Annotated in this window: 40 protein-coding genes (1 of these 40 running past the window's edge); 21 read left to right on the top strand and 19 right to left on the bottom strand. The window is 36.9% G+C overall.

What is annotated here, in order from left to right; genetic code table 11:
• The coding region (locus ACMAWV_RS07605) for a hypothetical protein (protein WP_412523476.1) at positions 1-3707 on the bottom strand (3707 nt) is incomplete at its 3' end.
• Between the two features lie 368 nt (positions 3708-4075).
• Between ACMAWV_RS07605 and ACMAWV_RS07600 the strand changes: the two genes are divergently transcribed.
• Positions 4076-8962 (top strand): hypothetical protein, encoded by a 4887-nt coding sequence (locus ACMAWV_RS07600; protein ID WP_412469641.1) that lies wholly within the window; start codon positions 4076-4078, stop codon positions 8960-8962.
• Here ACMAWV_RS07600 and ACMAWV_RS07595 read toward each other — a convergent pair.
• The 3 genes from ACMAWV_RS07595 to ACMAWV_RS07585 are packed head-to-tail and all read right to left on the bottom strand — an operon-like array spanning position 8949 to position 11742.
• Positions 8949-9965, bottom strand: coding sequence for a hypothetical protein (locus tag ACMAWV_RS07595; protein WP_412469642.1), 1017 nt, complete (start codon positions 9963-9965; stop codon positions 8949-8951). The genes ACMAWV_RS07600 and ACMAWV_RS07595 overlap by 14 nt on opposite strands.
• Positions 9962-11047 (bottom strand): hypothetical protein, encoded by a 1086-nt coding sequence (locus tag ACMAWV_RS07590; RefSeq protein ID WP_103217453.1) that lies wholly within the window; start codon positions 11045-11047, stop codon positions 9962-9964. Before ACMAWV_RS07590 ends, ACMAWV_RS07595 begins: the two co-directional genes overlap by 4 nt.
• A gap of 23 nt (positions 11048-11070) precedes the next feature.
• On the bottom strand, positions 11071-11742 hold the full coding sequence (locus tag ACMAWV_RS07585; RefSeq protein WP_103217454.1) for a hypothetical protein: 672 nt from the start codon (positions 11740-11742) through the stop codon (positions 11071-11073).
• Positions 11743-12076: 334 nt separating this feature from the next.
• On the opposite strand from ACMAWV_RS07585, the gene ACMAWV_RS07580 reads away from it, so the two are divergent.
• Entirely contained in the window at positions 12077-13855 is a 1779-nt protein-coding gene (locus ACMAWV_RS07580; protein ID WP_392991674.1) for a S41 family peptidase, read from the top strand.
• A gap of 15 nt (positions 13856-13870) precedes the next feature.
• Here the strand turns inward: ACMAWV_RS07580 and ACMAWV_RS07575 are convergent, their stop codons facing one another.
• Positions 13871-14698, bottom strand: coding sequence for an SAM-dependent methyltransferase (locus ACMAWV_RS07575; RefSeq protein ID WP_103217456.1), 828 nt, complete (start codon positions 14696-14698; stop codon positions 13871-13873).
• A 157-nt stretch (positions 14699-14855) separates the two neighbouring features.
• On the bottom strand, positions 14856-16964 hold the full coding sequence (locus tag ACMAWV_RS07570) for a hypothetical protein (protein WP_103217457.1): 2109 nt from the start codon (positions 16962-16964) through the stop codon (positions 14856-14858).
• A gap of 323 nt (positions 16965-17287) precedes the next feature.
• Between ACMAWV_RS07570 and ACMAWV_RS07565 the strand changes: the two genes are divergently transcribed.
• Positions 17288-18031 carry a glutathione peroxidase gene (locus ACMAWV_RS07565; RefSeq protein WP_412469643.1) on the top strand — a complete coding sequence of 248 codons (744 nt, stop codon included), beginning with the start codon at positions 17288-17290 and terminating at the stop codon, positions 18029-18031.
• A 36-nt stretch (positions 18032-18067) separates the two neighbouring features.
• On the opposite strand, the gene ACMAWV_RS07560 is transcribed toward ACMAWV_RS07565, so the two are convergent.
• Positions 18068-20242 (bottom strand): glutamine synthetase III, encoded by a 2175-nt coding sequence (locus ACMAWV_RS07560; protein ID WP_103217459.1) that lies wholly within the window; start codon positions 20240-20242, stop codon positions 18068-18070.
• A gap of 79 nt (positions 20243-20321) precedes the next feature.
• Entirely contained in the window at positions 20322-20480 is a 159-nt protein-coding gene (locus tag ACMAWV_RS07555) for a hypothetical protein (protein WP_158246831.1), read from the bottom strand.
• A gap of 51 nt (positions 20481-20531) precedes the next feature.
• Between ACMAWV_RS07555 and ACMAWV_RS07550 the strand changes: the two genes are divergently transcribed.
• A complete protein-coding gene (locus tag ACMAWV_RS07550; protein WP_412469644.1) occupies positions 20532-21104 on the top strand; it encodes a 4'-phosphopantetheinyl transferase family protein in 573 nt (190 codons plus the stop codon).
• Here ACMAWV_RS07550 and ACMAWV_RS07545 read toward each other — a convergent pair.
• Positions 21101-22843, bottom strand: coding sequence for a M61 family metallopeptidase (locus ACMAWV_RS07545; protein WP_103217461.1), 1743 nt, complete (start codon positions 22841-22843; stop codon positions 21101-21103). The two genes, ACMAWV_RS07550 and ACMAWV_RS07545, sit on opposite strands and share 4 nt — an antisense overlap.
• A 117-nt stretch (positions 22844-22960) precedes the next feature.
• On the opposite strand from ACMAWV_RS07545, the gene ACMAWV_RS07540 reads away from it, so the two are divergent.
• Together ACMAWV_RS07540 and ACMAWV_RS07535 are read left to right on the top strand one after the other, a co-directional pair.
• Entirely contained in the window at positions 22961-23398 is a 438-nt protein-coding gene (locus ACMAWV_RS07540) for a HesB/IscA family protein (RefSeq protein WP_103217462.1), read from the top strand.
• Positions 23399-23401: 3 nt separating this feature from the next.
• Positions 23402-24202, top strand: coding sequence for a LysR family transcriptional regulator (locus tag ACMAWV_RS07535; protein WP_103217463.1), 801 nt, complete (start codon positions 23402-23404; stop codon positions 24200-24202).
• A 29-nt stretch (positions 24203-24231) separates the two neighbouring features.
• Here ACMAWV_RS07535 and ACMAWV_RS07530 read toward each other — a convergent pair whose 3' ends face one another.
• Positions 24232-24729, bottom strand: a complete 498-nt coding sequence (locus tag ACMAWV_RS07530; protein ID WP_103217464.1) for a hypothetical protein — start codon at positions 24727-24729, stop codon at positions 24232-24234.
• A 128-nt stretch (positions 24730-24857) separates the two neighbouring features.
• Positions 24858-26585, bottom strand: a complete 1728-nt coding sequence (locus ACMAWV_RS07525) for a DUF6178 family protein (RefSeq protein ID WP_412469645.1) — start codon at positions 26583-26585, stop codon at positions 24858-24860.
• A 230-nt stretch (positions 26586-26815) separates the two neighbouring features.
• Here ACMAWV_RS07525 and ACMAWV_RS07520 point away from each other — a divergent pair, with 230 nt between their 5' ends.
• Genes ACMAWV_RS07520 through ACMAWV_RS07480 form a run of 9 tightly spaced genes read left to right on the top strand, consistent with a single transcriptional unit; the run spans position 26816 to position 35412 of the window.
• The gene (locus ACMAWV_RS07520) at positions 26816-27520 is read left to right on the top strand and encodes a Crp/Fnr family transcriptional regulator (protein WP_103217466.1); all 705 of its coding nucleotides are present in this window, start codon (positions 26816-26818) and stop codon (positions 27518-27520) included.
• A gap of 52 nt (positions 27521-27572) precedes the next feature.
• On the top strand, positions 27573-30017 hold the full coding sequence (locus tag ACMAWV_RS07515; protein WP_412462697.1) for a heavy metal translocating P-type ATPase: 2445 nt from the start codon (positions 27573-27575) through the stop codon (positions 30015-30017).
• Positions 30017-30193: a cbb3-type cytochrome oxidase assembly protein CcoS gene (ccoS, locus tag ACMAWV_RS07510; protein ID WP_103217468.1), complete on the top strand. Its 177-nt coding sequence runs from the start codon at positions 30017-30019 to the stop codon at positions 30191-30193. Before ACMAWV_RS07515 ends, ccoS begins: the two co-directional genes overlap by 1 nt.
• 8 nt (positions 30194-30201) lie before the next feature.
• Entirely contained in the window at positions 30202-32355 is a 2154-nt protein-coding gene (gene ccoN / locus ACMAWV_RS07505) for a cytochrome-c oxidase, cbb3-type subunit I (protein ID WP_103217575.1), read from the top strand.
• 2 nt (positions 32356-32357) lie between these two features.
• On the top strand, positions 32358-32558 hold the full coding sequence (locus ACMAWV_RS07500) for a cbb3-type cytochrome c oxidase subunit 3 (protein WP_021267131.1): 201 nt from the start codon (positions 32358-32360) through the stop codon (positions 32556-32558).
• Positions 32551-33162: a cbb3-type cytochrome c oxidase N-terminal domain-containing protein gene (locus tag ACMAWV_RS07495; RefSeq protein ID WP_158246832.1), complete on the top strand. Its 612-nt coding sequence runs from the start codon at positions 32551-32553 to the stop codon at positions 33160-33162. Before ACMAWV_RS07500 ends, ACMAWV_RS07495 begins: the two co-directional genes overlap by 8 nt.
• A 24-nt stretch (positions 33163-33186) precedes the next feature.
• Positions 33187-34590 (top strand): cytochrome c oxidase accessory protein CcoG, encoded by a 1404-nt coding sequence (gene ccoG, locus ACMAWV_RS07490; RefSeq protein ID WP_392991655.1) that lies wholly within the window; start codon positions 33187-33189, stop codon positions 34588-34590.
• Positions 34574-35287, top strand: coding sequence for a sulfite exporter TauE/SafE family protein (locus ACMAWV_RS07485; protein ID WP_146037819.1), 714 nt, complete (start codon positions 34574-34576; stop codon positions 35285-35287). Before ccoG ends, ACMAWV_RS07485 begins: the two co-directional genes overlap by 17 nt.
• Positions 35278-35412 carry a hypothetical protein gene (locus ACMAWV_RS07480; RefSeq protein WP_021266605.1) on the top strand — a complete coding sequence of 45 codons (135 nt, stop codon included), beginning with the start codon at positions 35278-35280 and terminating at the stop codon, positions 35410-35412. Before ACMAWV_RS07485 ends, ACMAWV_RS07480 begins: the two co-directional genes overlap by 10 nt.
• Before the next feature lie 237 nt (positions 35413-35649).
• Here the strand turns inward: ACMAWV_RS07480 and ACMAWV_RS07475 are convergent, their stop codons facing one another.
• A complete protein-coding gene (locus ACMAWV_RS07475; RefSeq protein WP_103217473.1) occupies positions 35650-36117 on the bottom strand; it encodes a hypothetical protein in 468 nt (155 codons plus the stop codon).
• A gap of 157 nt (positions 36118-36274) precedes the next feature.
• Here ACMAWV_RS07475 and ACMAWV_RS07470 point away from each other — a divergent pair, with 157 nt between their 5' ends.
• Together ACMAWV_RS07470 and ACMAWV_RS07465 are read left to right on the top strand one after the other, a co-directional pair.
• A complete protein-coding gene (locus ACMAWV_RS07470; protein WP_412469646.1) occupies positions 36275-37600 on the top strand; it encodes a cation:proton antiporter in 1326 nt (441 codons plus the stop codon).
• Positions 37601-37637: 37 nt separating this feature from the next.
• Positions 37638-38354, top strand: a complete 717-nt coding sequence (locus ACMAWV_RS07465; RefSeq protein WP_412462701.1) for a diacylglycerol/polyprenol kinase family protein — start codon at positions 37638-37640, stop codon at positions 38352-38354.
• Between the two features lie 43 nt (positions 38355-38397).
• Here ACMAWV_RS07465 and ACMAWV_RS07460 read toward each other — a convergent pair whose 3' ends face one another.
• Entirely contained in the window at positions 38398-38685 is a 288-nt protein-coding gene (locus ACMAWV_RS07460; RefSeq protein WP_146037820.1) for a hypothetical protein, read from the bottom strand.
• A 36-nt stretch (positions 38686-38721) separates the two neighbouring features.
• Between ACMAWV_RS07460 and ACMAWV_RS07455 the strand changes: the two genes are divergently transcribed.
• A complete protein-coding gene (locus ACMAWV_RS07455) occupies positions 38722-39390 on the top strand; it encodes an acyl-CoA thioester hydrolase/BAAT C-terminal domain-containing protein (RefSeq protein ID WP_412469647.1) in 669 nt (222 codons plus the stop codon).
• Here the strand turns inward: ACMAWV_RS07455 and ACMAWV_RS07450 are convergent.
• A complete protein-coding gene (locus ACMAWV_RS07450; RefSeq protein WP_412469648.1) occupies positions 39376-40419 on the bottom strand; it encodes a metal-dependent hydrolase in 1044 nt (347 codons plus the stop codon). The genes ACMAWV_RS07455 and ACMAWV_RS07450 overlap by 15 nt on opposite strands.
• Positions 40420-40467: 48 nt before the next feature.
• On the opposite strand from ACMAWV_RS07450, the gene ACMAWV_RS07445 reads away from it, so the two are divergent.
• The 3 genes from ACMAWV_RS07445 to ACMAWV_RS07435 all read left to right on the top strand — a co-directional run bounded on the left by ACMAWV_RS07445 (position 40468) and on the right by ACMAWV_RS07435 (position 41944).
• The gene (locus ACMAWV_RS07445; RefSeq protein WP_392991645.1) at positions 40468-41205 is read left to right on the top strand and encodes an NAD-dependent deacylase; all 738 of its coding nucleotides are present in this window, start codon (positions 40468-40470) and stop codon (positions 41203-41205) included.
• An 88-nt stretch (positions 41206-41293) separates the two neighbouring features.
• Entirely contained in the window at positions 41294-41650 is a 357-nt protein-coding gene (locus tag ACMAWV_RS07440; protein WP_412462704.1) for a hypothetical protein, read from the top strand.
• 18 nt (positions 41651-41668) lie between these two features.
• Positions 41669-41944 carry a hypothetical protein gene (locus ACMAWV_RS07435; RefSeq protein WP_021266765.1) on the top strand — a complete coding sequence of 92 codons (276 nt, stop codon included), beginning with the start codon at positions 41669-41671 and terminating at the stop codon, positions 41942-41944.
• A 59-nt stretch (positions 41945-42003) separates the two neighbouring features.
• Here ACMAWV_RS07435 and ACMAWV_RS07430 read toward each other — a convergent pair whose 3' ends face one another.
• The 5 genes in view from ACMAWV_RS07430 to ACMAWV_RS07410 are tightly spaced (at most 28 nt apart) and all read right to left on the bottom strand, a layout consistent with a single transcriptional unit that may run on beyond the window.
• Positions 42004-43275 carry an acetyl-CoA C-acetyltransferase gene (locus tag ACMAWV_RS07430; RefSeq protein WP_412469649.1) on the bottom strand — a complete coding sequence of 424 codons (1272 nt, stop codon included), beginning with the start codon at positions 43273-43275 and terminating at the stop codon, positions 42004-42006.
• A 28-nt stretch (positions 43276-43303) separates the two neighbouring features.
• A complete protein-coding gene (locus tag ACMAWV_RS07425; protein WP_103217483.1) occupies positions 43304-44662 on the bottom strand; it encodes a hypothetical protein in 1359 nt (452 codons plus the stop codon).
• Positions 44662-45486, bottom strand: coding sequence for an ABC transporter permease subunit (locus ACMAWV_RS07420; protein WP_103217484.1), 825 nt, complete (start codon positions 45484-45486; stop codon positions 44662-44664). Before ACMAWV_RS07420 ends, ACMAWV_RS07425 begins: the two co-directional genes overlap by 1 nt.
• Entirely contained in the window at positions 45479-46216 is a 738-nt protein-coding gene (locus ACMAWV_RS07415) for an ABC transporter ATP-binding protein (RefSeq protein ID WP_158246834.1), read from the bottom strand. The genes ACMAWV_RS07420 and ACMAWV_RS07415 overlap by 8 nt, the downstream gene beginning before the upstream one ends.
• Before the next feature lie 10 nt (positions 46217-46226).
• A protein-coding gene (locus ACMAWV_RS07410; RefSeq protein ID WP_103217486.1) for an acyl-CoA thioesterase crosses the window boundary here: on the bottom strand, positions 46227-46549 show its 3' portion. It continues 88 nt past the right edge of the window; the window shows 323 of its 411 coding nt (coding positions 89-411); its start codon lies off the right edge, out of view — the gene reads right to left on this strand; it ends in the stop codon at positions 46227-46229.

Here is a 46549-nt window from a genome sequence, read left to right as displayed (position 1 = left end):
CCAGCAAGCTCACCCTTAGCTTTTCCAAGAGCGTCTTTAAGTCCACCGATCTCTTTACCCATACCGGCCATCTTACCTTTAGCTTGACCTAGGGCCTCTTTTAAACCACCGTTTTCTTTACCAAGACCAGCAAGCTCACCCTTAGCTTTTCCAAGAGCGTCTTTAAGTCCACCGATCTCTTTACCCATACCGGCCATCTTACCTTTGGCCTGTCCAAGTGCTTCTTTAAGACCACCGATTTCCTTACCCATACCAGCAAGCTTACCTTGAGCTTGTCCAAGGGCCTTCTTAAGTCCACCGATTTCTTCACCCATGCCTTTCATCTTACCTTTTGCCTGACCTAGAGCTTTCTTAAGCCCTCCATTTTCCTCAGACATACCAGCAAGCTTACCTTCAGCTTGGCCAAGTGCTTTCTTAAGGCCACCAATTTGTTCGCCCATTCCTTTCATCTTACCTTTGGCCTCACCAAGAGCTTTCTTAAGCCCTCCGTTTTCTTCTGCCATACCAGCAAGTTTACCTTGAGCTTGTCCTAGTGCTTTCTTAAGTCCACCATTCTCTTCAGACATTCCCTTAAGTTGCCCCTCGGCCTGCCCTAGAGCATCTTTAAGTCCACCATTTTGTGCCATAAGTGATTTATTATCACCTTCAAGTTTACCAACCATCGCCTTAAGACGATCAACTTCACCAGCAAGACCCTTATTCTTAGCGTCCCCTTGTGCAAGTTTTGATTGAAGGTTTTTGATATCACCTTTTAATCCTTGATTGTTCTGCTGAGAACGAGCAAGGTTTGATTTAAGTCCATTAACATCATCGTTAAGACCTGCGATTTTTCCATCACGAGCGGCAACATCAGCATTAAGTTTTTTGATTTGAGAATCTTTTTGTGCTGTAAGTGAATCCATCGCTTGCGCATGCTTACCTTTTAGATCTTTAATTTGATTGTCATATGCAAGCTTCTGATCTGACTTACTTTTTTCAAATTGTTTTGTAAGATCAGTAAGTTCACGTTTGTGATCAGCGTTAAGCTTTGCAATCTGTGACTGCGCATCTTTTTTAACACCTGCTAATTGCTTTTCTTTTGACTCCAGCTCCGATTGGAACTTCTTGTTTAAATCAGCAATTTTAGACTCATATCCAGCTTTTTGTTTGGCTTCAGATTTCTTATGCATTTTCTCTAGATCAGTAATTTTCTTAGCATGATCTGAGTTAAGCTTTGCAATTGTCTCTTGTGACTTCTTGATTGTTCCAGCAAGTTGAGCTTCTTTAGTATCAAGTTCTGACTGATGCTTTTTATTAAGATTTGCAATCTGAGACTCATAACCCATTTTTGTGTCTTGTTGTTGCTTCTGGTGAGACTTTGTTAAGTCATCAACCTTCTTAGCATGATCCGAGTTAAGCTTCGCAATTGTCTCTTGTGATTTCTTGATTGTACCAGCAAGTTGAGCTTCTTTAGTATCAAGCTCTGATTGGTACTTCTTATTAAGATTTGCGATTTGAGTCTCATAACCCATTTTCGTATCTTGTTCTTTCTTCTCATAAGCTTTCGTTATATCTGTAACTTTCTTTGCGTGATCTGCATTAAGCTTTGCAATTGTCTCTTGCGACTGTTTCTTTTGTCCTGCTAATTGTTGATCTTTAGAAGTAAGCTCTGATTGGTATTTCTTATTTAGGTTAGCGATCTGGGTTTCGTAACCCATTTTTGTATCTTGTTGCTTCTTTTCATACGACTTAGTAATCGTATCTACTTTTTTAGCGTGATCAGAATTAAGCTTAGCAATCGTATCTTTTGATTGTTTAATCTGACCATCTAACTGTTGTTGTTTAGATGTAAGCTCTGATTGATGTTTCTTATTAAGATTTGCAATTTGAGTTTCATAACCCATTTGCGTATCTTGTTGCTTCTTTTCATAAGATTTAGTTAAGTCATTAACAGTCTTTGCATGATCAGAATTTAGCTTTGCAATCGTCTCTTGCGACTCTTTCTTTTGACCTGCTAATTGTTTTTCCTTAACATCAAGTTCACCTTGATATTTCTTATTAAGATTAGCAATCTGAGTTTCATAACCCATTTTAGTGTTTTGCTGCTGCTTTTCATAAGTCTTTGTAAGGTCAGCAACTTTTTTCTGGTGATCCGAGTTTAGACGAGCAATCGTCTCTTGAGAGTCTTTTTTCTGACCCGCAAGTTGCTTATCCTTTGTATCAAGTTCTGATTGAAACTTTCTATTCATATCAGCAACTTGTTTCTCATAACCTGCTTTTTGTTGCTGTTTTTGTTGCTCATAAGACTTTGTTAAGTCCGCAACCTTATTCTGGTGATCAGCATTAAGAGTTTTAATTTCATGCTCTTTTGTTGAGATGATATTTGCATACTTCTTATTTAGGTTATCAACCTTAAGCGTGTGATCTTGATTAAGCTTTTGAACTTCTTGTTGCTGTTGCTTTTTCTGTTCAACAATTTCTTTCTCTAGCTTTTCTTGGGCAATAATACGCCCTTCAATCTCACGATTGGCCTTAGCAATTGCTTCTTCATTTTTGCGCTTAACTTGTTGAAGCTCTTGAATTTTCTTTGTATCTTCTGTTACTTTTTGAAGAGTATTTGCTAGTTTTGATCTTACTTTTACAATCTCATTATTAACAAGTTTGTTTTCAGCTTGTTGCTCCTGAACTTTCTTTTGTTCAACTTCTAGCTTTGTTTCAAGCTTTGACTTAACTTGAGTAATCTTCTTAATATCTTCAGTTTGCTTAGTAATCTCTTGTTCAAGCTCTTTAAGTTTCTTTTCTTGTTGAGTTTTAACTTGCTCTACACTTGAAAGAGTTTCTTCGATTTTCTTCTTCTGCTCTTCAACTTGTTTCTTTTTCTTATCTAACTCACCAACTTTTGAGTAAAGAATATTATTCTTATCTTTTGCTTTTGCAAGCATCGAGTCGCGTTCTTTAATTTGTTCTTCAAGATCAACTAATGATTTTTCTTTGAACTCTAAAACAGTTTTAATTCTCTTTTGCTCTTCTTCTTGCTCTTTAATCTTCTCTTTTGTTTGCTCAAGATTCTTAGAAAGCTTTTCATTCTCTTGAGACTTCTGCTTCATCTCTTTAACGATTTGCTGAATTTTCTTCTCAAGCTCTTTTTCTTCCTTCTTTTGACGCTCCATCATTTTTGATAGCTTATCAAGTTGGGCCTCTTTAGAACGTAGATCATCTTGATTCTTACGAATTTCTTCAAGACGCTTCTTCATTTCTTTTGCTTTTTCGTTGATTTCTTTCTTTAATTCAGTATTTTCACGAGAGATCTTTTTTGACTTATACTTTTCTTTATCAAGTTGTTGTCCAACTTTTTCAACAATTGACTCTTTCTTTGTTTGGTTCTCAACCATTTCTTCCATGATCTTTTTATTCTTTTCAAGTTTCTCAACAAACTTAGAAAGCTCGACCATTTTTTGATTGATCACGTTCTTATAATCAGTAACCTCAGTGATTGATTGCTCAATCTCATTCTTGGCCTTCATTTCTTTGATTTTTTGCTCTTTGGAAACCATTCCTTCAAGTTGTTCTTCGTGTTTCTTCTTTTCCTGCGCTTGCTGCAAAGATTTAACACCAACTTTAATCATGGCGAAAACGAACATAACTAGGAATACAACCGCAACGGTTGTAAACATATCTGAGTATGAACTCCAGATTGACCCGTCGTCTTTTCTTTCTTCTCTTTTCATAATCCTACCCTCGAACAGCTATTAGAATAGCGATTTCTAAAGTTTATTAAAGAGAATGGCCTCTAAGCCGTTTAAATTTCTGTCTATCTTAAATATTTACACGAACTTAGCTTAGTCTATGAGCATTTTTGGGGCCAAAAACCAACTTGCAAGATGAACACCAAAAGTGACAAGTATTGTGGCCAACATAAATAATTTTGGCCATTGCCAAGTATCTGAGTCAAATGCTCAGATGGATTTTAGAGATTTTCAGCTCTAACCTCCTAATAACTCATTTTATTATGATTTTACTGCGGCATATTTTAACCTTACTTTATATTAATCTTAAGTAGTTACGTGATTGAGACGATAACTATTTGGGATAGTAAATGAAGAAATACACGGAACAGTTTAAATTCATTCTGATGTTTACGCTAATGCTTATGATGGCAAGTTCATGCGTACCTCAGGCAGCTAATAATCGCTCTACATCTAGCAGTGAAAACGATGGTGTGGAAACAGAGATCAACGATCCAACGTTCGCTGATTCAAGGGCCTATATTCAATATGCAGGTAATGTCTATGATGGCGTATTTGAATTGGATAATTACTTTGATGATAAGCTGACATTAAGGGGCCGTGGAATTCATAATTATGTGAAAGTAAATCTTAATAAGACTTACTGTGCTGTCGTTAACTTCCCAGGTATTGAGAGTGGTACACCACTAGTGGCAGTTGGTTTTCCACAATACACAATTAACGTTTCAGAGAATTCAAAAGAATACTTCTTAAGATTTACTTATCGCTCAATTGATAAGTCTATTACTCAGAGCTATTGTGACAATATTGATGTTCAGTCATTTATTGTAGGTAAGGCCCTAAATTCAACGAAAGTAAAATACGATATTGATGAAATTTGTCCAACTTGTTCAAATATAACAACAACGTCAAGTTCACTTCTATTAACAACAAGTTCAGGGGATGACCTTACAACGGCACTTGGAAATAATATTTCTTTCAAACTATTCTTCACTTATATAGGAACACCTGACACAGGAAATTTGTGTTCACAAGATTCACAATGTAGTGGAAATGGTAGTGACTACTGTTGTCTTAATGGACAATGTGTTCAGGATTTATCGGAAAAAACACAGAATATTCCAAGTACTGTTTTAAATGAGATTGATCTTAACCCATCTGCTATCTATAACTATCCAAATTACTATAATATCTGTACGACAGGTTCTGTACCTGGAACTGACCCAGATGAGGATTATACGCCAGATGAAGAAGCGGCCATTCGCTTTAATCGCCTAAAGCAACTATTTCAATGTACCACTCCATTTGATGGTGAGCGAGGTATCTGTACAACAATTTATGAAGGTGCTCGTACTGATCTAGACGAAAACTACGAGACAAATATTGATGATACAAATTTTGCTTCTACCTATAAAGGAACAAAGCCTTTTGCAAACTCTGTTCATGAAGTACGTTATCAAAATGGAATCATCTATAAAGAAGGTGCTGCTATTGTTCCAGGAACAGTGACAATATCAGGAGAGAATGACAACTTAACAGATACAACAAAACTTAAAATTACAACTCCATATAGTGAGACGAATAAGTACAAGAACTTAGAGATTGATGCCTATACTGATGTTTCATGTAAACGAATCAATAACTTCCAAGCACAATGTTATAAAGTATATAAGCAGGGACAAAATGAAGGGATGGCAACAGACCACTACCCTGGTACACAACGATTCCAAATTCCTTATTATGCAAATTTAGGAAATAAGCTAGTTGTTCAAGTTGATGAAGTCACAAGAACACAGAATTCTTCATGGACACTTTCAATTGGATCAATCAATGAAGTTGTCTTTGGAGACAATTATATTGTTCAGGACTCACAGACTGTTAAGATTACATTTTATGTAGACCTTAGCACTTATCCTACCATTCTAACTTCAAAAGAAGCTGCTCAACAAGAGATTGCGACATACTGTAAATGTTCACTTTCTCAATGTGCACTAGAAGAAGTAAGAGATACAAATGACGTGGTTGTAAACTACCAATGTTACCTAGTTTCAAATCAACCACAAGCTCCTTTACAACAATCATTCTATCTCTCTGCAAAGACGGCCCCGCAAAGGTATTTTGACAGCAATGGTGTTTCTAAAAAAGACCTAACGCTTACTGATGTTATTCTTGAACCAAACCTTGCTCAAGAAGGAACAGCATTTGCCTATGCTAACGGTGATAAGTCAAAGCCAAACAATCTAACGGATTACGTTGGTTTTAGTGAGATTTATGGAAGCTTTGATCTGACAAGTACAGCTGCCAAAGCAGCAAAAGAAATCCAAGTAAATGAAGGTATAACTTATGATATCTTCGTTTCAGGTGGAAACTACTCTAGTTGTTCATCATGTGGAAATGATTACTACGCTTCAAGTTTAAAGTATCTTTCAAATGAATTTATAAATGGCCCAGCAGGATATCAACCGGACCTAACAACATCATCGCGTACGAAAACAACAAAATATCGCTCTGATGACTTTTTATTTGGACGTGCCTGTTTTGTACCAGCAACAATGCTTGCTTGGACTCATCAGCCATATGAAGATCAGCAAGATCAAAGATTAAATCGCATGAAGGCACAGCACTTTATGGTTGCTAATGGCTATGACCGCGACTGGTATGGATTCAACTACGGATCTGTTATTGGATCATTTGATGGAGTCAAGTGGTTCGCAGTTGGTTCAAAAAGAAGAATTAAGGCCACAAGTAATAAACTATTCTTAGCAATTAATGCTAAGTTTGCAGATCAAACTGTTGAAAACAGCTACTCTGTAACAGTACAGGATTCAGTTATTAATGGTAGTTCAAATATTCCAACTACTGACTATGCAACAGATGGTGCAACTTGCCAGCAGGTTCATGCCTGTAACACAGATAATGAATGTGTCTCAGCTCTAGGTTGGGATTACGCTTGTGAAAATATATCAACTCTATCGTCACCTTTTCCAAATTTTGACGTTAACGGAAATGAAATCCCACAAGAAAGTGATATTGATCGTCTACTATCTTTAAGTGGAACTTTTTCTGGTGGAGTTAAAAGATGTGTATACAGAGGACGTGGAGCAGCTTGTCTACCAGAATATAATAATGTGAACAACTCGTCTCAATCTTACACGACAGTCGGTTCGAAGAGACTTCACGGTTGTTCATTCAACAATCATTGTCAGCCACTAGAAGGTGCCAATAATGAAAAGTTCAACAATCGTCTTTCTCGTAAGGCAACTTCCCTAGCATTTCAAAATGGTCAAGTTGATTCAGATGAAGATCTTGTTTCAACAGTAGGTCTTGAAGCACCAGCACTTGGCCGTCCATTTAACTATATTGGTAATGAAGCACCTAATTCTAATGCAAAGAAGAATCTACTTCTTAATAATGTTCAGGGACTATGCCTTCCTGGACGTGATGCAAATCTAGAAGATGTTGTCGTTTCAATGGATCGCGAATCAGTTCTAGTACCAGACTTTATTGGGAATATGGGGAACACTGTTACAGATCTACAAAATAATGTGAATCTTAATACTTACCTAAGCTGTCCAACTTTCGATACGACAGGAGACTATGTTGCCTTTGACCGCATTAATAATGTGAGTACAAGAACATCTGACTTACAACTTCTTTCTCGTTCTCAAAACCTAAGTACTTACTTCTTAGAGATTTTTAATGGACTGACAAATAATAATTTACTGAAAGATCTTGAAGATGAAGATGCACCATATGTTGACTCACAGGCACTACCTGTTAATGCATGTCTAAGAGCACCAGGTTCAACTTGTTTTACAGATTTAGATTGTTCAGCTTCTAAATTTGTAACAGATAATACAAAAGGTGTATCAATCGATGATCTAATCACGGCCACAAGTCAGTATGAACTTTCTTTCTGGCAAACAGAACAAGTATGTTCACAACCAGCACGTGTTGGTGATGATGACTATGACATAAGAAATAATCGTTGCTGTACTCAAATGGGAAATACATTTAAAGTCCCTACTCTTGATATCTTTGGAAGACCAATTTCAAATGATTCAACAATCACAAATAGTGATGGTGTTGATCTTACAAGAGTACCTGGAGCAGAAATTGGAGCAAAAACTTCAACACGCTTCTCAGGAAATGTTCTAACAGAATATGAGAGAGAAACAGACGGGCTAAACACAATGACGATGGCCACAAAGGATGCAGGAATTCCAGAAGCTAGTGCCTACTCACAATTTAAAGCACTTTCAACATATGGAAAGAAAATGTGCTGTAGCGAAAACTGGGTTCGTAGTTTCAATAAAGAAGTTAATGGTGGTGGCCATGAGTGGGGACCAAATAAAATGCAAGCACACGGACAGGACTCACTTGAAGATTTCAAATGTTACAACTACGCTGATCAGTCAAAGCAAAACTGTAGTGCAACTCAAGCGCAAAATACATCAAGTTGTTCTTTAGTAGATATTCCAGACGCAATCGGTGAAGATATCACAAAGTGGCTTGGATATTTTGAACTAACAGGTATTCCAAATATTGTTATTAAAGATCATATCTCAGGTGTAGTTGATATGAGTGATAACAAATGTAGTAAACCTATTTACCGCGATGATACAGCAGCTCCTGAATATGGTGTTGACGGTTATATGATTGCAGATACTCTTGACTACGAGCCACTATCAAAAGCTAACGAATTTAAGCCAGTATTTGAAAGTGATGAGTTTGCTTGTTGTATGCCAGCGGGAACACAGATGCAGGCCGGTGATGATGCTAATCTATGTTGTACAGGTTATATCAATCCGCAAAATAACAAGTGTCAGCTTAAAAATTATTCGAACGTATCAGCATATACAAATCGTTTTGTATCAAGTGAGCTTCAAAATCTACCAGACTCAGATTTTGAACCACTAACAGGACATATGAAAGATCGTGAAAAGTTAGCAATCGTTGCATGTCAGCAGAGCATGTGTGCTGATGGTTATGTTGGTTTTGGTCTTGCTCATGGGCAGTATGGACTTCCAGAAGAGACACTGGCAGATGCAGATGCCGCTGGTGTTGGTAACGTTAAGCGATTCATGCAAAACACTGACAATGATAATGAATTAGGTCGAGTGGATTATTTCCTAGAAGGTCTAAAGTGGAATGCACACGTGTATTGTCTACCGGCCAACGTGGCAGCTGAGCTACAAGGCTCAACACCAGCTGTTCAAGTTCTTAACTGTAATTAAATTTAATATCAGCAATAATCTTAGCGAGGAGTGCCTTGGCCGCTCCTCTATTATCTTTTGCTATATAAGGATGAATTTTTAAGCTGAGACTTAATTGGCCATTAAACTCCATTGCAACAATTCCTACTGGAAAATTTTTAGATCCAGGAGTCGTTGCAAACCACACTTCATCTTGACAAAGAGATTTATAACTTTCATCACTAACATCCCAGGCGCCAATATTAGAGAATGTTCCTAGCCAGAAATTTTTAGTCGCTGAGTTTCGTGAAAGTTTTGCCATGTAATTACGGCCAAATAAAACACCAATATGATGAACCCACCATAGGCCAATGTGATTTAAAGTTTTTACTTTTTGCGAAAAGCCATTTCTAATTTCGTTATAATCAGAGTTCGCATTTAAGCGTAGTTGAACAAAAGAAGTATGATTCTCGTAAGGACTCTTCTTATTTACAATCCCTCTAATATTAATTGGCAGAAGCCATGAGTATCTTAACTCTTGTGCATCATCTTTTATGAGAGAAAAAACGTGGTGATTAATTAATTCTAGAAGAACAACATTTTGCGAAAGTTTCTTCTCCTTTAAGAAATCATTAAAGGCCTTAGTTTCCTCATGGTTAAGAACGCCTACCTCAAATTCATAATTATCTTTAGGTCTATTATCATTTTTCTCCTTCCAATCAGGAGCACTTGCAGGTGAAATATCCTTTGCTTTTAAAGCAAGCATCAGATGTTTCCAAAAAGATATTTTCTTATGATAATTAGAATAGACTGGAGTTCTCTTTGCTCCAAGCTGAGTTAAATAATAAGGAATTGAGGCACTTCCATCCATCAAAGAATGAGAGTATTCAAAGTACTCAGGTGAAAGAAGGTTACCGTCATGCCACTTAGCACGGCCAATCACACATTGATCGTTCTCTCCCCTTTCTTTTAATAATTCATACCAAACACCTACCCAGTCACGGCCAAAGTAACGTTTAGAAATAATATTAAAAGGCCATATCACAGAAGACTTCCTTCAAAACGAAAAGATCTCTTAGGCCATAGGCCCTGATTCTCATCACTGTGAATTTCAAACATATGTCCTGTGCTTTCCACAACAACGCCGTCAATTAGTGGCGAGAAGTGAATCTCATCCTGTCCCGTATATAAGTTACAGATATGATAATGACTCAACAGATGTGAATCTTTTAAATATTTAATCATAGCAGATATGATATCTTTTTTTGTATCGTTACTCATAGCAGACTTAAAACAGAGGTATTGAACCTCTAAGGTTTTTAAAATACCATTATCAACTTTGGGCCTTCCCATCATTTCAACAATATTAGTTAAAAACTTCTTTGCAAACTTTAAGTTATATAGCTTGTAAGATCGTCCAAGATCGCGATTGGCAATCATAAAGATTGAGACTAAATCACTGCCATCAAATACACCGTAATAGGCATTACCTTCTTGATCATCGAGCTCCTCCATAAGGTCTAACTCATGGGCCTCTTGTGTATAGAAAGTTGAAAAATCAGAAAAAGGGATTTCTCTTACATCAAAAAACGTTGGATTAAAGACTGCAGGAATCACAACAGAATAGACGTGATAATTATTGATATAGCGGTAGTTATAACCTCGCCCTCCCTTTGTTAAGGAAGCTATGGCCTTTTCATTATCCGATAAGATCGCGGTGTAGGCCATTTCACATCGAAGATCTTCGGCCAATTTAGGAAGAGCAGCAATGACATCAGCAAAACATTTACGCCACTGTACCTTTGCTCTTCTTCCTCCTTGAGGAGAAACTCGTAAATCACAAAAATATGCAACAGGTCGATAGTCACCATCGATAAATCGTAAGTGTCTTACAATTGTACCAACACCACAAATACTTAAGTCTTCATTTAGAAATAAGAAGGTCCAGAAATGGTTTCCTTTTCTTTCGTAAAACTTGAAGAAGTCACTGCCACGATCAAATGACAATGCTTCATCACCAGTTTCCATATGAATATCTTTATAAAAGTTTAAGATCCCTTCGTTATCTTCTTTAGTCGCCAGCCTAATATGTGAGTAAGGGGCAACGACCTCTTCCAAGGTCAACATACAAACGCTCCTTGCTAGCCAGACTAGCTATAAGATTTAACTTTTTTAATTGAGCGAGCTTTTAGTAGTCTCTTTAAAAGGAACATTACGATGCGACCAAATGATAAATGGACATTCATCATTGTTCCATACTCAATAACTTCATCATCAGGCTCACTCATACCAGGTAGCATTTTAGTATAGCCTTTATAAAGTCTAAACGGGCGTATTGTATTATAGATCTCACCAAGTTTTGGCTTGGCACTTGAGTATGCATAAATATAAAAGTTACGTCCCATGCGTGATGCTTCAATATACATCATAAGCCAGAAGTAAACTCCTAGCAGTCGACAACGTTGATAGCGTGACATCCAAAGTGCTGTGGCTTCGAATAAATCATTTTCAAAATCTGGAACATCTTTTTTTAATTTTGCTAGGGCATCATCAGGTAAACTTTTTACGACACGAGAATCACTACCTAGTGCGAAAGTAAAACCACCACACATTAGCCCGTGTTTATTAAACAGAGCAAATGTCTTATTTCTAGCAAGAAAATCTAAAGGAAATTTAACACCAATTCTTTGGTAAGCGAGTTGTTGAAACTCTTGTAATTCATCAAGTTCGTTAATGCATCTTAGTTCCGAGCGATAAATACGCTTAACTCGGCGCCCCGTTCCAACAATAACACCTGGCAAAACAGCTAATTGTCTAATCATTACTCTCTCCTGTTAGAGTTGATGGGGACATCTTAGGAATAAGCTTAAGCATCAGTAAAATCTCAAAAGATTATTAAAATTTCCCCAATTTCATCCTGCGCACTAATAATACCTATAAAATTGCGCGCTTAGAAAGGGCCAAGAGAAATCTTATTCAATTTCTAACAACATTTTTGGCCATTTCCGTCAAAAAAATATTATTTGCAATAATTATTAGTGTCATAGTGCTACCTTTCGAATTTGTACAAGTGTGAATAATTTCAATAATTAATGCCAAGTACCATGACTTGCGCAGGCCTCATTGCTATTTTTCTCCATTCACAAAAGGAGCCCAATGAAGACAATAATGTCCCTACTACTATTAAGTTTCATGGCCGTTTCAAGCTATGGAATGCAAATTAATAAATCTGCTTTTTCTGGCAAGAATTTCTGGTACATCGATCAAATCGATCGAGTTGAGATTATTACAGATCTATACAAGCAAACAAAAGCTGAATACGCCCTGTGGGAAGTGAAGAAGAAGCGCATCGGTGTTGACGGAGATAAGATATTTAAAGAAGCAATTGAAGCTGAGCAAACAATTGCTGACGTTGATGATGCTGTTTCACAAGCAAGAAGTAATATGGAGTTCTACGATCGTGCAAGAAAGTTAATTGCTAACTTTCAAGATACACACTTTGGACTAAGTACTCATATTGCAGCTCCATGGATTGTATCAGGTTTTAATACAAAGTTAGTTGAAGCTAGCGGAAAAGTAATCATTGCCTCAAAATACGGTAAGGTTATTGAAAAATCAGTTATTGAAACACAAAACTACTACATTAATAAGATCGAATTAGGTGATGAGCTAATCAGTGTTGACGGTGTAAAAGTAAGTGATGCAATTGATGCACTTATGCCTTACATTGACGCATCAAGTCCTGCCTTTGCAAGATCAAGAGCTGCTGCAATGTTAATTGAGCGCTACTTTCTATTTCCAACAAGGCCATATTTTGACATTGAATTTAGAAGTGCAAAAACACAAGAGACTCACAAGGTTCGCCTACCTCTATACTACTCTGGTGATACTAGTATCGTAAGAAAGAAAGATATTTCATTCTACCTTGATCAAAAAGGTTTCTTAAAGTTAAAAGAGCTTCGTTTTAAATGGGATAATCAACAGAGAACTTTTGTAAAAGACACAAGTCTAAAAGTAGATACTTTACCAGAAGGCCTTCCAAAAGGTGCTATTGAATTAGAAAACTGGACATCAGCAAATGGTGGTGGAAGCCCTATCGTTCACTCTGCTCTAATTCTTAAAGATGCAAAAGCATATGCTTATATGCAGGTAAACTCTTTTTCAGTATCAACAGTATACTTTAAAGGTGAGCAGCTTTCTTTTATCGAAGCACTTAGAAAAAATATTAAATTCTTTAAAGCACAAAACTTAGACCTTATTTTAGATATTAGAAATAATGGTGGTGGTAATGGTGGCTACCCTGCTCAACTTCTTTCTATGCTAACAGAAGCAGATAAAACCTACCCAAATGCTACTTGGGCCTCAGCAGTTACTCGTTATATGAGACAACTAATTGAGTACTACGGTGTTGAAGAAATCTTTAAAGACATTGATGGAAGTGATTGGACAATGCAATCTGATGCTTTCTTTGAAGCTGCAAGTGAAGGAAGAATGCTTTCTCGTGCAACTCAGAATATTGATATTACAGCTGACCCACAAGTAGGTGGATATGATGGAAAGATCGTTGCTCTAGTTTCACCAAATTGTATTTCAGCGTGTGATATTACAAGTATTCTACTGCAAGGCTCAAAAAGAGCGAAATTAATAGGAACTCATGCAAACGGTACTGGTGCAGGATACCGCTCAAATGACGTGTATAACACGCAATTTAAGGACCGCTATAACGTGTTTTCAACACAGATCCCAAATATGCTATTTGGATACGGTGTTGAAGGTCACCAATTTGGTAATCTCTTAGGAATTGACTCTGCTTATGAGTTAAATTCTGAAAACGTTCCAGTTCAGGCCGATATTAATTATGTTGAGACAAAGAAAGACTTAACTAATTACATGTCAGGTTGGATTGAAAAAGCAATTGAAGTTTTAAACCAATAAAAAACATAGGCCACGCTATTTGCGTGGCCTTATAAACATTCCGATTTCTCTTCGATGCGAAGGAAGATGACAGACAGAGACTTCATACTTCTTATCAGCAGTAAATACCTTTATCCAATCATCAACCTTTTTAAGATCATTAATTACAGGTGTCTTAATAGTTAAGAAAGCACCTTTAATATTCTTATAAAAGTCCATTATACGACGCGACTGATTCGTATTTAAATCTCCATTCAAGTTTAAATCTGAAATGAGCCAGTCACAGTGCTTTGGTAGCTGTGCCCTAGTCACATCAAAGACACTCTTTTTAATATGTGAGAATTGATCTCCAAATTTTTCTGAAATAATTGGATCCATAAGCGCCGGATCAACTGAGACAAGCTTGGCCCCTTTTTCGAGGACATAGTATGAGATTCCACCTGGAGCACTTCCTATTTCCACAATCTGATCTTGCGCACTAATCTCTTCTTTATAAAGCCTAAATGCTTGGCACGCCTTATGATAGGCCCTAGCAGGAACCTCATCAGAAATTTCACTCTCCGTTAAAGAGAAGGTATCGACAGGAGTGATAATAGTATCAAAGTGCCAAAATTGATTTTCCCCCACTCGGATATACTCACCATCAAGAGGGATCTCATTATATTTATCGATAAAAGTCGCCTGTCTACGTGCAAAGGCAACAGGCTTTTTAATAAGCTGTGTTTCGTAATTATCTGGCCCCTTCATGCTAACAAACTCTTTGTTAGAAAAGCTTAGGTGAAGCTTGGGGTGCTTTAGCTTAATTTCTTCTAAAAGAAGATCTTTAAGTTTTGGATGATAGAAGAATAAGTAAAATGTGTTCATAAAAGCTATAGTAGCATGAATAGATAGCTTGGGATAGAACAACTGGCTTCTTAATAGAATTCTAATAAATAGGCATCTTCTCGATTTTTAAAAATGTGGCATAAAATGCCAAGAAATTGGGACGCCCAAAACAAGGGCGTCCACAACGTTATACATCTTATAAAGATGCTGGTGATCTTAGATTTTCTTTAATTTGAAACTGCGTAAAAATATTCTCTTTATTAACACCTTCAGAGTAGAAGTTTTGATAAGGAATATTCCCATTTAAATTTGCACTTACACTACCTTTATTAGGATGTGATCCAAATAGACGTGTCAAAAGATGATCATTTTTAATCTGATTATTTACATTATATGCAATATCTTTAAAACGCCACAGCGGTAGTTCATGCTTATATTTTGCAAATAACTGTTTAGAACCAATTTCCATACATGCTGCGATCATTGACCTTCTCTTAGATGGCCTAAAAATATATTTCCAACGATACTTCTTCTCACACTTCTTTTTAATCTCAGAAGTGTAATTGCCAGTCGACCACTCCTTTAAAAAGTCTGCATACGAGTCATATAATTTATGACGACAGCTACTAAATAGTGAGCGAAGCTTCACGAAAATATTTTTCGATTTTCCTCCACACGCTTCTTTGAAGACATTGTAGATTTCATCTGAATTACGATTTAAAAAATTAGCTATATTTGAATTATCCATCGTAATAGTTGATGTAAATTCCGCCGGAGCTCGGACTTGATAATTATCAAACATCGAGACAAAGTTTCCATAGCTATTTGTACGGGCCCTAACAAGATCCTTCATTTTATCTTCTGTCTTTGACACTGCCCAACTATAGTCCTTATTAACCTTACTTTGCTGATCAAAAGTCATCGTAAATACGTTACTGCTGAAGATATCAAAGTCTCGTCTAGCATGAATCAGTTCTTCTTCTGACTGATAATTTATATTCACTTTCTTCGATTCAACACGGTCATTAGAAACTAATTGATCGTAACCAATAAGCTTACCTAAGACGGCCCCAAGTAATTTAGAGAAAATATTTTGAGTATAAGATAGTCTTTCATAACGATGAGAGAAGAATTTATAAACTCTCCCATCCTTAACAACCTCAGTTGACTCAGTTTGAGAGTTCTTTACTCCACCAATGATGAAAGCAAGATACTTCGATTCTTTTAATTCCTTCTTACGGTTTTCATAAGAAGTAATATTACTCGCAAGTGTTGAGTAATTAAATTTACCAAAACGCACAACGCCTTTAAGCTCATTTAATTTCTCACTATTGTTTAAATCATCAACATATAAAGACATATATGCTTTATATGACTTCTCAAAGCTATAATTAAAGTCATAACGAAATAAAGTAAGTCTAATTAGATTTAAGAAATCGGCCATTAAAGTAATATTGGCACCTGCAGAGATTAACTTTGAATCCTCAGCGCTTAATCGAATCATCTCATTGGCCTTAGCATTATCAGCTGGCCCTAGACGTTGAATCTCAACAGTTGATTTTCTTTCGTACTTTGCAAGAGCACCAGCAGCGACACCAATTCCTTGATAAGAAGCAGTGGCGGCTGCACCAGCAGCAAATGTAAGTGCATCTTCCTTTTTGATAAAATCATAATCACCAAGTTTAGAAAAATTCTCCGGCCTTAAATACTTATACATAAAGAAAAGTCGATCAAATTTTGTTTGGAGTGCATCTTCAACATTGTCAGCAAAGTGATTAAATCTCATTGTTCTCTTTAGGGAAAGATTACTATAAGACTTTAAGACAGATGGAGATATATTAATGATCCCCTTTTGTTGTAGTGCACTTAAGAAGTTTCTAGCTGAAATTTCAATAACCATCTCATCATTAACGAGGTAGCGATCTTCATCAAATAAGGAAGGTGCCGCACTTCGGTTAAAGAGAACTTTAAAACCATGAAAATCTCCAGCATGTCGCCAACCGACAAGATTAACTCCACCAAAGAAGCCATTGGCATCATGACTTAGACGATCACCTATTGCCTGATAATTGGCCTGGTAATTATCATAGATTTGTCGGTAAATTGGCGAGATATCGGCCAAGTCCGTACTTGAAAATTCTGTTTCTAATTTATGATTATCAACCGAAAAATTAGAAAAAGTAACAGGTTCAACGACATCATCTTGCGCAAGAGCAATCGACGTCTTTGTATTAAATAAAAATGTGAAAATTAAGAGAATAAGTGTTTTCTTCACTCTGTCCTCTGTATTACTTTTTAAGTTCACCACGTCCCCCTTTAGTGATTACCCAATACCCAAGGCTCACTAGCGGAAAAGAAACGGGAACGAACGTGCAATACAGATTCTTTTAGCCTAAAAGGGATTCTACGTTCATTATTCGACACGATGCAAGAAATTCTTATTATTTATTGTCATTCATCAAGTTTTGAATAGTTACCCAGAATTTTTAATAGATTTTACTTATCTTAAGTTAATTTTAATTTAATAGAATTATTAGGAGATAGTGCCGATAATAAAGACAAGACAAAAGTGATGACCTATTGTTATGGTCAACTTAAGTGAACTAAACAAAAACAAGGAGAATTATAATGGCATTTGAAAGTATTGATGGAAAGCAGGTTCCAAAGACTTCTTTTAAAATTTTTAAAGATGGTGGCCTAGTTGACCTATCATATGATGAAGTATTTAAAGGTAAGCGAGTTGTGGTTTTTTCACTACCTGGTGCATATACACCAACGTGTTCATCAACTCACCTTCCTCGTTACAATGAGCTTGCTGGTGCAATAAAAAAAGAAGGTGTTGATGCTATCTACGTCCTATCTGTAAATGATGCATTTGTTATGGATGCTTGGATACAAGATCAACATGCAGATGAAATTGGTGTCTTACCAGATGGAAATGGTGAGTTCTCTAAAGGAATCGGACTATTAGTAGATAAGTCTGATATTGGATTTGGGGCAAGAACGTGGCGCTACTCGATGGTGGTAAATGATGGTGTTGTTGAAAAATCATTTATTGAACCTGATAAACCAGGTGACCCATTTGAAGTGTCAGATGCTGATACAATGCTTAAGTACTTAAACCCAGAGGCCAAAGCACCAGAGGCAATTGCTATTATCACACGTCCAGGTTGCCCACACTGCCACCGCGCTAAAGAGCTTCTAACAGAAAAAGGGCATAAGTATAACGAGATCATACTTGGGCAACATACTTCTAACCAGTCACTATTTGCTATCACTGGGCAAACGAAGGTTCCACAAATCTTTATCAATGGAGAAAGAATTGGTGGACGAGATAAATTAGATGAATTAAATGAGCAAGGAAAGCTTTAAATAAAAAAGGCCGCCTATTGGCGGCCTTCTACATTATTAAATCAAAAATAACATTTCAAAATAAGTTGGCACTGGCCATAAATCATCCGGAATAATACTTTCAAGACGTCCACAGTGATCAGCAATCATCTCACTAATAGGCATTAACTCATAAGCTAATGAATGGGCCACTTTTTCTTCATCATGTACATCACTTAAACCTGCCAAGGCATTCTTAAGATTTCTATTTTGCTCAAAAACAGCTTCTAAAGAGAATTGTAGATCTTTTAGAATTTCTGTTTCTACTGACGCTTCTACTTTAATGGCCTTTGAAGCAGCAATTGATGCGGTTAACTTGGCCTTGTAATTAAGTGCCGCAGGGATAACTAATTGGTTAACCATATTTGAAAGAGTACCAAATTCGATATTACGTTTCGTGATATATGTTTCCAGAAGTACATTGTAGCGAGTATCGAGTTCTGATTCACGATAAATACCATGCTTCGTTAGAAATGCTGTCTCTTGTCTATCGACAAGAACATTTAAGCTATCAGCTGTTGTTTTTAAATTAGGAAGTCCTCTTTTTTGGGCTTCTTCAAGCCACGCTTGAGAGTAGCCATCACCGTTAAAAATAACATCCCAAGACTCATTGATAAATGTGTGACAAATATCAAGGAGTGCTTGATCGATAGAAACACCATCACGAATCTTTGCTTCTAGAAGATTATTTGCTTCTTCTAAAACTGCAGTTACGGCACCGTTTAGAATTGTCAGAGGAAAACCAATTGATTGGTCTGAACCACAGGCACGGAATTCAAATTTATTTCCAGTAAATGCAAATGGTGAAGTACGGTTTCTATCAGTGTTATCCTTTGGAAGCTTAGCAAGTGCACCTGCACCTAGATCAAGAATCGTTTGTGACTCAGGAGAGAATTCCTCACCTTCTTTAATTGCTTTAAAGATTCTTTCAATTGTTGAACCAGTAAAGACAGAAATAATTGAAGGAGGGGCCTCATTAGCACCTAGGCGGTGATCATTACTGTGAGAAGCAATTGCGGCCCTTAAAAGTTTAGCATGGCGATGTACTGCTGCAATAACAACAGAAGTAAAAGCCAAGAAACGATAGTTTTGATGTGGTTCACTTCCTGGGTCAAGAAGATTAATTCCCGTATCACTTGCTAGTGACCAGTTAAGGTGCTTTCCTGAACCATTGATACCGGCAAACGGCTTTTCATGTAAAAGCGCAACAAAGCCATGACGAATGGCCACATTTTCAATCATGGCCATTACCATGTGATTATTATCAGCTGAAACGTTAGCATCTCTAAAGATTTGAGCAAGCTCAAATTGTCCTGGTGCAACTTCATTATGACGAGTTTTTGCAGGAATTCCTAGTTTATGAAGTTCATAATCTAGCTCTTCCATAAAAGCGAGCACACGCTCATTGATGGCCCCAAAATAGTGATCATCTAATTGTTGATTCTTTGTTGAAGGAGCTCCAAAAAGAGTACGTCCTGTCATCACAAGATCTTCTCTTAAATTATAGTAATTCTTATCAATTAAAAAATATTCTTGTTCTGCACCACAAGTTGCAATGACTCGTTTAACATTCGTTTCACCTGATAGGTGAAAGAATCTCTTTGCGGTTTCACCCAGGGCCGAAACTGAACGAAGAAGTGGTGTCTTCATATCAAGGGCCTCGCCGTGATAAGAAACAAAGGCAGTTGGGATACAAAGAGTTTTTGATTCACCTGTACCAATTAAAAACATTGGAGATGTTAAGTCCCAAGCAGTATAGCCACGAGCTTCGAAAGTAGAGCGAGATCCACCATTTGGAAAAGAAGATGCATCTGGCTCACCTTGAGTTAGCTGAGACGCTGATAACTTTTCAATAGGTCTTCCAGTTGAGTAGTCAAAATCTAAGAAAGCGTCGTGCTTTTCAGCAGTTGATCCAGTTAAAGGTTGAAACCAGTGACAAAAGTGAGTTGCACCTTTATCAAGGGCCCACTTTGTAACGGCCTTTGCAACGATCTCGGCCTGGGCCTTAGAGATATGAGAGTTTGAATGTATCGCCTCGTTAATTTCTTCTTTAATTGAATCAGGGATTTCCTCTGCCGTTTGAATATCAAACGTATTTTCACCATAGTAGTCTGTTACTTTTTGGTGCTTACCTGATTTGTCTCTGGGACGTAGAAAATTTAAACCTTGAATTAGATTACTTGGGACACTCATTTACTTCCTCTCCGTGGCAGTATAGATGGATAACTCCCTATATTATAAGGACTAAAGAGGATTTGTGTCCAATGAAAATTTATTTCTTGATTGTGATTGCTTGAGAGTAAACTTGCGTTTTAAACACCTGATTATGATCAATTTCGGCCGCCTTGATTTTGGACATACAAAGTACACATCCTGCCATTAAAACAAAGATCATTTTTACGATTGCTTCATATGCATCCGGTGGTAACATTGCTAACTCCAAAAGTTTAGGCTAATTTAATTGACTTAATATTAGAGCATAATGGCAAAAGAAATGCTGATGAGCAACAAAAAATTCATGCGAAGTACATTTTTATACCTTGGCCAAGAGGAGCTACCAGAAGGCTTCATGGCCGACAAGCGCAATGACTTTAGACTGAGTCGTTATTGTTTATCTTCATTAACTGGCCTTAAAGATATATCTATTATCAATCACTTACATTTAGATAATCATGACAATATGCTAGTCTCAATTAGTCATACGAAAGAGCTTGCGGCTTGTGCGCTATGCATAAATAAAGATGTTAAGTCAGTCGGTATTGATATTGAGTGGTCTGATCGAAAAATGCGTGAAGGAACTTTTAAGTATTTTGTCTCACATGAAAGAGAACTAAATATACACTCTCCTCTTGAGATCTGGTGTATTAAGGAAGCGGCCTTCAAGGCCTACTCACCTTTTCATGATGATGAAAATGAGAAGATATTGGTCTTAACTGACTTTGAGATTTTAGAAAAGGGAGTTCTTAAAGGGCCCAAGGACAATAAGCTTGTCTATGAAATCATCGAAGAGAAATATCAGGGCAGGCCCTTTAAGCTTGCCCTGAGTGAATATTAAAATAAAAAGCTTTCTAATTTCTTTTCATCTTCGATATTTATTTCTTTAATCTCTCTAAGACCGTTTCCAAGAGTAACTCTTAAAGTCATCAACTTCCCTGTGCGAGCAATTAAGAAATCAACTTGATCATTTTCTTTATACATCTCGGCCATTGTATCGTAGGCTTTCTTATCAAGTCTTAATGAGTTAAGAGCAATAAGTTCATCACCTGCATTTAGTCCTGCTTTATACCCACAACTTTCTTGGCGAATTGACTTGATGATAAGCTTTCCACCTTCTTCGGCCACTGTTGCACCAATATCTAGCTTAGGAGTTGTCCACTCAACACTAGCACCCATGCGCTTTAAGTAATCTTCAAAATCAATTTCTTCAACACCTTCAACAAGAAGTCTAAATTCATCGCTAATATTTTTAGAAACAAGTCCTTCTAGGATTTCGAAGAAGCCTTCTTTTGTAATTCCCACAGCAGGTCTTTCTTTATAATCCGCCCATAGAGCACGAACAAGATCGTTGATTCCCTTTCCTTCATTCTTCATCAGTGTATTAAGAATAAAGAAAACGAGCCCACCTTTTAGGTAATAGCTAACAGATGAGTTTTTAAAGTTTTCACCAGCACGGTAAAGTTTAATCCAGGCATTGAATGATGAATCTTCAAGAGAGTGATAACCACGCCCAGGAGTGCCAAGGTAATTGTTAATATTCTTCTTCATACACTCTAAGTATTCTTTTAGAGAATAGAAGCCACTGCGATAAGTGATAAGCTGATCAACAAAGCTAGTCATCCCTTCCGTTAACCAGTGCATACGAGTGTAGTTTTCATTTTTATAATCAAATGGCCCAAGCTCAACTGGACGAATTCTTTTTACGTTCCAAAGGTGAAAGTATTCGTGAGCAACAAGTTCCATATACTCTTTATAGCCTTTCTCTTTTGCTAAATGGAATGGACAAAATTGTAGTACCGTCGAGTCTAAGTGCTCAAGTCCACCAAAGCCACTTGGACTTAAGTGAGTGATAAAATAATAGTGATCGTAAGGAAGCTCGTCCCCTACTATCTTTGCAGTCTCTTCAACAATCGTCTTAATATCATCATTAAGCTTATCCATCACTTCTTGTGAAGATTGAGCATGAGCAAAATCTCCATAGAAAGCAATATGGTGTTCTTTATTTTGGTGCATGAAACCATAAGTCTCATGGCATCCAATCTCAATTGGAGTATCAAGAAGCTCATCAAAGTCTTGCGCTTCATAGATAAAATGATCTCTTTTTTCAGAAATATCTTTTAAGGCCGTTGTTACTTTTGACCAAAGTGGATTAATTTTAATTTCTACATGTGACTTACCACTTTGCCCCTCAATGCCAAGAAAAACACTTGGCCCATGTAAGAAGGCATGCGTGTTATCAACATGAGAAGTACGCACAGTTAATTCATGACAATAGATACTATAGGCAATTCTTATTTTTCCATCTTCACCAAATGAAGTCGATTTAAAACTTGGGTGAGTAAGATCAACTCTCCACTCATTCTTTGAAACTTGTTCATGGAAAAGACGTTGTCCTTTCGAATCTTCAACCTTGATTTCTTTAATATGACGAGAGTACTCTCTCATTAAATAAGAGCCTGGCGACCAAGAAGGCATAAAGAAGCGAACTTCATTTGAATTTGTATCCAGCACTGCATCTAAAGAAATATTAACTAAGTGAGTGTGGGGATTTGGAATATCGATTATATATTTAAGCATTTATCGCTCCTTTCATAAGCTTTCGTATTCTACCAATTTATTTCAAGAAAAACCTCTTGAAAAGGATTCGTTTAATTGCTAAAAGCCCTCTAACAACACAATTTAATGGAAAATCTAATGGAAAATCAATCTGACAACGCACAGCAGTCTGAGCATTATAATATTGACCGCTCACAAGTTGTACTACCACAACTTACTTTTACTCAAGTAGCACAAGATCAACTCAATCTTATGCTTGAAAATGATTTCACACTACAAGGAAAGTACTTAAGAATCCTTATTAGTGGTAAAGGTTGTGAGGGATTTAAGTATTCAATTGGGTTCCATAACTTAAATGATGATGATTTTTTAATTCCTGTCCCTTGTATGGATATCGAAGTTATTATTGATCCATTTACGGCATTTTATCTTGGTGAAACTTTAATTGATTACCAATTTAATTATATTAATGACGAAGAAGGTTTTGTTGTAACTAATAAGCAACAAGAAGAATTCCAAGGCAAATTCTGGCGTAAAGATAAGACAAAGATTCCTCCTAAGGCAGAGGCCCTGTAAGCAATGGACTATCGTTACCTAAAGGCGTTTACTCTTACGGCAAAATACTTAAGCTTTTCAAAAGCTGCCGCAGAGTTGAAGATTGCTCAATCAGCAGTTTCAAGACAAGTAAAACTCCTTGAAGAATCGATGAATGAAGAGCTTATTATTCGTTCAAGTAAGAAAGTTATTTTAACAAAGAAGGCCAAGCAACTTCTAAAGTCTATCGACCAATTTGAAGATAGCCTTGGTAATATCTTTGAAACCACTCAAGAGCGTCCTGTACATATCGGGATTCTAGATGGACTACTAGTTAACTGGTTTAACCCTATCCTTGCAAAGTATGCAAAGAATTATAAAAGAGATATTTTCATTCACGTTGCCGATAGCCCAGCACTTAGACGTGGGATTGAGGATGGTATATACGATATTATCTTCTCAACAGATAATTTCCAATCAGACCTAACGTCATCTTTAAAATTATTTGAAGAAAAATTTGTGATCATCTCAAATGAAGTAATCAATAAGAGGAAGCTTCACGAGTATACGTGGATTGTTTTTAGTGAGCTTGACCACCTTCATAAATTATCAACAAAGGCGCCACCAAAGAAGATCGTTGTGGACTCTCTAGAGAGTATCAAGGCACTTGTAAAGCATGGTGTGGGGATTGCTGTTGTACCAGATCATACATTATCGAAGCACGATAATTTTACGACAGAGCAAGTAAGTGGACTAAAGAATATGAATATCTATATGACTACTTTAAGCTACAAGAATCAACCGGCATTTCTAAAAGAATTTATTAAGATTTTAAATACGAAATAAAAAAGGCGAACATTTAGTTCGCCTTTTTTTTATTTTCTTTTGATGTCTTTGATTCCAACAACACCAATTAGGAATACTTTGTTTGAGATGAAATGAAGAGTTTTAGTTCTTCTATTTTCAAAATTAAAGAGCCAATCTTCACCAACTCTTTCTACAGATGCAGAATACTTTTTACGACTATCATTTACTCCACTATAAAGAGTATCGATTTCGATATCACCACCATCAGAAGGGTTTAAGTTACTAACTGTGATCTTAACAACATCGCGATCGCTTCTTCTTACAAGAACAACACCTTTCATCACTTGTTCGAGAGAATATGTTTCATTTCCAATGATTTTTCCCTTATCAGAGAATTCTTTTTTATAGACTGATGTCACCTCTCCCATTTCTTCATCAACGTTAACACCTAGATGATAGAAGCTCTGATCCTCGTCATTTGTGATATGAACAAGCTTAACCTGAGCGGCCATTAGTGATGTTGTTGTGACAACTGTTAAAAGAAGTAATTTCATCAATGATTTCATATTCATCTCCCTCTCAAATTGATACGGCATATTGCCATTAATCACTTGTTAATGGGAGAGAAAATTTTACAACTATGTAAGAAAGACAATTCTTCAAACATTAGCCATAACTAATAACACGTATTAGACTAACTTAAGGTGTTAAAAATAATAGGCCCACCAACGTGCTTAAACTCATCATCACGAAGATTTTCAAATTCGTAACCCGTTAAATGGTCGTGTAATATTTTCAGGATATACTCATTAATATTCTCAATTTGATCAAGTCCAAAGGTTTGAGCAAAGCCTGCAACCTTTTGGGTAATGTAATCATTTTGAAAAATACCTGAGCTAAGGTTAGATTTCTTAGAAAATTCTCTAAACTCTTCAATTGAAACACCCATTTTGCGAGAGTCATCTTTGTCAAACTTATCAAGACTGTAGTTAATAAGAGTTGAGAGGATGATGGCCTCAAAATCAATTGAGTTAATATCGTAGTTTAAATAGAAGTTATCAGAAAGCATGCCATCGTCTTTAAGAGATAAATAAGTCTCTTTAAGTGTTTTAATAAAAGGCATCAACTCAATTAGAAGCTTACACTTGCTTTGTAACTTTCTCCAGACTTCAACATTGTTAACAACAACAATCTTATTGTCATTGTCACGATACTTCACAAGATCACTAAAGAAATCATCTAGAAATAAATCAAAAGAAGCACCTAAAAAATTCTCTTCAGTATCTTCAAAGAGATGATTTCTTAGCGCCTTTTTCACATCCTTTTGCAGAATGCGAATGAGCGAATTTCCAATCTTATAAATATCAGTAAAATCAAAGTACTCAAAAATACTTTCATCAGCAAAGTTTCGGATATCTTTAATATAAGACATTCCAAGAAGGATTAATTCTCGGTTCTGATTCCCAATACGAGTCATAGCAACAGGGCCATCTTTTAAAACCCCATAGTACTCCATACTTGCATTAAGCATGCGAATAAAGTTGAAATGTAGGTAGCTAAAGCGCTTCTCATCTTGAACCTTATTCAGCTCCTCGTGAATACTTGCAGCATTCTTTTCAAAGGCAATAATCGAATTTTGGTGAAGTGTTTGAAGTTTACCTTTTGTCGAAATATTACCAGTTAGAGGCTGTTTTTTGTTAATGAATAAATCAATATGGCCAACAGAAGGAAATGGATTAACCACTTGTAGGGCCTCGAAATAATCAACGAAGCCAAAGTCTCTTAGCCTTTCTTTCTTATCTTGATACTGATTCTCATTGTAGATCATATAGTCTTCAGAAATCATTTTAAAAAGATGCTGGTAAGCAGCTTCCACTCCAACTTCAGTATAAAGGTCTTTGATAAGTTGGCGTACTTCATCGACAACTTCATTATCTTCATCAAATTCGAATAAAAGAAGATTATCTTCAGTTAGAAAGTAGTTGTCGTGATCATCTGGATAGAGAGGATCTTCAACATCGAAAGTCCAAACATTGAAGCGTCCCTTAAGAAATAAAATGAACTGATCTGATTTTACAAATTCATAACGAATTTCTTCATCAGGACACTTAGCAACTGTACTTACCCATGATGTGAATTCATTGATATCAAGTTCATCTTTTGTCCAAAGGTCAATATCATAGAAAGTTTCTCTTTGCTCTTTAGACAGAAGCTTAAGAGCGTGAGATTTGACTTCAACAGGCAGGGCCTTAATTGAGACATAAAGTGGCTGAACAGGTAGCTTTTCAAGGCTTTCTCCTTTAGAGATGTAGCTATTAACTAACTCCATCGAAGTATAGGCCTTAGACTCTTTAAGAATTAAAGAAATAACGTCAGTAGTCGCTAAATTATTACTCTTATTGTCTTTCTTATTGTCGCTCATTTTTTGTCCACCAATATTGTCAAATAAGCCTTTAATTTAAGCTATTTAACTTAAGTTGTTAACCTAAATCTAAAGTTTGTACTGCGATACAGTAAATTACTAAAAATATTAAGAAGAAAAACACCTTCTAACACGAAAACATGATATTCGTCATATTATTTCCCCTATAACTTATTTAATTTAGATATATGAAGTGATAAGATTGGTTTAACCAAGAAAAGGTATAAATTATGGAAAAGAGACAGTGTGTAGATTGCCCATCAAGAGAGTTAGGGATTTTCTGTGGGTTATCAAATGAAGAAGCCGCTAAAGTATCACTTACTGCATCTTCATTAAGGTTTAAACGTGGTGAAAAGCTGTTTTCGCAAGGAAACCGCCCAGCAGGTATCTACTGTGTACAATCAGGAAATATCAAGCTGACAAAAACAGGCTCCGATGGAAAAGAGACAATTGTGAGAATTGCTCAACATGGAGATGTTATTGGCCACAGATCACTATTTACTGCTCAAGACTTCAATGGAACAGCAACGGCCATTGATAATGTTTCCGTATGTTTTATTGATAAACCAAGTTTATTAAAACTAATCAATGATAAACCAGCAATTGCGCTAGAACTAATTAATAAGTTAAGCCGCGACATGGGAATTGCAGAAGAGCGCTCAAGTGCTTTCCATCAAAAAAATGTTCGCGAGAGAATAGCTCAACTTCTACTCGATCTTGCTAAGACTCATGGTAACGTGCTTATCAATGGTGAAATTCAAATCGAGCTAAAGCTTACAAGAGAAGAGATGGCCACAATGATTGGAACGGCCAATGAAACTCTAATTCGTATTATTTCTGAATACAGAAAAGACGGTCTTATTGATCAAAATGGTAAGTTAATCATTATCAAGGATGCCGCTGAATTAGAGAAGAGAGCTGAAGGCGTTTATTAAAGTTTTACTATTTTAAGTTTATAAAAAAAAGATAACTAACAAGAATGTAGAGATGGATATCCAAAGTATCACAAGCAAGAGACAGGCTTGCGAGGCACAAGTGTGCCTTCACTGCTCTGAAGAAATTGCCCCTGGTGAGCTCATCACTAATGAAAGAGATGGCAAATTAGAAAAGTTTTGTTGCTATGGGTGCATGAGTGTCCACTCTCTTCTTCTTAGTAATAACCTTGAAGATTTCTATCGCTATCAAAATGAGCAAGGCTCTCAGGCCAATAGCCTAAAAGAGCGCCCTACGACATCTGCCAATAAATTTGAATACATGGATAGCGAAGCTTTTATTCGCGAATACATTACAATTGAAGGAGATAAGCTTAAAGTTCACTTTCTACTTGAAGGTGTCCACTGCTTTGCTTGTATCTGGTTAATTGAAAGAATCTCAAAACTTGAAAACTCAGTTATTGAGGCCCAGGTTAATATTGGAAATAATTTAGGTAGTTTCACAATTGATACAAAAAGACCGTATTCAATTGCAAAGCTTGCTGCAACTCTTGCGCAACTTGGCTACACTCCTCACCCGTTTAATATTGAAAAAGATCAAGAAAAGAAATTAAGTGATCGTCGCGATATTCTTCAAATTGGAGTTGCAGCTTCGGCCATGAGTAATATCATGATCTACGCTGTTTCAAATTATGCCGGGGCAACTGGAGATTACGTAAAATTATTCGATGGAATAAGCTTTGCATTTTGTCTTCCAGTGATTCTTTATAGTGCTAGGCCAATCTTAGTTAATAGTGTCAGTGCTATTAGACTTAGAAGTACTAATGTCGATATTCCACTAGCAATGGCAATTGTCTTTGGCTTCATACTGTCGGCAATTAATTTCTTTAGAGAATCTGGACCTGTATACTTTGATTCAATCACAACACTTATATTTCTGATTTTACTGTCACGCTACTTTGTAAAGATGTTGACTCAAAAATCAATGTCGACAAAAGGCATCTCCTCTCTATTTCTAAACACTGGAGTTAAGAAGATTGTTGGCGATACAATTAAACATGTCTTCTCTAATGAAGTTGAGGTTGGTGATCAAATTCTTTTTGAAGAAGACGAAAGAATTATCTACGACGGAAAGCTTGCAAGTGAAAAAGCACTAATTCTAAACTCAATTAATACAGGAGAGAGCCGCCCACTTGTTGTTAATAAGGGAGACTTCATAGCAGCAGGTGCTGTAAGTTTGAGCAATGACCTCAAACTTGAAATTAGTGCAATTGGAACGCAAACAAAACTAGGTAAGAACCTATCAGCAATTGAGAATAATACAATCGTAAAAAACCCTGCCAATGTATGGGCACAAAAAATTTCACGCTACTTCACAATTGGAATTATCGTTCTAAGTATCGTGGCACTTATTCAAGGTCTTTATACTGGAGACGTTTCAAAATCATTTGAAGTCATCCTAGCAATTTTAATAGTTGGATGTCCCTGTGCCTTTGCTATGGCCACACCAATTGTTGTTGCGACTAGAATTAATAAGCTTAAGTCGTATGGTATCTATGTTAAAAACGAGCTAAGCCTAGAAGAGTTAAATAATGCAAAGAATATTATCTTTGATAAGACTGGTACTCTTACAAAAGGAAAGTTTGCAGTAAGTAGTTTTACAAATCAATCTGATCTAAGTGATGAAGAAATCCTTGCTTTAACATTTACTCTTGAAAGAGCGGCCCAACACCCTATTGCTTTTGCACTAAAGAAATATTCAAAACAAAAACTATCAAATACTGATCTCTCTAAGTACGAAGATATAGTTGCTGAGGTGATTACAGGAAAAGGTGTTAAGGCACAAATCGAAGACACAACTTACTTTATTGGCAAGGGCATACTTGATGCAGAGATTGCCCTTTTTGCTGATGAAGTGATTATTGCCACTTTTAAAATTGAAGACAGCATCAGACCTGAATCAAAAGAGCTTGTGAACTTCTTGCAACAAAGAAATATTGATATTCACCTATCAACTGGTGATGCTTCAGAGATGGCAAAAAAGATAGCGAGAGAAGCTGGCATCAATGAGGCAAGTCTTTATATTGAACAAAGCCCGGAACAGAAGCTAGAGCTTGCTAACAGACTCGAAAATGTTGTCTTTGTGGGTGATGGTGACAACGATGCTCTTGCCATGATTAAGTCTAATGTATCAATTGCAATTGGTGCACAAGCAGACATTGCCCTTAGAAGCTGTGACATTTATATGCCACAAGAAGACTTAAACCTCATAAAGGTCTTATTTAAAGTTGCACGTAATGTGAAAGGTACTTTACGCCGTAATATTATGTTTGCAGTTACTTATAATATCGCAGGAATAACATTGGCGCTAATGCATATCATTACTCCACTGCATGCGGCGATTTTAATGCCAATCAGTTCATTAACAGTTCTTCTTTCAAGTACACTTCCGTTAATTGGATTTGATAAGAGAATGTTAAAAAATAAAGGAAAAAGCTGATGGAAGTCATTATCGTTCTACTACCGATTGCAATATTCTTAGCAGTAGGATTTCTGTTGTTTTTTATTTGGGCGACTAAAACGGGTCAATATGATGACTTAGATACGCCTTCTATTAGAGTTTTATTTGAAGAAGAGAAAAATAATATTGTTCACAACCAAAAAAAGGAAGAATGATTATGAGCATGAGTACAAATGCCAATCTAGAAGAGTTCTCGTATAACGACAAGATATCGAAAGCTTTTCTTATGGCGACAGTTTTCTGGGGGGCGATTGCACTATTTATGGGTGTCTTTATTGCTTTCCAATTGGCCTATTGGAAACTTAACCTAGGTATAGAATGGACAACTTTTGGCCGTCTAAGACCACTTCACACAAATGCTGCGATTTTTGCATTTGTTGGAAACGGGATGTTTCTGGGAGTTTACTATTCAACTCAAAGATTATGTAAGGCAAGAATCTTTTCAGATTTCTTATCTTGGGTACACTTTTGGGGATGGCAGCTGATTATTGTTTCAGCAGCTTTAACTCTACCTCTAGGGATTACAACAGGGAAAGAGTATGCCGAGCTAGAATGGCCAATTGATATTGCCATTGCAGTTATTTGGGTAGTCTTTGCTGTTAACTTCATTGGTACGCTAGTTAAAAGACGTGAACGTCATATGTATGTGGCCCTTTGGTTCTACATAGCAACAATTGTAACAATTGCTGTTCTTCACATCTTCAACTCTCTTTCTGTTCCAGTAAGTTTTTTAAAGTCTTATCCAATTTATGCTGGTGTACAAGATGCGATTGTTCAATGGTGGTATGGGCACAACGCTGTTGCCTTCTTCCTAACAACTCCGTTCTTAGGGATCATTTACTACTTCTTACCAAAAACTGCTAATCGTCCAATCTATTCATATAGACTTTCGATTATTCACTACTGGTCTCTAGTATTTATTTATATTTGGGCAGGTCCTCACCACCTTCTTTACTCATCTGTTCCAGATTGGGTTCAAACACTTGGTATGACTTTCTCAATTATCCTATGGATGCCTTCATGGGGTGGGATGATCAACTTCCTTCTAACACTAAGAGGTGTTTGGGATAGAGTTAGAACTGAGCCAATCTTAAAGTATTTTGCTACGGCCGTTACTTTCTACGGTATGGCAACTTTTGAAGGTCCACTACTTTCAATTAAATCGGTTAACTACATCGGTCACTTCACTGACTGGGTTGTTGGTCACGTGCACGCTGGTACAATTGGTTGGAACTACATGCTAATTGTTGGTGTTCTATACTACTGTGTTGAAAAACTATGGAAGACAGAATTATATTCTAAGAAAATTGCTAACGCTCAATTTTGGTTAGCAACAATTGGTCTTCTACTTTATATGATGTCAATGTGGGTAGCTGGTATTACTCAAGGATTAATGTGGCGTGCAGTTGATGCTACAGGGAAACTTGTTTACCCTAACTTCATTGAAACTGTAATCAAAGTTATTCCAATGTACTGGGTACGTGCATTTGGTGGTGTATTCGTTCTACTAGGTTTCTTCTTAATGATCTTCAACCTATGGATGACTTATAAGAAATCAAAGTATGTAAACAAAGACAAAGAAGAATCAGAAGAAGTATTTAAAGCGGCACCTATTTCAGCTCACCCTGAAGATGCAAATGCTGAAACTCACAGAAAGCTTGAAGGGCTTCCTGTTACTTTTACTGTTCTAACTTTAGTTGCAATCCTTGTTGGTGGAGCAATTGAAATTATTCCTTCAATGCTTTCAAACAAATTTGTCGAAGTAGACCCTAGAGTAAAACCATACACTCCACTAGAGCTTCTTGGTCGAGATATCTTTGTTAAAGAAGGATGTTACGTTTGTCACTCTCAACAAATTCGTCCAACTGTTTCTGAAAAGCTACGTTATGGAAATCCTTCAACTGCAGCAGAATCTGTATACGATAGACCATTCCAATGGGGATCACGTCGTATCGGTCCAGATCTTGCACGTGTAGGTGGAAAATATAATGATATGTGGCACTACCGTCACATGATTAATCCACGTGAAGTGACAGCAGGCTCAATCATGCCTAACTACGACTGGCTAACTAAGAAGAAAGTTAACTTCAAAATGCTTCCAAAGAAAATGGATGTTATGGTTGCACTAGGAACTCCATATAGTGAAGACGAAGTTTCGAATGCTATTGATCTTGCAATGGAGCAAGCAACTCAAATCACTAAGGGATTAAATGAGTTTGGTGTACCAATGAAGATGCAAGATAAAGAAATCATCGCACTTATTGCGTATCTACAAAGACTTGGAATTGACACAAAAGAAACTAAGTCAGAGGAATAGAGATGAAATCTGAAGTAATGCAAAATATGCCGTGGGAATGGATGCCAGCAGTGTCGCTATTCATTTTTGCGGCCATCTTCTTAGGGGCCTTCTTCTGGTCAATGAGACCGGGCTCAAAAGAGCTTTATGAAGAAGTTGCCAACAATGCACTTTCTGACGGCGAAGCAGTCGTTAATGAAAACAAAGGAAGCAACAATGACTAACGAAAATAATAAATCGAAACAGGAAAATATCGTACTTGAGGATGAGAAAGATCTTGTTATGGATCATGAGTACGATGGTATTCAAGAGCTCAACCACCCGCTTCCAAGTTGGTGGACTGGGGTTTGGGCCCTATCATTCATTTTCTCGATACCTTACTTTATGTACTACGTACTAATGGATGGACCAACACTGTTGGATACATACAAGGTAGAGATGGCTGAAATGCAAAAGATCATCGATGCAGAAGCAGCAAACACTGCCAACTTCGATATTCAAGCATACGACAGCTACGTGGCCACACCTGCAGCAAAAGAGCTTGGTAACACTGTTTTTATTGAAAACTGTGCTGCCTGCCACTTAGATGATGGTGGTGGGGACATCGGTCCAAACTTAACAGATAAACATTGGATTAATATTACTAAACTTGATCCAGAACAAATCTATAAGTTTGTTGTTCATGGTAATGAAGATAAAGGGATGCCTGCTTGGGGAGATATCTTAAGCAAGGAAGACATCATGGCCGTTACTGACCACGTATTAGCACTGCAAGGAACTACTCCTGCAAAAGCGAAAGAGCCACAAGGTGAGCTACTTAGCGAATAAAATTAGAATTTGAAAGAGAAAGAAATGGCAAAGAAATCACAATTTGAATTACACGAATCAAGACTTGGTACAACTGACGACAGTGGACACAGAGTCTTCCTGTTCCCTGAAGAAGTTAAAGGGATCTGGAAAACCAGGCGTGAGATATTCTATTGGTTTCTTATTTTTGTCTATCTAGTCTTGCCGTGGATATATATTCAAGGAGAACAAATGATTCTCCTTAATATCCCGGCCAGAGAATTTTCATTCTTTACATACAAATTTTATGCCCACAATGCGCCTATTTTAATATTTGTGATACTCGGTTTTCTTTTCTTTATCGGGTTTATCACAAGTATTTTTGGGCGCGTTTGGTGTGGTTGGGCATGTCCACAAACAGTCTTCATTTCATCAATTTTCCTCAAGCTCGAGGCCCTAATTGAAGGAAAGCCAAGAGCGAGAAAGAAACTTGCTGAAGGCCCTTGGACAAAAGAGAAACTTATTAAAAAATCTCTTAAGTGGATTGCTTTTCTTGCAGTCTCACTACATATCTCACATACATTTTTGGGATATTTCGTAGGTACTCATCACCTACTATCAATAAGTTTTCAAAACCCAGCTGAGAACTTCACACTATTTACGATCATGCTTCTCATCACAACAATTGTCCTTCTAGACTTTGGTTGGTTTAGAGAGCAATTTTGTATTATCGCTTGTCCATATGGAAGAATGCAGTCTGTAATTATGGATGAGAACTCACTAGCAATTCTTTACGATGAAAGACGTGGAGAACCAAGACGTCAGCCAGGAATGAAACCTGAAGAGCATGGTGATTGTATCAACTGCTATGCTTGTGTAAAGGCCTGTCCAACAGGAATTGATATCAGACGAGGTGTTCAACTAGAATGTATCGCTTGTACAAACTGTATTGATGCATGTGACGACATCATGTTAAAAACGAATCGCCCGACAGGACTCATTCGTTACGACACTCAAAGTAATATTGAAGGAAAAGGGCGCCATATTTTCTCAATTCGAAATATTAGCTACCTAGTTGTTCTAATTGGTCTACTAATTGGATTTGTTTATAGTGTTTCAATGTCACAAGGAATCACAACAACAGTCCTTAGAGGTCCAGGAACACCATTTACAGTAAGTTCACCAACGACAACAAGAAACCACTTTCATATTGTAATTGAACAAAGTGGTGAGATTGTTGAAAGAAATATTGAAATTGCAGTTGAAGGGATTAAAGAAGGCTCTTACGAAATGAAGATGCCCAGAAATCCATTCATCTTCAAATCAAACCACGAAAGAAAAATTGTCTTCATTGTTTTTAATAATGATGTACTAACTAACGGAAGCTTAAAGTTTAATTTCATTATAAAAGATCTCGACACAAATGAAGAGATCAAAAAAGAGGCGGTTTTAGTTGGACCAACTAAGTAGTCTGCAGGGAATTTCACCTTATGTAATCATAAGCGCAGGTCTGACAATGGGACTTGTTGCAAATTTCCACTGTGTGGGAATGTGTGGTGGAATTACCATGGCCGTCTCTAAGTCCTTTAGTCAAAATATGTCCTACCAAGTAGGCAGACTATTGGGCTACATGGCCACAGCACTGGTTATTCCGGTGCTTGGTTTTACAATCCTTGATATAAAATCAAATCCATACCTCATGCTCTTTTCAGGGCTAAGTATTGGATTGATCTTAATCTGGATGGGACTTAAAAGACTTTTTAAATTTTCAAATTTCAAATTAGCTCAAATAGTCTCTCAAAAATTACACAATCTAAATGCAAGGCTTTGGCCAAAGATATCAAAGAAAGTAGGAAATAAACCTCACCTCTTTAATTTTTCAATTGGAGGTATTAGTGTTCTACTTCCATGTGGGCTATTATGGGCGATGTTAGCACTTGCAATAAGTGCGGCCTCTCCAACACTTGCGGCACTCTTTGTGTTCTTCTTTTGGCTAGGAACACTACCAGGACTTCTCCTTGGGCCAAGTGCGATTAGGAAAATAAAATTTCCAACTCGTATTCAAGCTGGAGTCCCTTACTTATTTTTAATTATTGGAACTGCCACAATTGTCTATCGTGTGTATATGATGTGGAGTCCAGCGGCAGGAGCGCCAACATGTCACTAAAAAAAATGATAACAAAATTCTTTCAAGACCCAGAGTTCTATGCATTTAACTTTTTGCTCTTCACTGTGATCATCCTCTTTCCTTGCCTACTCGTTGCTTTAACAGTTAAGTACTGGTCTTGGTAAGAGGGTGCCATGCTAAGCTCAAATTACTCGTACAAATTAATATTATGATAAACCTCGAAGGGTGTTTTGAAATCAAACATTTTTCGAGGTCTCAAATTAATAATACTCTTAAAAAAAATCATTCATCATAATTCTCTCCAAGTACTTTTCGTTAACAGAGAGTAAAGTGAAATTCTTGCCATGGCCTTGATTTGACATGGCGTAATTCCAAACTGCCAACTTCGAAGGCCAGCTAAACTACTTACACTCTCGCATGCGCTGAAGTAGTTCACTATCCTGTTCTTGAATTCGAGGTCTTAAATACTCAACAATTGAAGAGTTTTCTTGAAGGATACGAACTAAGCGACATAGAAAGACATTATCTTCTGGGCTCTCAACAATTGACCAGCCATCAACGACATTATTTGTTTCATAGAAAAATTTAAAAAAGAGTTCTTTGTACTCAAGTTTTACATTCTTTCCGGCCTGAGCAATTAATTGTTCGCCAAGCGCTTTATCATGAACAGAAAATCCCCACGTCAGTCGATCACCACTTCCAAGATCTAGCGTTCCTTCATAAGTTTTAAAGAAGACACCTTTCTTTGTGATTCGCACTAATTTACCCGAGCGAGTCCCATCAGACTTTGGATAATTTAAAATTCCCCAACCTAGAAGACCTGCAATAATTGCGAGAATAAAAAGTGTGAAATAGATTTTCTTCTTCAAATGAACAACCTCGTTAAATAATTGATAGCTCTATTGTAGCCATTTACATCCTTAGTTGTAAAAAACTTAATATTATTAACGCATCTTTATACCTCTTAAGTTTGATCTAGCGTCTGTGTGCGTTAAATTTCAACAAAGCCAATGAGCGAGGTTAAATGTGTTCGACTTCATCGATTTAACAGATACCCAGGCCGTTATTCCAATTCTAGGCCTGTGCCTTCTGTTATGTCTTGTGGTAGCACGTTTTACTAAATTTATAGGAATCCCTAAGGTCAGTGGTTTTATTATGCTAGGGATTATTCTAGGGCCATATGTCACAGGCCTAATCACTCACGAATTTCTTGAAAAAACTAATTATCTTTCTGACCTTGCTCTAGGCCTTATTCTCTTTAATATTGGCGGGGAATTTAATAAGTATCTCTTAAGGCGCTTAAGCAATGAAATCATTAAGGAAACTCACCTTAAAGTTTTTCTGATGTTCTTGATTAGCAGTGTTCTCTTTGCCACTTGTCTTGCTATCTTTACCGGACTCTCCTTAACAAATATTTTTATAATATCCTCAATGCTTGGAATTATAAGTATCGAAGCGGCTCCCCCTACAACGGTACTAGTAATGAAAGAATACAACACACATGGCCCAATTACTGATGCAATCATGATTCACTTGGCCGTTGTCACTGGACTAACAATTGTAGGGAGTTTATTTTTGACTTCAATTTTTGAAGCAACAGACCTGTGGCCTTCTTCTGCCTCTGCTTATCAGTCACTACTTTCCATGGCCAAAGAAGTGATCGGATCAATTGCAGTAGGAGTTGTACTGGGACTTCTTCTTACTTGGCTTGAAAATTTTGAGAATAAGATTGGTAACTTTCTCTTTTCCATCATAACAATGATTCTCTTTGCTCAAACACTCGCTTATTTCTTAAAGTTGAATGTTCTCTTAATATCGCTAGTTTTAGGTTTTACTGTCACCCAAGCTTCTTCAAAAGGTCGCCTCATTCATACGACAGTTAGAGATATTGGAAGTTCACTCTATGCCATTTTCTTTGTCTTTGCTGGCACCCATATCAATATTGCAGGGCTTATATCTGATGACGCACTCTTTGTGATCATGTACATCGTCATTCGAACACTATCTATTTTTGTGGCCCATCGCTTCTTTGCAAAGCGAGTAAAAAGCAATGATTACAGTATGTTAGGTCATTGCCTCTATTCACATGCTGGTACGGCCATAGCTATTGCCATGACTATTCAAAGAATCCCCCATATCACAAGTGGTATAATCTTTCAGACCATCATTTCCAGTATATTCATCTTTGAAATTGCAGGGCCACTTATCCTCAAAGAGGCCCTTAAACGCAGTGGAGAGGTCTCTTTAGAGTCCCTGAGTGATGGGCAGTATAGTTATGGACAGGATCGCCGATCAATCTTCAAAATCACCAAAGATTTTATCTCGAACAGTCTGTCAGGACTAAAAAAATAGTTTTGTCAGGATTAACAACCTGAGTTAAGATGCACATATGGATACGACAATTGCAAATAATGAAAAAAACGATGTGGAAACATCGACTAAAGATATAGCTGAACAAGTTTCACAAGAAGAAAACGATACAAAAGAAGAGATAACGAAAACGAGAAAAGACCTACATATGCCACGTAGGATTTTCCACTTTTCGATGGGCCTTATTGCGGGAATGATCTATAAGCATTTTCTTACTCACGCCCAAGCTGTTCACATCCTTGGTATTGCTACATGTGTATTCTATATTCTTGAACAGATAAGAATTAACTATCCAGAAAATAAATTAATGAAGCTAGGTAGCCGCTACCTTTTACGTGCAGAGGAACAACTTAAAGAGTCAGCTTCCATGCCGTATCTTATGGGCCTACTTCTTACAATCTTAACTTTTCCAAAAACGATTTCACTAGTGGCCGTCTTCACTCTTGCTGTTTGTGACCCATTAAGCGCAATCATTGGAATTCGTTTTGGTAAAACTAAATTAAAAGCGAATCGCTCCCTTGAGGGAACTTTGGCCTTCTTAATTGCCACACTTGCCATTCACCTAATGGTGCTTATAAATGTCTATGAGTTTAATATAAAGATAGCACTCGTTTCAATCTTCAGCTCCCTTGTGGTAACAGCAGTAGACTTTATGGATTTTAAAATTGATGACAACCTAACGATTCCACTTTCAACAGCTGGAGCGCTTTGGTTATTTATGGCAATTTTTCTTTAGAAAGATAAATAGAAAGATAAATAGAAAGATAAGTAGAAAACTACTAGAAGAACTTTAAAAATTTCTTCTTCTTTATTTGCACGCGACGATAGAAAGCTTCATTCTTAGCCTCATGCTTCACTTCCACTAGTCCTTCTCTAATAAACTCATTGAGATAGGCTTCGAGGACTTCCATATTTACATCATCAAGAAGGCTTAGATCTTCACTCTTTATTGAAATGAGAAGATTTTCCATATTCATCCATTCAAAGAATGATATATTCTCCAGAATAATCTCTTTTGCTAAATCGATTTCATCGTCCTTGAATGTATGCTGCATTTTAGAATTCACTTTTAAATTCTCCTCGCTCCATCTATTATAAAACATATGGAAAATAATACTAGTCGAACAAATGTTGGTACAAATCTCCCGATTGATTCTATTGAAGTCGGCAATCCTAAAGCGCAAAAAACTCTTTTAGTCCTACACGGTTTTGCCCAAAACAATGAACAAATAAAAGAAAATATTGTCGATAAATTTTCATCAGAGATTATACAGAACTTTCGTATTCTTATTCCAAATGGGATTTTTCCAATTCCTAAAATTAGACCTAAAGAAATTACTTATCGCTATAGTTGGTATTTCTACGACCACACAAGACAGAAATATTATATTGATATGAGTACACCAATCCAGGCCCTTGGAAACTATCTTAAGGCCAACGCAATTGACTTTAAGGATGTCATAATTATTGGATACTCTCAGGGAGGCTACCTTGCGCCAATTATGGCAAGCTACCTACCCGGAATAAAAGCTTCAATTGCAATTAATGCAAATACAAGAGTTGATAAGCTTGGAGAAAACCTAAGCTTTGATCATCTTTCAATACATAATGAAGGTGACCCCGTTGTTGAATTTCAAAACTCTCATAATAGCTTTATTGAGCTTAAAAAGAAGATTTCTAATGCTCAATATGTAAGCTTTAAAATTAACTCTCACGAAATTGCGCCTGAGAATATTAGAGCTATTGAGACCTTCTTATTAGAAATCAAATAGTAACTTTAAGAACTCTTTTCGTGAATTGATATCAACGGCACGAGATGTATTGAAGACAACGTGTCCTTCTCCCTTATGAAATTTAATATCCCACATGGCCTGTGATGAATAAGGAAGAATACTGTAGCGTGAATCCACAATTGTATTATCTTGGCCCCAATGTAGATAACCGCTAGTGAAGCTTCTAAACCTCTCATAGTCATAAGGAAACTTCTGAGACTTATAGTGCTTTAAAAGGTTTTTAATCTCATTTTCTTTAACAATCGATGCACTCTCACTTTTTGGATAAAGCTTAATCTTACCAAAAGGAATACTTTTAACAGCATAAAACTTTGCTTGATCTTGATCGACGACAATTCCTCGCCATATGACATTATTAAAAATTGTCGGCTTAATCATCTGCCTTTGTGTTTGTTCATTAATAAGGCCCTTAGACGTTAGGAAATTAGTAACTCGCTCACGTTGATAAAAACCAAGTGACATAAAAGCAATGACATAAATAATGGCGGCATCATTAAATTTTAAATTCTTTGTTCGAAGACAAAGAATAACAAGAATAACGAGCGGGATAGTACAAAGTGGATCAATGACAGCAACGGTATTTAGCGCCACTCTTGTTGAAGAAAGTGGCCAAAAAAGCTGAGTTCCATAATTTGTGAATGAATCAAGAAGCCCATGGGTTGCATAAGCACAAAACGTATAAAGGTAACTTCTTTTCACTGGCACACGAAATAGTTTAAGAAATAAACTAACGATTAAGGCCCCTATTGGTATAAAGAAGAGAGAGTGAGTGAAATGCCTGTGAAACTGAACATGAAATAGAGGATCAGAGGATGAACGAATTAAGACATCTAGGTCAGCGGCCATCCCAGCAAGAGCACCCCATAGAGCTATCACCTTTAAACTAGGCGTTTCTTTAGATTCATTAGAGTCACTACTATCTTTTGTTTTTTGACGCATTTTTGCTTTAACTTTGGCCGCTCCAAGAGATGCCATCGAACCGAGCACTGCCTGTGATAATGGGTCCACTAAAATCCTCACTTTATGTATTCACCAAGAGTATGTTACCATAAATTAATGAAATTTTTAAAAGACCAAGCACTCCTTGCTGGCATAAAAAATATTTGTATACTAACAGGCGCTGGCATCTCTAAGGAGTCGGGATTAAAGACTTTTCGTGACCAAAATGGGCTCTGGGAAAACCACGACATCTACGAGGTAGCCTCCCCCTTGGCCTTTAACAATAACCCCAATTTAGTTCACGAATTCTACAACCAAAGAAGACGACAGTTACAGTCAGGTGAAGTTCACCCAAATGATGCTCACATAGCACTTGCGGAGCTTGAAAAGACAGGAAGTTTTCATACAACGGTTATCACTCAAAACGTCGACAATCTGCATGAAAGGGCCGGCTCAAAGAATATATTTCATATGCATGGCCAGCTTCTAAAAATTCGCTGCAAGAAAACCAAGAAAATCTATGAATGGACTAAAGACCTTACCATCGAAGATCGCTGCCAATGTTGTCATACCAAAGGAAATCTTAGGCCACATATCGTTTGGTTTGGTGAAGTCCCGCTTTTCTTAGATGAAATTCAACAGGCACTACTCAATTGCGATCTATTTGTCTCAATTGGTACTTCAGGGCTAGTCTACCCGGCCGCAAACTTTGTTGCTATTGCAAAAAGCGCTGGTGCTCATTGTTTAGAGATTAATCCACATCCGACAAATAATGCTGAGCTCTTTGATGAAACAATCGCAGAAGTTGCAACGCAGGGCGTACGTCACTTCGTGGAATCCATGCTTGCCATCTAGCATGCAGAAATTACATATCTCATAAAATCACTTTAATTTTCGTTTTCCCTTGGCTATAAGTGGGCACTCAATGCTATTGGAGAGATAAATGAAATCAGTGATTTTAACACTAGCGATGCTGTTTGCAGTTACATCAAACGCACAAGCTTCAAGTAATATTAGAGAAATTTGCGAAAATGCTTACTATGCCACTGGCTATACTAAGCTTCATCAATATAATCTCATCGTCAACTGGGCCCGTATTTCGGATCACGCCCTAGTTGATCTTGAGAATATTATCTACTCAGACTACTTCAAAGTTCTAGCTGAGAAAGATCTAGGTAATAACAAATCAAAATATACTTTAAAAGAAAATGGAAAACTAAATTCATATCAATATGAAGCGGCCCTTAGTGAACTTGCAAAGATCACAGGAAATAAAGCTTCATGTGTTTATGATCTTTAATCATTAGAGGGAAAAAATATGAAAAAACTATTACTAGCAGCGACTCTTTTTATTTCAGTAAATGCAAGCGCAAACCAAATCAAAATTTGTGCAATGGAAGCTCAAGAAACTTGTAAAGAGTTAACAAACAAAGAAGACTTCTACACATGTTTCAATTCAGTACGTGACTACTGTATTGATAACTACATGTACCAATCAGGTAACAAGTCAATGCCATGGTGTTTTGATGAGTGTGCTCTTGTTCAAGACGAAGCTCAAAGAAACCTTTGCTACGAAACTTGTACTGAAAAATAATTCATACAATAAAGTATAAATAAAGAAGGCACCCAATGGGTGCCTTTTTTTATTCAATTTTATCTTTCAACGATAGCAACAACGCCCATCCCACCTGCTGTACAGATTGAGATTAGTCCACGTCCGCCGCCTTTTTCTTGAAGCATTTTAGCAAGGCCTGCAACAATTCTTGCACCAGTTGCACCAAATGGGTGTCCAAGAGCAAGAGAGCCACCTTTAACGTTTAGCTTTGAGCGGTCAATTGACCCAAGCGCTGAATCTAGGCCAAGCTTTGTTTTACAGAACTCTTCATCTTCCCAAGCTTTCAGTGTACAAAGAACTTGAGCAGCAAAGGCTTCGTGAATTTCATAGAAATCAAAATCTTGAAGAGTAAGTCCTGCACGCTTTAAGAGCTTAGGAACGGCATAAACAGGGGCCATTAAAAGACCTTCTTCTTCGATGAAATCAACTGCTGCCGACTGACAAGTAGTAAAGTATGCTGAAACCTCAAGGTTATGCTCTTTTGCATATTCTTCTGAACATAGGAAAACACAAGAAGCACCGTCTGTTAAAGGAGTTGAGTTGGCCGCAGTAAGAGTTGCCTTCTCAGACTTTTCAAATGCAGTCCTAAGAGATCCCATCTTTTCGACAGTAGTGTTAGCTCTAAGAATTCCATCGCGCTCTAGGCCTTTAAAAGGCACAACAAGATCATTATAGAAACCTTCATTGTATGCACGCTCAGCATTTTGATGAGACTCCCACGCAAGTTGGTCTTGGTCCTTACGAGCAATATGCCAACGCTGGGCCATAAGCTCACAACTTTGTCCCATTGAAAGACCTGTGCGAGGCTCCTTAACCGCAGGGAAAGATGGTTTTAGATCGGCCGGGCGAATACTTAGTAAAGCCTTCACGCGCTCACCTGTTGAGCGAGCATAATTTGCACGGCTCATAGCATCTGAGAAATTTTTTGAAAACTCAACGGGGATATCACTATTCGTATCAACACCACCAGCAATTCCACACTCAATTTGTCCTGTAGCAATTTTCATTGCAATAATATTTGATGCCTCAAGTGATAGGCCACACGCTTTTTGAATATCAGTTGCAGGAGTGTGAAAAGAAAGTCCTGACTCAATTGTACACTCACGTGCAAGAGAGAAATCATAAGCATGCTTACTAACAGCTCCAAGAACGACCTCACCTACTTCTTGGCCTTTTAGGTTCATCTTATCTACTAAACCTTTAAGAGCAGCTGTCATAAGTTCTTTGTTAGATACACCTTGATATGTCGTTCCAGACCTTGCAAATGGAATACGTGATCCCGTGATAATACAAACTTTTCTTTGTTCCATTAGTTTTCCTTTTTATAAATTTGCCTTTTCAATTTATTAGGCTTTTTAGTTCGAAAATTATTTTACGATAACTGCTCAAATGAAAAAATTCATCAAGCTCTAGGAGTATCGAATTCAATTTAAGTTTTTCTTTTGCCTCAATAGACTTGAGGATCTCAACAACATACTTTTCAATGACTATAAAACATATCGCTAGAGGAGATAAATTTGATGTGTACACATCAGGAAATCCTACACCATTTAGAGAACCATGGTGCTGGCGAACAATAACATCAATTCCAGTTGGAATCCCTGAAATCTCCTGCAAGAGAGTTGTCGTCATATTAGCGTGCTCTAACACAAGCTTCTTTTCTTCATTTGTTAAATCCACGAAGGCCATATCATCAAGAGAGTGAATCTTTAAAAGTTTCTCTTCACGTAGAAGGATATCGTGGAAAAAACAAATATAACAAACTTTATCCATCGTTTGCTTTAGTTGTTCTCCTCGCCCCCATCCTAGATTTGGAATGATTTGATAAAAGAACAAACTAGTGAGATAGTTTCTTTTAAACGCATAAGTCGTTTCATTCTCTAAAAGAGAGCGAAGAAGTGTTGAAAGTTTCTTAGAGCCGCTTACAGTCTTTGTCATAGCTACAATAGAAGTCTTAGCAAGCTTTACTGTTTGTGGAGTGATTCCAATTTCATTTAGAAGGTTTTGTGAAATTTCAAAAGTATCACTACTAATTTCCATAATTTTCTTATCTTCTTTAAAGGCCTTCACAACCTTTGTTAAAGACTGAGATAAGATTTGTCCCATTAATTTCTCGAAATCTTCTTTTTGTACAAAGAAGTGCGAAAGATTATTATTTTCATAACGTCTTACGATATCTTTATCAAGAACGTCATTGGCATAGATTCTTTTAACAAAATGATCCACACCAGTTTTTGTCATTTTAATATAAATATCACAGCATGGATTTGAGAGCTGATAGAAATTTGCAATTTCAACACTAACAAAATCAGGCATCTTTAAATGTCTTAACTCCTCATCTGTAATATTTAAACTCTTAATTAGTTGAAGACTAATATCTCTGAGAGAAAATCTCGATGGTAGAGAGACAAAGCTCCCATAATCAATTTCCATCTCACCTAAGATAACAACAGGCTTTTTTATCGAGTGATCAATGATAAAATTTATCAAATTTTGACCGCCAACAATATTACGTCCTTCGCTATCGACATAGCGATTCTCACAAACGATCCCGTCATAAGTTGCTAATTCATCCGCATTCGTAATTAGTGATGAGTTAGCAAGACAATCAATTTCAAAAGAGTACTCATTTGTTAAGTACTCTCTCACACTTGATTGGATGCGCTCATCTGAATGGATAATTAGCAATTTTCTCATTAAAATGATCTTCTTTTAAAAATAAAGTTAAAGATTAGTCCCCAAATCCCAAGAGTTGCCACTAAGTGAACAAAACCGAAGACAAAGCTTTTTACAATTTCTAAATTAAGTTCGGCCCCAAGCGATAGCATATCTGCAAGGCCTGAGATTTCACCAATTCTTGGAAGCATCCAATAAAAGATAAAACCGAATATTGAAGAAAGGTTTAGCCCCGAAAGAGCTGGATTTCCCGCCTTGATATAAGTATAAACACCAACAGATGCCAGAACATAAAAACAAGTTAGTAGAAGTGTTCCAATTTTATTAAAGAATAAACTGAAGAAACAACTCACAAACATAATAATCAAAATCTGTAAGAAGTGAGGAATTAGTGAAGCAACCATCTTCACCATTGAGAAATCCACACCCTTTGGCACAAGATCATTTGATAGAAGAATAACAACCCCAATTATCAAAATGAAGATCAGATAAAGGAAACTTAAAACGGCTCCACCAAGCATACGATTGATAACATATGAAGAGCGCTTAATTGGCAGTGCTAAGATTTGAGAAATTACTCCACTTTCTAAATCACTACGAAAGATATTTGCCGAAATAAGAGCTGCGACAAGCTTTGCACTAAGACTGATAATCCAAATAACAACTGTCATACTTGCGGTTGCTAGATATGTACTAAAACCAGATTCTTGAATTTCAATTTGAAGGGTATTACTTAGCACTCCTCCTAGATACATTACAATAACAGTCATAATGAATAGAAAGATTACTGATTTATTTCGAACTTCTTTTTCAATTGTATTTTTAATAAGCGTTAAATTAAACATGAACTTCCCCACTTTCCTCTTTAGTCCCTTTAATAAGAGTATAAAAACGATCCTCTAGAGACATACCACCACGTACTTCATCAATAGGCCCCTGGGCCTTAACTTGACCGTGATTTAAGATAATCACCTTCTTTGCAAATTTCTCAACTTCAGAAAGGATATGAGAGTTAATTAAGATCGTCTTACCTTTGCTCGAAAGCTCAAGGCAGATATCCTTCACATCTTTGATACCGATTGGATCAAGCCCAGAGAATGGCTCGTCTAAGATAATCAAATCTTTATCAGCAACAATAGCAATACATAAGCCTACTCGCTGCATTTGGCCTTTTGATAATTCACTAAGCTTTTTCTTGCCTAACTCTCCAATTGATAGTTTTCCTAAAGCTTCTTGAATTCTTTCTTTTACAAGAGACTTTTCAACTTGGTGAAACTCAGCAAAGAACTTAAGAGTTTCTTCAACAGTGAAGTAGCTATAGAAAGTAAATTTTTCAGGTAAGTAAACCAGGCGAGATCGAGACATAGGATCATTTGAATCAATATCATAAATCGAAATATTGCCACTATCTGCACTTATAAGATTTAGCATACACTTTACAAAAGTTGTTTTTCCAGCACCATTTGGCCCTAAAAGAGCAACGACATCTCCATGTTCTACAGTAAGAGAGAAGTCCGATAATGCCTTTTGGTCTCTATAACTTTTAGAGACATTCTCAACGTTAATTACGCTCATATAGAAATCCTTATTTTTCGAGAATTGTTTTTGAGTTAATACTTCTTGGCCTTTTATTTTCATCAATGGCCACGTATGTGAAAATTCCATCCGTCACTCTAACTCTTTCTGTTTCAAACTTGCGAATAACCCAAGCTTCAACTTTAACAGCAAGAGATGTATTTCCTTCTCTTACAGTTGAGCAGTAACAGCATAAGATATCCCCAACTCCTACTGGTTGGATGAATTTCATTGCTTCAATTGCGATAGTTGCCGTACGGCCATTACAGCGCTTTCCAGAATAGATTGCACCGGCGATATCCATTTGCGAAAGAACCCAACCTCCAAAGATAT

It is taken from the genome of Halobacteriovorax sp. RT-1-1, from assembly GCF_047085455.1.
GTDB lineage: Bacteria > Bdellovibrionota > Bacteriovoracia > Bacteriovoracales > Bacteriovoracaceae > Halobacteriovorax_A.
This window is presented reverse-complemented; position numbering and strand designations above follow the sequence as displayed.

Excerpts from the sequence above, each read along its gene's own strand:
- ACMAWV_RS07415 (WP_158246834.1), bottom strand. The coding sequence starts at position 46,216 with ATGAGCGTAATTAACGTTGAGAATGTCTCTAAAAGTTATAGAGACCAA.
- ACMAWV_RS07495 (WP_158246832.1), top strand. The coding sequence starts at position 32,551 with ATGACTAACGAAAATAATAAATCGAAACAGGAAAATATCGTACTTGAG.
- ACMAWV_RS07585 (WP_103217454.1), bottom strand. The coding sequence starts at position 11,742 with ATGATTAGACAATTAGCTGTTTTGCCAGGTGTTATTGTTGGAACGGGG.
- ACMAWV_RS07560 (WP_103217459.1), bottom strand. The coding sequence starts at position 20,242 with ATGAGTGTCCCAAGTAATCTAATTCAAGGTTTAAATTTTCTACGTCCC.
- ccoG (WP_392991655.1), top strand. The coding sequence starts at position 33,187 with ATGGCAAAGAAATCACAATTTGAATTACACGAATCAAGACTTGGTACA.
- ACMAWV_RS07555 (WP_158246831.1), bottom strand. The coding sequence starts at position 20,480 with ATGTTACCACCGGATGCATATGAAGCAATCGTAAAAATGATCTTTGTT.
- ACMAWV_RS07575 (WP_103217456.1), bottom strand. The coding sequence starts at position 14,698 with ATGAACACATTTTACTTATTCTTCTATCATCCAAAACTTAAAGATCTT.
- ACMAWV_RS07425 (WP_103217483.1), bottom strand. The coding sequence starts at position 44,662 with ATGAGAAAATTGCTAATTATCCATTCAGATGAGCGCATCCAATCAAGT.
- ccoN (WP_103217575.1), top strand. The coding sequence starts at position 30,202 with ATGAGTACAAATGCCAATCTAGAAGAGTTCTCGTATAACGACAAGATA.
- ACMAWV_RS07500 (WP_021267131.1), top strand. The coding sequence starts at position 32,358 with ATGAAATCTGAAGTAATGCAAAATATGCCGTGGGAATGGATGCCAGCA.
- ACMAWV_RS07590 (WP_103217453.1), bottom strand. The coding sequence starts at position 11,047 with ATGTTGACCTTGGAAGAGGTCGTTGCCCCTTACTCACATATTAGGCTG.
- ACMAWV_RS07440 (WP_412462704.1), top strand. The coding sequence starts at position 41,294 with ATGAAATCAGTGATTTTAACACTAGCGATGCTGTTTGCAGTTACATCA.
- ACMAWV_RS07420 (WP_103217484.1), bottom strand. The coding sequence starts at position 45,486 with ATGTTTAATTTAACGCTTATTAAAAATACAATTGAAAAAGAAGTTCGA.
- ACMAWV_RS07520 (WP_103217466.1), top strand. The coding sequence starts at position 26,816 with ATGGAAAAGAGACAGTGTGTAGATTGCCCATCAAGAGAGTTAGGGATT.
- ACMAWV_RS07540 (WP_103217462.1), top strand. The coding sequence starts at position 22,961 with ATGGAAAATCAATCTGACAACGCACAGCAGTCTGAGCATTATAATATT.
- ACMAWV_RS07565 (WP_412469643.1), top strand. The coding sequence starts at position 17,288 with ATGGCATTTGAAAGTATTGATGGAAAGCAGGTTCCAAAGACTTCTTTT.
- ACMAWV_RS07550 (WP_412469644.1), top strand. The coding sequence starts at position 20,532 with ATGGCAAAAGAAATGCTGATGAGCAACAAAAAATTCATGCGAAGTACA.
- ccoS (WP_103217468.1), top strand. The coding sequence starts at position 30,017 with ATGGAAGTCATTATCGTTCTACTACCGATTGCAATATTCTTAGCAGTA.
- ACMAWV_RS07430 (WP_412469649.1), bottom strand. The coding sequence starts at position 43,275 with ATGGAACAAAGAAAAGTTTGTATTATCACGGGATCACGTATTCCATTT.
- ACMAWV_RS07445 (WP_392991645.1), top strand. The coding sequence starts at position 40,468 with ATGAAATTTTTAAAAGACCAAGCACTCCTTGCTGGCATAAAAAATATT.
- ACMAWV_RS07545 (WP_103217461.1), bottom strand. The coding sequence starts at position 22,843 with ATGCTTAAATATATAATCGATATTCCAAATCCCCACACTCACTTAGTT.
- ACMAWV_RS07580 (WP_392991674.1), top strand. The coding sequence starts at position 12,077 with ATGAAGACAATAATGTCCCTACTACTATTAAGTTTCATGGCCGTTTCA.
- ACMAWV_RS07455 (WP_412469647.1), top strand. The coding sequence starts at position 38,722 with ATGGAAAATAATACTAGTCGAACAAATGTTGGTACAAATCTCCCGATT.
- ACMAWV_RS07435 (WP_021266765.1), top strand. The coding sequence starts at position 41,669 with ATGAAAAAACTATTACTAGCAGCGACTCTTTTTATTTCAGTAAATGCA.
- ACMAWV_RS07535 (WP_103217463.1), top strand. The coding sequence starts at position 23,402 with ATGGACTATCGTTACCTAAAGGCGTTTACTCTTACGGCAAAATACTTA.
- ACMAWV_RS07480 (WP_021266605.1), top strand. The coding sequence starts at position 35,278 with ATGTCACTAAAAAAAATGATAACAAAATTCTTTCAAGACCCAGAGTTC.
- ACMAWV_RS07515 (WP_412462697.1), top strand. The coding sequence starts at position 27,573 with ATGGATATCCAAAGTATCACAAGCAAGAGACAGGCTTGCGAGGCACAA.
- ACMAWV_RS07600 (WP_412469641.1), top strand. The coding sequence starts at position 4,076 with ATGAAGAAATACACGGAACAGTTTAAATTCATTCTGATGTTTACGCTA.
- ACMAWV_RS07525 (WP_412469645.1), bottom strand. The coding sequence starts at position 26,585 with ATGAGCGACAATAAGAAAGACAATAAGAGTAATAATTTAGCGACTACT.
- ACMAWV_RS07530 (WP_103217464.1), bottom strand. The coding sequence starts at position 24,729 with ATGAAATCATTGATGAAATTACTTCTTTTAACAGTTGTCACAACAACA.
- ACMAWV_RS07465 (WP_412462701.1), top strand. The coding sequence starts at position 37,638 with ATGGATACGACAATTGCAAATAATGAAAAAAACGATGTGGAAACATCG.